This is a genomic window from Pseudoalteromonas sp. SG41-1, assembly GCF_014164575.1.
Lineage (GTDB): Bacteria > Pseudomonadota > Gammaproteobacteria > Enterobacterales > Alteromonadaceae > Pseudoalteromonas > Pseudoalteromonas rhizosphaerae.
Genome location: NZ_JACJFL010000003.1, coordinates 115344 through 173014 on the forward strand (window position 1 = coordinate 115344; position 57671 = coordinate 173014).

Here is a 57671-nt window from a genome sequence, read left to right on the forward strand (position 1 = left end):
TGCCACTAAGTTAATATCTAAACTTGGCCGTTGACTGCTGACAAACTGTTTGAATAAGTCATGGGTTTGCTCTATTTCTTCTTTAAACTTTTCCCTAGCTTTATCTGTATTTTCACCAAATAAAGTTAGGGTACGTTTAAACTCACCCGCAGTGATTTGTTCAAAATCAACATCGTTTTTCTTCAGAATTTTATTAAAATTTGGAATTTGTGCTATCACACCAATAGAGCCAACGATAGCAAACGGTGCGGCAACAATTTCATCAGCGACACAGGCCATCATGTAACCACCACTGGCAGCAACTTTATCAATCGCAACCGTAAGGTGAATACCTCTATTTTTAATGCGTTGTAGCTGGGAAGCAGCAAGTCCATAGCCATGAACTACCCCGCCACCACTTTCTAACCTAACCAACACTTTGTCTTGCTTAGGATCGGCAATTGCAACAATTGCGGTAATTTCTTCACGTAAGCTATCGACTTCATGAGCATCCATACTACCATTAAAATCAAGTACATATAATCGTGGTTTCGACTGTTCATCAGTGCTTTTTTTAGCATCATTTTTTTGGGCTTTATGGTGCGCTTTTAATGCTTTTTTAGATAAGGTGCTTGCAATAAAATCATTTTTCAAATCATCTAACTGCTCAGAAATATCATCAATCTCAATCTCACCTTTTTTACTTTTAGGCTTTATCGCTGCAGCGACACTAATTAATATTACCGCAGCGGCGGCAATCACAAATGTCGCCGTTTTAGCTAGAAACAGCCCGTACTCATATAGAAATTCCAATCGTATTCTCCAAACAAAAATTTGACCTAATTTACCATTCAAACAAAAAAAAGCCACTTTTCAGTGGCTTTTCATTTATTTTAATACTCTAAAAAGTTAATCAGTGACAATCTCGGTATTTTGAATAGATAACGCACGACCTCGAGTTACTAAGTAAGTTGCAATCTGTAATTGCATTTCACTTGTCGCGGCAGCGCTTCCTTCAGCCGTCGCGCCTGCGGCTGCATTCGGTGCAGGTGTAAGTACTGAGCTGTGATGCCCTTTGGTAAATTTAACTAAATAACTCATACCATCGTCAGTAGGCGCTTGCGACTGGGTTACTGTCGTTAAACCCATTAAGTTAGCAAGTGGCAGTGAGCCTGCAATTGGATTGTTTGCAGTCATTGGTGGAATCACTTGGTCTGGTTTATTTCCATTAACTTCTCCATCTCCAACTACCACATTCATATAAACAGGTGTGCCAAGCGCTTTTATAGCAGATGCATAGTTTGTAGGATCCCCGCTATCAAGTGCCGTCTGTGCTGCAAATGAGAACTGACTCATTACACCTTGAATGTTAGCTAGCTTAGTCATTTCACCAGCTGCATTTAACGAAGTGTAATATTCTCCATACCCACATGAAATACTCTCGCTCGTAGAAACTGCTTCACCACAATTTGATACAGCAGAGCTCTCTCTATAAGCTTGGAACTCAGCAGATTCAGATGTCCCAGCTGATAGCAATACTGAGCCTTGAACAAATGGGCCAAAACTCGCCGATTCTAGTAAGAAGCTGGCTATCCCACCACCACCGCTAGCAAGTGCGACGCTATTGACTTTGAACAGACCATCAACTTGGCTATCTAAAGGTGTATTTGCTTGAGTAACAAAAGCGGGAGCAACTACTGAGCCTAATGAATGTCCAATAAACACTACATCAGAAGTGTTAAGTGATGTATCGTTTGTAAAGTTTAGACCAAGACGTAAAGCAAGTAAATCAGCTGCAGACTGTCTTAAATTGTCACGTGCTACTAGTAATGATTGCAAATTCATATACGCCAGGACAGAGCCTGTTGATGCATTAAAATCATCATTACCATCGTCATCCACGTCAATACCACGTTCACCATGCACTGGATGGTCTATTGAGGCCGTTGCAAAGCCTTGAATCGCTAAACTAGCCGTTAATGCCAGCATATCTTCTTTTTTAGAAGTAATACCATGTTGCATTATCACCACCGGCCAACCACCAGCTGGCATTTCAAGTGCCGACATACCAAGACTTTGTGTTCTGATAAAATTTATTACAGGCAAAATAGGTTTTGTTATCTGAACAGTTACTTCTTGCTGGCTTTGCACTTTTGGGATCGGATTGTATTTTGTTAAGTGGCGAGTAATATCAATTTTCGGGTAATCATGTAATCTCCCCTCACTTAAACCTTGGCAAAGCGGCTCATATGGACCAACATCAAACATTGTAGGATCAATTTCATCTTCTTTTCCTGCTTCGCGCAGCGCTTGATCAGCTGCTTGCTGGTTAAGTACGGCAACAGGGCTTGAACACATGCCTTGCCAATATGTGTCAGCCAAATTTGAAATTTCTTTTCCTTCAGGCTGAGATAAATACATAGGTAGTGTCACACTACCTTTTTGATATTGAACACCTGCAAATGCTGGCGAAAGTCCAGTAACACCTTGTGAAGCAAAGACTTGCTCAACCGTTAGCAGTGGTTGCTCTGGGATTTGAACCATTGGTGTTGGCAAGGCTGGGTTTTGCAGGCTTGCTGCTAGTAACTTTTTAATAGTACCAAGTACCGGACCAACAGACTGAATCGTCATCGCCCCACTAAAAATAATATCATCTTTACTAATAGTGCCACCTGACGTGACCACATTTTCATAACTGTTTACCACGCCTTGAAGCGCTAATTGGCTCTCGGTGATCAGTGGGGTCTCTTCACTAACCAAACCATAAGTTGATGAAGGCTCGATGGAACGCCCTAATGAGTCTTTAAGCTCAGTCGTCAGCACATTAATATACGAGCTGCCAGCTTTAAACGGTTTTAATGGAATAATAGCAACCGCATTGCCACTTGCTTTAGTGATGAAATCAACGCCAAAGGTTAATTCACCTAATAGTTTACATCCGGCTCCAGCGGGTACCGCTGCGCAATCTGCATCTGTTAAACTAGCGCCCATAACAACTTCAAAAATACGCACAGATCCCGGCGCACCAGCCGAACTTTCATCAAGGCTAACATTCGCAGGAAAGGTAAGATCTATTTTATAAGGAACTTGGCTAGACCAGCCATCAAGTGCACCTAGTGCCAGGGACGGGTTAGCATAGGCGCTTCTTGGCACTGATACACCATTAGCACTCAACTCACCGGGGATATTAATAGTGCCATCTTTTGTACCACTCATTAATAAATCATTTGGTACTGAAATAACCCCATTTGCGGGATCAAACTTAACTGTAGCTGATGGAATAACTGGTGGTGTATCATTTTTAACATCTTCTAACGTTTCACCGCCGCCACAACCAGCTAGAGCAGCTGTAATTGCAAGTGAGAGTAGCATTTTTTTCATATTGTTTGCTCCGCACGTAATCTTTTTTTTATGTGTGTTGATAAATAAGTGTAGCTAATTTTGTTACTAATTCTTTTAGGTTTTCGCGTAATATTTAGTTAAAATAATGTAATTAGGTTATTAATAAGACATTAGACCAGTTAAAGTTAACGTAAAGTTTCAAATTTCGCCACCTTATTTTGCAATAAATTCGATAACTTGGTGTTTTGCTATGTTAAAATCAATCAAATTGATTTTTTGGACCTTTATTATGCAAACCTATAAAGCGGCTGATAATGCCCTACAAGACAAAGTGATCTTAGTAACTGGTGCAGGTGACGGCATTGGCCGAGTGGCTGCAATAACTTATGCCAAACATGGCGCAACGGTTATATTATTGGGTAAAACCACCAGCAAACTGGAAGCCGTGTACGATGAAATCATTGCCGTTGGCGGGCCAAAGCCTGCGATTGTACCGATGGATTTAAAAGGTGCAAGTAAACAAAACTTTCGTGATTTAGGCGCTACCATTGAACAGCAATTTGGTAAACTAGATGGCTTGCTCAATAATGCAGGAATAATTGGCTCACTGGGTCCACTTGAGCATTTTTGTTCATCAACGTTTGATAACATCATGAAAGTGAATGTTACCGCTCAAGCGATGATTACAAAATATATGTTTCCAGTTTTACGTAAATCTCCAAGTGCTTCAATTATTTTCACCTCTTCTGGGGTTGGTCGCCAAGGTCGTGAGTTTTGGGGCGCGTATGCCATTTCAAAATTTGCAGTTGAAGGAATGATGCAAACATGGGCATGTGAAGTTGGTAAAACGAATATCCGGATAAATTGTATTAATCCCGGCGCCACCCACACAGCTATGCGTGCCAGTGTCTATCCAGGCGAAGATCGCGATAAACTAGCCTGCCCTGAAGACTTAATGCCAACTTATTTATACTTAATGAGTGATGATTCAAAAGACGTCAATGGTCAATCATTAGACGCGCAAACAAAGAAATAATACCAGTCGTGTTAAGTACTGAGCATTTATAGCGACAGATAAATACAGTGATAACAAAGCAGGAATTTTGACATGTAGTTGTTCTACATAAAAAATCCCTAACGCAGTTAGCACTTTATTTAGCCCGCTAGAATGGTTAAATATTTAAGTCGATTGGTATAAACCAAGTACTAAACATAAAAAAGCCGCTAATTAGCGGCTTTTTTAATGCAAGGCAGATATTAACGGCGTTTAGTTTGTTTAACGCGATTATTATGTTTTTTGACTGCTTTACGAATTTGATTAATTTTAGCGCGCTTATCTTTGCGTTTTTCAGGCATAACAGATAATTTTGTTTGCGTTTCACGGCCAAGCTTAACTGTTTTACGTAAGTAATTTACAGTCTCTAAATCTAGCTCAGCCCAACCACCTTGTGGTAGACGTTTATCGAGCTCTAATTTACCATAACGAATACGAATAAGGCGAGAAACCTCAACGTCTTGAGACTGCCATAAACGACGAACTTCACGGTTACGCCCTTCAGTCAGCGTTACATTATACCAGCGGTTAATACCTTCGCCGCCCAGTGGTTTAATAGTAAGAAATTTTGCCATACCATCTTCAAGCTCAACCCCTTTGGTTAAATTTTTGATAGTTTCTGCTGTTACTTCACCAAATACACGTGCTGAATATTCACGCTCTACTTCGTAACTTGGGTGCATTAAACGGTTAGCAAGCTCACCATCATTGGTGAACAACATTAAACCTGCTGTATTTATATCTAAACGACCAACAGCAATCCAACGTTCACCATCAACGCGCGGCAGGCGGTCAAATACCGTTCTACGTCCTTCAGGATCTTTACGTGTACATAACTCACCTTCAGGTTTGTTATACATAACAACGCGACAGATACGTTCAGCTTTTTCTTCAATTTTTACCGTATGGCCATCAACACGGATCTGGTCGGTTTCTTCAACACGATCACCCAGCTTTGCTACTTTACCATTAACACTGACACGATTTGCATCAATGTATTTTTCCATCTCACGTCGCGAACCTACGCCCGCTCTTGCTAAGACTTTTTGTAACTTTTCACCTTGTATACTCATTCGGATAGTTCTCTCACAGAAGGATCACTCAATAACTGGTCAATTTTACTTTGCTGCTGTTTTGGCAGTGGCGGTAAGTTATCTAAACCTGTTAACGAAAAATAATCTAGAAATTGTTTGGTTGTGGCATATAAAGCGGGCCTACCTGGCACCTCTTTATGACCAACAGCATGTATCCACTCACGCTCGAGCAGACTTTTAATAATAGTTGAGCCTACGGTCACTCCACGTACTTGCTCTATCTCGCCCCGAGTTATCGGCTGACGATAAGCAATAAGCGAAAGAGTTTCTAATAGTGCACGGGAATATTTAGGCGCCCGTTCTTGCCAAAGGTTATTTAACCAAGGGGCTAAGCTGGCACACGCCTGAAATCTAAATCCACTACCGACTTCAACTAAGCGAATACCACGGGTTTGATAATGAATTTGGATCTGTTCAATCGCGAGGTTAATACGTGTCATAGACACACTTAACTCAGTTAATACGGTGTCTTTTAAATGCCGTTTACTGACTGGTTTTCCCGCAACAAAAATCGCCGCTTCAATGATCTCAACAAGCTGCTCATCACTGATTCGTTTCGTAGCCATTTTCGTAGCAGATTTTGTCACCATAGGCACCAAGATGTTGCGGTATATTCAGCGCGCTATTATGCCAGATCAATACAAAGGTTGGAAAAGTTATTCTATAAAAATGTAAAATAGCAGCGATTAAAGCGCTGCTATTGTAGATAAACTAGCTAGTGCGTTACATTTTTAATCAAATTGTCGCACCTTGATATCGTTTCACAAACTCAGTAACCACTTCACCATTACAAATCAATGAGTTTAAGTTTGCTATTTTTTCTTTCACTGGAGCCAAACCTTGCTTCAAGGCAGTAATACATAGCTGTGTTTCTGCCTGTGAGTTTTTAGCAAACACTTCAATTACTTTTTCTTGGCGAACTTTATCATCCACTTTTTTTGCAATATCACGAATATCATCACCATTACACAAAATACTTTTTGAATAACGTGATAAATACACCCCGTGCTGGGCTGCAACTTTGCGTGCTGCAGTAAATCCTTCGTTAGCACTGATTGAGCATAATTTAGATTCAATTTTATGATCAGCATTATAATAATGTGCTGCACTGGCAGTCTCAGAGAAAGCAGTCGCTGCGACGAATAATGCTAATAATTGTAGTTTCATGATTTACCTTTAAGTGGAGTTATATTGTGAGCAATTTTTGCGCATTATATAGACCAAAGTTTACAAATCAACCGAATTATCTATTTAATTTTTTATTTAAAAAAGCGTTAACAATGTTTAATCAAAATTCATACTTTGTTCAACAATTGAGCGGCTTATTATTATAAATAAGCGCATGTACCATACGCTAATTGATGGTAGAATTTGCCATAATCTGCAAAAGATAACTCTAATTAAAGGTCAAGCCATGAAAGTAATTTCATTTAACATTAACGGGCTGAGAGCTCGTCTGCACCAATTACAAGCAATCATAGATAAACATCAGCCTGATATACTCGGCTTACAAGAAATAAAAGTACATGATGAAGCTTTCCCACTCGAAGATGTTCAAAATATGGGTTACCACGTTTATTTTCATGGTCAAAAAGCACATTATGGCGTAGCTATGTTATGCAAAACTGAACCTAAGTCTGTGGTTAAAGGATTCGCAACAGATACTGATGAATCACAAAAGCGCATGATCAGCGTCACTGTTAGCCAAGAAAATGGCCGTGATCTAACCGTAATGAATGGCTATTTTCCACAAGGCGATAACATTACTCATGAAACAAAATTTCCGTATAAGCGACAGTTCTACCGTGATCTAATGACTCACTTACAAAGCCACCACAGTAACGACGAGGATGTCATTGTCATGGGCGACATCAATATTTCTCCTACTGATCTTGATATTGGCATTGGTGAGGTTAATCGCAAGCGTTGGTTAAAAACTGGCAAATGTTCATTCCAGCCTGAAGAACGTCAATGGCTTGCAACCTTGCTAGATTGGGGCTTTACAGACACCTTCCGTGAACTTCACCCAGACACAAGCGAACAGTACTCTTGGTTTGATTATCGCTCTCGAGGCTTTGATGATAATCGTGGTCTACGCATTGACGTTATCCTAGCGACTCCAACTTTGGCTACTCGTTGTATTGAAGCGGGAATTGACTATGAATTACGTGGTATTGAAAAGCCATCAGATCATGCGCCAATATGGTCAACCTTTAGTTAACGCTAATGGATAAGCTAACGACAATCCCGATAATAAGCATTGAACTTCAGGCAATTGCTTGGCTTGTTATCGGCTGTATTTTTTGGTCGAGTGTCAATAAGTCACACTACCAACATTTAATAACCACGCCAGCCCGTCAAACAGGCCTATTTGTCTGTGCGTTAGCATTTGCCTTATTGTGGCGAATTAAAGCCGGCATATTACCCGGTCTTGAACTGCATATTTTAGGTGTAACTGCCATAACGCTTATTTTAGGCTGGCGCTTTGCATTATTGAGCGCCACCCTAGCAAGTCTGCTATTAACGGCTTTCAATCAAATAAGCATTGCGCAATTACCTATCCACTTATTGTTAACCGCTTACTTACCCATTTTAGTCAGTTATGGGGTATTTATACTGTGTTATAACCTATTACCACGGCATTTTTTCATTTACATTTTTGTATGTACTTTTATTTGCGCCGCTTTCATCGCCTGCTTTAAGATTATCACCATTAGCTTATTTTATTATTTAACCGGCAATTACAATTGGTTTGAATTAAGTGAAAACTATCTCTATTTATGTGTCATTATTTGCTTTCCTGAAGCGATGTTAAACGGCATGGCCATTACCCTATTGATCACCTATCGCCCACATTGGGTAAAAACATTTTATGATAAGGATTACCTAGACTCATGAGTCTCGATTACCAATGCCCGCTCTGCCAACAATCGCTTGAGTTACATGCCAAAGTGCTAAAATGTATTAACAACCATAGCTTTGATACTGCAAAAGAAGGCTATGTGAATTTATTACCTGTGCAACAAAAGAACTCTAAGCAACCTGGCGATAATCTTGACATGGTACAAGCAAGGCGTGCTTTTTTAACCACTGGGCACTACCAGTTTTTACAACATGCAGTTGCACAGCGAGTTGCTCTGCAAGCACCACAACAGGTAATTGATTTAGGGTGCGGGGAAGGTTTTTATACTCATGCGATTGCCAATGCATGTACTGCACACGTTTATGGCGTCGATATATCAAAATCAGCAGTTAAATATGCTGCAAAGCGATACAGTAATTGTAATTTTAGCGTTGCATCAATCAGCCAAGCTCCATTTAATGATGGCTCAGCAGATGTATTAGTGAGTATTTTTGCCCCATTATTTGATGCTGAATTGGCTCGATTAGCAAAACCAGACGCTACATTGGTAGTTGCAAGCCCTGGCCCTTGGCATTTAAAAGAACTCAAGCACTATATTTACCGAGACGTCAATGCGCATACACCGATTGCTGCGCCTGTAGGGTTTGAGCTTATAGAGCAAACATTATTAGAACAACAGATAAGCTTGCCATTTAAAGATGTGAAGAGCTTGATCACTATGACTCCCTTTGCTTGGAAGTTTCGTCCTGAACATTGGCAACAACTAGAACAACAAGGTGAGCAAGTCGTCACCCTGTCATTTTATGTTAGTCAATTTAAACGTGTTACAGATTCTCTCGGGTAAACGCGCGGTCCATTTTATCAAACATATCATTGAGTAAATGGGCCAACTCTGCATAACGTGGTTTATCTTTAGGGACATGCCCTTGGTAGCCATTGGCTACCATTTTCGTATGAAGCTCTTTATACCAATGCTCCATCGCAGGCTCAAGTACAGTATCTGCACGCTTGCCTAACCACAGCAATCCCTGTAGCGGTAGAGATAAAAAAAACAACGCGATAGCGACTGCTTGAGGTAAAAAACTGCTGCCTAAATAATTAATTTGCATAAATAAAGTGAGCATTGCCAAAATCGGCATTACTGTAATTGCCAGCTCGGTGGCTTTGATCACTCTAAACTCCGTGAACAGAGGCGCTAATTCTTTACGCATAGGCCATTTTTTTGCATATTCACGACCAGTTTGGACTTGTGACATCACACTTTTTTGCATCATGACTCCTAGGTGTCGCTGGAATATTTATTAATGTTACCGCAATGAGTGTATCATATTCACGGTAACATTCCTGTGTAAAATCCCTTCCACCTTTTTCATCCAAAACGTGTTTTTGATCATGGTTTAAACTTACCTTAAAACAATTAATGAGTTAAAATAAGCGCACGTTAAGTCAACTAGACTTTAGTATAGTCATTACAGATATCCATAGCAATTTATCGACCAATGACTCTTTTACTTTAATCACTATGCTCGAGTACTTGGTTATATAACAACTAAGCTTAATGCGCAATTGTCAAAAAATGGGATCCTGTTATGTCTTCGCAATCATCACCTCATCATGTTCTTGTACTGAACTGTGGAAGTTCGAGTTTAAAATTCGCTATTTTAGATGCCACCACATCTGAAGAAATCATTTCAGGTCTTGCTGAACGCCTAGGCTCATCGTCGCCATCTGTGAAATACAAATACCTTGGCAAAAAACAACTGATTGAACTTGCGCCTAATCAAGCTCACAGTGCGGCAATCGATACCTTAGTTAGCCTTATTAACGAACACCATTTAGCTGAAAACCTTATTGCAGTAGGTCATCGCGTGGTTCACGGCGGCGAGCACTTTACTAAATCGGTACTGATTGACGACGATGTAATTAAAGGAATCACTCAAGCCGCTACGCTTGCGCCATTACATGGGCACGCTAATTTATTAGGCATTGCTGCGGCGCAAGCATCATTCAAGGGACTACCGCAAGTAGCAGTGTTTGATACCGCGTTTCATCAAACCATGGGCAATGTTGCCTATTTATATGCCCTCCCTTATAAACTTTATACTGATTATGGTGTTAGACGTTACGGCTTTCATGGTACCAGCCATTATTATGTTGCAGGTCAAACAGCAGTCCTTTTAAACCAGCCTATTGAGCAAAGTAATTTTATCAGCGCTCACTTAGGTAATGGCTGCTCTGTGTGTGCAATTAAAAATGGCAAAAGTGTTGATACCAGCATGGGCTTAACTCCACTAGAAGGCTTAATGATGGGCACCCGCAGCGGAGATATTGATCCGGGTTTATTTAACTTTTTAACCACCCAACTTAACTACGATGCACAACAAATTGATGACTTATTAAACCAACAAAGTGGCTTACTGGGTATCAGTGAACTTTCTAATGACTGTCGTACAATAGAAGAAGCTGCTGTTGCAGGAAATGAAAAAGCCATTTTAGCATTGGAGATGTTTTGTTATCGTTTAGCAAAACAAATAGCCGCATTTATGGTGCCATTGCAACGCCTTGATGCGTTAATTTTTACCGGTGGTATTGGTGAAAACTCCGATATTATTCGTGATAAAGTAATAACACAACTGAGCTATCTTGGCCTTGATTGCGACAGTACAGCCAACCTTGCAGCCCGATTTGGCACACAAGGGGTTATCAGCAGTAATAATGCAAAAACAAAAGCAGTAGTAATGCCAACAAATGAAGAGTGGGTCATTGCTCTTGATGCCGCCTCAATTGCACAGGAGTTATAATTATGGCACGTCGAATTATGCTAGTACCTATCTCTACTGGGGTTGGTTTAACATCGGTCTCAGTCGGGTTAGTGCGTGCGTTAGAACAAAAAGCGGTCAAAGTTAATTTTTTCAAGCCCATAGCCCAGCCTCGCTCAGGTGAAACGGGCCCTGAAAAATCAACACAAATTGTCACCCAAGGCTCACCTATTACACCACCTACTCCTTTTGCGCTTGATTATGCAGAGCAAATGATCGGGGATGGAAAAGGTGATGATTTACTTGAAGAAATTGTTGAGCGCTTTGAAAATGCCATAGGCAACGATGTAGTCGCAATTATCGAAGGTATGGTCCCTACTCGCCGCCAACCTTATGCAGGTAGAGTAAACCGCGAAATAGCACAAACTCTCGGCGCTGACATTGTGTTTGTGCTCACTCCTGGTAATGACAGTAACGATCAAATTGAAGACCGCCTAGAAATTGCAGCCGGGTATTATGGCAGTGTTGACCATGCACGCGTATTAGGCTGTATTTTTAATAAAGTAAATGCACCACTGGATGATGAAGGCAGAGCACGCGCAGATCTCGTGGAAGCACATAAACCCGACGAGCTTGACAATGAGCTCAATCGCTTAGCATCTTTACCTATTTTTAGAAAACATCCGTTTATGTTACTTGGCTCGATCCCATGGGATTTTGAGCTGGTTGCTCCGCGCGTTAAAGATTTATGTGCGTATTTAAAAGCTGACGTGATCAACGAAGGTGATATGGCTCATCGTCGTCTACGCCGCGTAACATTTTGTGCCAGAACAGTGTCAAATATCTTAAATCATTTTACCCCAGGCGCACTGCTGGTGACCCCAGGCGATCGTTCAGATGTGTTAGTTGCGGCCTGTTTATCAGCCATGAATGGCACTAAATTAGGAGCTATCTTATTAACTGGTGGTTTTAAACCTGAGCCACGGATCATGACCTTGTGCGAACAAGCGATGGCCACCGGCCTGCCAATCCTCAGTACAGATGCTGACACCTGGCGTACTTCATTGCTACTGCATAACTTTAATATGGAAGTACCGTGCGATGACGTACAACGAATTGATAAAGTAAAGCATCATAATGCCAGCCATATTGATTCAGACTGGTTAGATACGCTTGCTAAAAGTGTCGGCAAAACTCGTAAAATGTCACCTCCAGCATTTCGTTATTTACTCACGGATAAAGCCCGCCAAGCGGCAAAAACTATAGTGTTACCTGAAGGCAATGAGCCTCGAACAATAAAAGCCGCCGCTATTTGCGGTCAACGTGGTATTGCGAAGACCATTCTATTGGGCGATCGAGAAGAAATTGAACGTATCGCTATACAACAAGGTGTTGAGCTAAACGAAAATGTAACCATTATCGAACCTCATGATGTGATCAACGACTATGTTGCGCCTATGGTTGATATTCGTAGAAACAAAGGCCTGACTGAAGTGGTTGCCCTTGAACAGCTCCAAGACAACGTTGTGCTTGGCACTATGATGTTAGAGCGTGGTCAAGTCGATGGTCTGGTCTCGGGTGCAGTAAATACAACCGCCAACACCATTCGTCCGCCGCTGCAATTAATAAAAACAGCACCAGGGTCATCATTAGTCTCGTCGGTGTTTTTTATGTTGCTACCTGATCAAGTACTGGTATACGGGGATTGTGCCATTAATCCTGATCCAACCGCTGAGCAATTAGCCGATATTGCCATTCAATCTGCAGACTCAGCCGCCGCATTTGGTATTGAGCCACGAGTAGCGATGATAAGCTACAGCACCGGCACGTCAGGCACTGGGGCTGATGTAGAAAAAGTCCGTCTGGCAACAAAGTTAGCGCAACAAAAACGCCCTGATCTGATCATCGATGGTCCTTTACAATATGATGCGGCGATTATGGAAAATGTCGCACTTAAAAAAGCACCAAATAGCCCAGTGGCTGGTAAAGCGACGGTGTTTATATTTCCAGACTTAAATACCGGTAATACCACTTATAAAGCGGTGCAACGAAGTGCTGATTTGATAAGTATCGGCCCAATGTTGCAAGGTATGCGCAAACCCGTCAATGACTTAAGCCGCGGTGCTTTGGTTGATGATATTGTCTATACAATTGCGCTTACTGCTATCCAAGCGGCACAAGCCGAAAATATTTAACACCATGGGTAAAGTGATTGCATGATGATCACTTTACCCTGTGCATTTCTTTAGCTAATAAAAATTATAAATAAAATAAATAGCTTAGCGTTGTTATACCTCCCTATTCCCAACCTTATCCACAGAAATTGTGGACAACATTGCTCTTTTATTTAAGTAAGATAATCTATACTATTGATCAGTATACACAGATGGGAAGTCTCACAATTAAAAAAGGGGTAGCAATGTCTAAGCAAACGTTACAACTGCATAGTACGGCCTTTACCATTCATAGCCTTGATGTTGATAGCGAGATCCCCGCTGCTTTATTCAAACAATCAATGTTTATTATCGCCAAAACCAACGATGAGTTATCTATTGTTTGCCCTAGCCAGTTCGCCATTGAAAGCCTTGATGCTGAGCACGATTGGCGCGCGTTAGAAGTGATCGGTCCACTTGGTTTTTCATTAACCGGAATAATGGCAAATATTTCTGGAGTTTTAGCCACAGCAAATATCTCTATTTTTGCGATTTCAACCTACGACACCGATTACGTTTTAGTAAAACAACAGCGTATTAAAGATGCCATCAGCGCGTTAAAAAAAGATGGCTATCAGTTTCTCAATGAGCCCAAATTAACATAATGAAATACACGGATATTAGTTATTTACCACAACGTCAGTTAGCGGCTAACAGTATTGCAATTTGTAGCCCTTTTAGTGGTAAAGTTGCCCCATTAAGCGAGCACCCAGAACCCTTCTTTAGCTACGGCACACTTGGCCCAGGGATAATGGTTGCCCTGAGCAATCATAAAATATTAGCGCCCTTTGATGGTACATTAATGCAAGTAAAAAATGCCGGTACTGAATTTATTTTACAAGCCAACAATGGCTTAAAAGTGCTTCTAAATTTATATTTAGACCAACAGCAACACATTAAACACACTCATATAGCCCAACTCAACGGCAGTAAAATAACCAAAGGGCAACGGCTCGCTTATTTTGATCTTAGAGATCTCAATAGCCCCTTACTTGCCAGCCTTATTTTACTTAACGGGCATCAACTTAAACCAATACATTATTCTTTATCTCAGGTTACAGCTGGGGTAGATACTCTTTTAACACTAACTAAGAAGTAATTAATATGACGACTCTTTACGGCATTAGTAACTGCGACACTATAAAAAAAGCCAAAAAATATTTAACCGATAACAACATTGACTTTAATTTTCATGATTACCGTAAAGACGGCATAAGCCTTGATATGATCACTGAGTTTGCAACGCACATCGACTGGCAAGATCTGGTCAATAAACGTGGCACAACCTATCGCCAATTATCAGATGAGCAAAAACAGAACCTTGATAAACACACTGCCTTGGCAATTTTGGTAGCACAACCAGCAATGATCAAGCGCCCAGTGCTTATTCGCAACAACAGCTATCATTTAGGTTTTAAACCAGCGCAATATGATGAGATTTTTGCATCATGAATCATCCCGTCATCGAACTTGCACAAGCCTTAATACAGCGTCGCTCAGTCACCCCTGAAGATGCAGATTGCCAAACTATAATGAATGAGCGATTGGCACAGCTTGGTTTTAATATTGAATCACTGTTTTTTACTGACACCCAAAATACATGGGCACGTAAAGGCGACAGCTCACCGCACTTTTGCTTTGCAGGTCACACTGATGTAGTACCAACAGGACCAGAAAAGAACTGGCAGCACCCGCCTTTCTCTGGCTTTCTAGCCGATGGCATGTTGCATGGCCGTGGTGCGGCTGATATGAAAGGCTCTTTAGCTGCCATGGTGGTAGCAACCGAGCGATTTGTAACTAAACACCCCGATCATAAAGGCTCAATTTCTTTTTTAATTACCTCTGATGAAGAAGGCCCTTTTATCAACGGCACCACGCGAGTAATCGATACGCTGGAGGCCCGAGGTGAAAAAATAGATATGTGTTTGGTTGGCGAGCCTTCATCGCGTGATGTACTGGGTGATGTCGTTAAAAATGGCCGCCGAGGCTCACTGACTGGCTTTTTAACTGTTAAAGGCATACAAGGTCATGTGGCTTATCCGCAACTTGCTCTAAACCCTATTCATATTGCAACGCCAATGCTTGCCCAGTTGAGTCAAACGGTATGGGACAACGGCAATGAATTTTTCCCTGCTACTAGTTTTCAGATTTCAAATATTAATGGCGGTACGGGAGCTGGCAATGTGATCCCAGGCGAGCTTGAAGTGCAATTTAATTTTCGCTTTAGTACCGAAGTAACTCATCAGCAACTCCAGCAACGAGTTAACGACATTCTGGCTGAATATGATTTTGCATACGAGCTGAGTTGGATTGTTAACGGTCAGCCATTTATCACCGAAGGCGGCCCGCTTATTGATGCCACGGTTGCAGCCATCAAATCAATAACTGGCTTAAATACCGCACTTGAAACCACTGGCGGTACTTCAGATGGACGTTTTATAGCACAAACCGGCGCAAAGGTTATTGAACTTGGCCCACGTAACGACACCATTCATAAAGTGAATGAGTGCGTTAATTGTGATGATCTCATTTCACTTGCTGATATTTACGAGCAAATTCTAGAGCAACTTTTAACATGATCCCTGCTAAGCTCACATCGCAACAGTTGGCTGAGTGTGCCTGTGGTAAAGACGAGCTACTGCTTGTTGATTATCAAGATCATAAACTGCATAAAGACATTATTGATGACTTTATGCAGTTGCAAAATGCAGCTCGCGTTGCAGGCTTTGCACTGACTATTGCATCAAGCTTTCGTAACTTTGAACGTCAAGCATTGATTTGGAATGCTAAATTTAATGGTCATCGACCTGTGCTCAATAAGCAGCAACAGCCCGTTGATTTAGCCTCCATGACAGACATTGAAAAATGCCATGCCATTATGCTTTATTCAGCCCTACCGGGAAGCAGTCGCCATCACTTTGGTACTGATCTTGATATTTTTGACCAAGCCAGTGTTTCTGATGACTATCAGCTGCAGTTAGAGCCTCACGAATACCAAGACAATGGCCCTTTTGCAGCGCTGACCAAGTGGCTGGATAGTCATTTAGAAAAGTATGGCTTTTATCGCCCTTATCAACATGATTTAGGCGGCGTTGCGCCTGAACCTTGGCATATTAGCCACATAGTGCAATCTGACATTTTACTACAACATCAGAGTTTAACCGTATTAGCTGATACTATAAATAACAGTCAGCTTGCCGGCAAAGCTGCTATTTTGGCGAATTTGCCGCAACTGTATCAGCGTTACGTGCTGAATGTCAGCTCTGCGGTTGTTTAGCCAGTAAAAAAACCAGCACAGCGCCAAGAATAACGGCGCTGGCAATAACAAACTGAATGCTTAGTTCTTCCGCTAAAAATAACATCCCTGCCAGTGCAGCTATCACTGGCACACACAGCTGAACCACTGCGGCTTGACTGCTTTTTAATAAGGGTACGGCAACATACCAAACACTATAGCCAATACCCGACGCAAGAGCACCAGATGCACATGCAAGCGCGATCCCCTGCCAACTGATCCCCGTTAAATAACCAAAACCCACGATCAACAATATCGGTAATGCAAATAAACTACGCACAAAATTAAACGTTGTGGTTTTCAGTGGGGATAGACACACTTTTCCGCGAATACTGTATATCCCCCACGCAATACCGCTAATCGTCATTAATAATGCTGGGCTCATTGACGGCATCGTTGCCGATGGCAGCATTAAATACACAAAACCAATGACAGCGATAATAAATGCACACCACTGTACAGTCGTGAGTCGCTCCTTGTTGAAAATCCCCCAGCCAATCATAGTCAATTGAACAGCAGAAAATAAAATCAACGCGCCAGTTCCAGTGTCCAATTCTACATAGGCAATTGAAAAACATAACGCATAAACCAGTAAGCTAACACTGCTGCGCCAACTACCACGTTCATGCTCTGCATTATTAAGATTGTTATCTTCCCTAGCTACAGACTCTGTTGGTGTTGCTTGTATAAGGAAAATAAATCCTAAACACAATGCGCCACTGAATAGCCGCAAAGCTGTAAAATTCCATGGATCAATGTAATTTTGTGCTAATGCCATACGACATAAAAGAGAATTAGCTGCAAATGCCACTAGGGCGAGTACCGTAAACAGTGTTGCTTTCAAAGTGATCCTTAGTTTTAATCTTGCTAAGCATTAAACCCTATGAGGTGAGTTATTCTATCGTTTAGTAGTCGGCAACCACTCGATCCATTAATTAATCAACATAATAAGAAAATCAGCTACCTGTTTGCCTGAAGTATCTATTTATACAGGATTGCCATAATAGCGCAAAGCTTACCTATTGTTTTGATCATTCGAATGTATCGTGCAACAACTCAGTGACCAATGATCGCGTAACTATTTCTTATAAACACGGTGATTGCTACGCTTTTTTACATTGTTTAACATCTTCTCTGGATTAGATTATGCTAATCTGTATTAACGCTTATAAAAGGAGTGCCATGTGCAACGCAGTGTTATTTTTGGCTTTTGTGTCATGCTAAGTGGATGCAGCACCATTGGGTTTAGTGATCTGTTTTCAGATTACGCTACCCAAATGACGCCTGTACGCCAAGCTATTAAGACCAACAATATCGACCAAGCCCAACAGCTTTTGCCGACTAATGGGCAGTCACATAGTAACTACTTGCTCAATCAATTAGAGCAGGCCCGTTTAAGCAATTTAAATAATCAAAATGAGGCTGCAAGACCACAGTACGAAGCGGTATATCAGCAAATGGAAATAAAACGCCAAGCAGCAAAAATACAAGTAAGCGCAGGGCTTGAACAAAGTAACGCCCTTTTTACCAATGATTCAGTCATTAGCTATACGCCAGCGGCTTATGAAATGAGTATGCTGCACAGTTACCAAGCACTTAATTATATATATCAACATAATATTGAGGGCGCATTAGTCGAAGTTCGCCGTGCAAATAAAGTACAAACAGATGCGTTAACGGCTAATCAAGACGACATAGATGCTAGCGTAAAAGCAGCACAAAAACATTACCCAAGTATGGATGAGGTGATCAAAAACGTAAAAAATGGCTATCAAAATGCGTTTACATTTTATCTGTCAGGTTTGCTCTATCAAAGTAATAAGCAATACGATGATGCCTATATTGATTATAAAAAGGCATTAGAGATCAACCCTGAAAACACCTATTTGCAGCAGGTTGTACTGCAATTAGCAAAACAGCAAGGATTTGATCAAGATTTTGCCGAGTATAAAAAACGCTTAGCTGAATTGCCAAAACAAGTCGCCAACAGCGGTGACGTTGTGGTCTTGATCGAACAAGGTTTAGTGCCAGAAAAAGATGAATTTGTGTTGCGCCTGCCGATTAATACATCCGGTGGTGATGCTCGTTTTTATAGCTTAGCGATGCCCGTTTATAAAGATAGAGCCTATATACCAACGGTTAATGACATTAGTATCGGAACACAGACTTTACCTTTGAGTCCATTGGTAAGAATAGAAGCGTTAGCGGCTAAAACACTTGAAGAACAAACACCGGCAAGAGTATCGAGGCAAATACTAAGGTTAGTCGCTAAAGAAAAAGTACGGGCAGAGCTGGCTAGAAGTGGCGGCGATGTGGGTAATATACTCGCTAATCTATACAACCTAGCCTCTGAGCAAGCAGATACCCGCAGTTGGTTAACTTTACCTAATCAAATAAGTGTTGCGCGCACCCAGTTAACAGCAGGAGACCATGTTTTAAAACTTGCCAATCAGAACGACATAAACTTTACGGTTAGTAAGCAAGGGTTAACCTTGATTTATCTAACCTCTATTAACAACTATTTTAATTCCCATGTAGTGCAACTTTAGGAGCTATCATGAAATATTTAGTGCCATTATTAACGGTCTGTCTACTTGCTGCCTGTACCAGTAGACCGACTACATCAGGTATAAGTGTTGAACAAGCTTCAGCGCAATACCAACAACAGCTAAAAGTCGATAATCCTGCACTAGGTAAAAAGCTGGCCATTAGTGATGTAAAGACTCGCCAAACGAATCAATTAACTGATGTTGTTGTCACACTTTCGAGTCAGTATAAAAAATCACAATATTTACAGTATCAATTTACCTGGTATGACGGCGATGGTTTTGTGATCAAAGGCAATCATTCTCCTTGGCAATCATTGACTTTATTTGGTTTTGCTAACGTGCAACTGCCTGGCCTTGCACCTACATCTGATGCGGTTACATTTTCATTAGCGGTACGCGAAGTATCGACACAAGCACAAGAATTTAAAGATTAAAGGACACCATTATGAATACAGTAAACACAACTAAAAAACCAACGCTTAAAACACTCTCGGGTTTTGCGTTGTTAGGTTTGAGTGCGCTTGCCCTCAGTGGCTGTGCCAATAAAGCCGTAGTCAGCTACGGAGACGCACAAGCTGTAGAAACAACTGATATTAACTTCGGTTCAACTGACTTACAAAAAGTCGCCAGCCAAATGACGGATTCACTGTTGGCATCACCTGTGGTCGGCACATTAACAGCTAATACTCGACCAATCGTATTTGTTGAACGTATAAAAAACAAAACCAGTGAACACATTGATACTGAATCAATTACCGATTCAATTTCAACACAATTATTGCGCAGTGGTAAATTTCGTTTTGTTGATATGGGCCGCGTAGAAGCCGCTCGAGAACAATTGAACTTTCAAAATGATGATGCCCTAGTAGACCCAACTAAAGCGATTGCATTTGGCCAACAAGTTGGCGCGCAGTATATGCTTTATGGCAACCTGTCGAGCATCGTAAAATCGAATGCCGATAAAGCCGACGTATACTATAAATTCACAATGCGCTTAATGGATTTAAAAAGTGGCTTAGTAGAATGGGCGGACGAAACAGAAATTCGTAAAACCCGCGAAAAATCAACCTTTGGCTGGTAATTCAGCTGAGGAGGTAAATGATGAATAAACTCATACTTGGGCTGTGTACAGCCCTGCTCATCAGTAATCCAAGCTTTGCCGCGTACGAACGCAATAAAGCCGTTCCTGTCCAGCAAGTACTATTTGGCAGTGTTCAATCTGTACGTAATATTACCGAGCAAGAACTTGTTCAAGACAAAAATAGTGGCTGGAAAACCTTTGGCGGTGCATTACTTGGTGGCGTTATTGGTAACCAATTTGGCGGCGGCAGTGGTCGCACCGCAGCGACTATTTTAGGCTCGGTCATCGGTGGCAGTGTGGCGAACAACAGGCAACAAAGCAGCCATTATAATCAATACCACTTAGTCGAGTTAATGATCAAAGTTGAAAATGGTGAACAATTTATGGTGGTACAAGACAAAGACAATCAAATGATATTTAGAACTGGCGACAGCGTGCGCTTAGTATATTTATCAGATAATACAGTCCGCGTTGATAAAGCCTATTAAGCTATTACATTAAACTAAAAAGCGAGCAGTATTAATGCTCGCTTTTTAGTATTTATAACTTTATTACTACGTTAGCTTTGTCTGTAATCGCTGAAAAAGCGTTGCATCTTACTCATAGCAGTCGTTAAATCATCTTTGTTAGGTAAAAATACCAATCTGAAATGATCTGGATTTGGCCAGTTAAATGCTCTTCCGTGAACCAGTAAGATCTTTTCTGCTTTGAGTAAATCTAAAATCATTTTTTCATCATTTTTGATATTAAAACGCTCAGTATCTACTTTGGCAAATGCGTACAATGCTCCTTTTGGTTTTGCACACGAAATACCTTCTATCGCATTTAAACCACGCCATGCAATATCACGTTGTTCGTATAAACGCCCACCGGGATTTATTAAATCATCAATCGACTGTACGCCACCTAATGCTTGCTGGATCGCATATTGTGCCGGCACATTGGCACATAAACGCATAGAGGCTAAGATATCTAAACCTTTACGTAAATCATCCATCAATGCAGTACGGCCACTTAATACCATCCACCCCATACGCAAACCCGCTGCGCGATAGGTTTTTGCTAAGCCATTAAAAGTAATGATCGGCACATCATCACACAGTGCACCAATGGAGCTGTGCGTGATCCCATCGTATAAAATCTTCTCGTAGATTTCATCACTCAATAACAGTAATTTATGTTCACGTGCAATATCAATTAACTGCTGTAAAAGTGCGTCGTCGTATACTGCACCCGTCGGATTATTAGGGTTGATCAGCACTAATGCTTTAGTTTTTGACGTGATTTTACTTCGAATATCAGCAATATCAGGGAACCAATCTTGCTCTTCATCACATAGGTAATGGACTGGATTACCACCCGCAAGTTTGACTGAAGCGGTCCACAATGGATAATCAGGTGCTGGGATCAACACCTCATCATCATTATTCAGCAAAGCTTGGGTCGTCATTTGAATTAATTCACTGACCCCATTACCAATATAAATATTATCGACGTCTAGATTATATAAACCACGTTGTTGGTAGTGCTGATAAATAGCCACACGGGCTGAGTAGAGGCCTTTGGAGTCACAGTAGCCTTGGGCTGAATACAAGTTACGAATAATATCGCGGTGCATATCTTCAGGCATATCAAACCCAAATGCCGCAGGATTACCAATATTCAATTTTAAAACTTTTTGGCCTTCATCTTCCATTTTGCGAGCCTGAACTAACACCGGCCCACGAATGTCATAACAAACGCCTTGTAATTTATGACTCTTTTTAATTTCTGACATTTTTACCTCTACTAGTGGAACAGCTAGATTAACCTAGTAAAGGGGCTAAATACCAGTGGATTTAATACTTCAAAACTGAAATAAATTCACGTCTGGGTATAGCTAACTAACGGCTTTGTAACCAATCAGTTAACTTAGCTGCTGAACCGGCAACTTGGTTGTCAAGCTGCTGAGCTGCCGCAAGCGCCTGAGAAACATCATTATTATTTAAGCTTTGTTCAATTTCTCTGGCCACCTGAGATAGACTGCTGGCACCAAACTGCGCAGCATTTGATTTTAAACTATGAGCATGGCGACTTGCGACTTGGATATCACTATGTATTGTAGCCAATACTTCAGAGCCTAATCGTTCAAATTCAGCACAACAAAAAGTCAGCGTATCGCTAAATTGCTCGCCTAATAACGATTCCATACTTTCCAATGCGCTTTCATCAATGACTATTGTATTCATTATTCATCCTTTTGTATTTAGCAACACTAAACCAGTAACTTATATTATTTTTATACTTTATCGTTCTATAGAAAAAAAACCAACTAATTGTCTCATTAAGCGTATAATTAGCGGGTTTTTCAACTTATTGCTATTAAACAAGATTATTTTATGTCCCGTTCATTGTGTGTTAATTGTAAATTTAGTCTACAAACGTGCCTTTGTGAAGATTTGTCGGTACTGGAAAATAAACTCAAAGTTATAATTTTGCAGCATCCTAGCGAAGTAAAAATCACTAAAAACACCGCCCGCTTACTCACACTGTGCCTAACGCAATACGACATCATGGTAGGAGAAACGCAGGCTGATTTTGCACAACTAAGCACACTACCCGTTGCCACAACAGCCTTACTCTACCCTGATGATAATGCCATCCTACTGGATGATGAAAGTACCGCAGCACAACAATTTAAAAGCCGGTTAAGTCATCTAATTGTAATCGATGGCACCTGGAAAAAAGCATTTAAGATCATGCAACTTACCCCAGCCCTTGCGGCTTTTAAAAAGGTCAGCTTTACGACGATCCCACAAAACCGATATCGTATTCGCAAAGCTCCCCGTGCAGATAGCCTCTCCACATTAGAAGCGGTTGCACATAGTTTAGCCTTGATTGAGCATATTAACCCTGAACCTCTGTATCACGCACTGGAAGCACTCAACAGCAAACAAACCCAGTTTATGCCTGAGCATGTTAAAGCGCGTTATCAAGCCAAATGAGTGCCAATAATCGCTTAAAGCGCGGGTTTTTCCGCCAGGGACCGGATTATCGATTTGATGACCAAGTTGACTTTAGTGATATCCGCGATACATTTGGTTTTCGTACTATGGTGGTGGGTAAATGGGTCACCAAAGAAGAACGCTTTATTAGTGCTAATTTAATTTACGACGCACTAGCCGATTTAGCGCAAATACTGCAAGTGCCGCCAAAGACCATTGGTCTGAGGGGGAAACTCAATTTTGCTTTTGGCCATGGCGGTCAACAACACGTCCAAGCATATTATAATAGCCGTACTCGAACTCTTGCGCTGGCAAAAAATGCAGGTGGTGGCGCGCTGGCGCATGAATGGTTTCATGCGTTTGATCATCACATAACTAAGCACATATTTCCCCAGCATTCGCCACAGCATTTTGCCTCTAAACTTTGGCTGGAGCACACGATTGAGCAAAGTCACCCACTAAACTTAGCATTAAATAAGTTTTACCAAGGAGTATTTCTAGAACCAACCGGTCAACACGCTAATCAATATGTTTTAGACTGTATAGAATTTGATAAACAACAGCAGCAGTTTTATATGAGTATGCCTGAAGAGCTAGCTGCGCGTAGTTTTGAAGCATGTATTGCTTGTAATGAGCAGATCGTTAATCACTTTTTAGTCTCCGGGCTCAATAGCTCAGCACTTATTTATCCTAAACACGATAGCTTGAAAATTTGTAATCACGCACTTAATAATTATTTTTCCCAATTAGGTCAACGACTTTTTCAAGATCATTAACAAATACAGTGGTGGTTTCAAGATTTTCTTCAAGCCACTGCATGTAATCGTCAAACGGTAATGGTCGTGAAAAAAAGTATCCCTGACCAACTTCACAGCCATAGCTTTGTAATTTAGCCATACTTTGGCTATCTTCTATCCCTTCGGCCACTACGTATGAACCCAGTGATTTGGCAATATCACAGGTAGCACGACAAATTGTTTGATCATTTTTAGAGTATTCAATATTCATTACAAATTGCTTATCTATTTTTATTTCATCAAAGCCCATTTTGCTCAAATACGCGAGTGACGAATACCCCGTGCCAAAGTCATCAATTGCTATTTTAACGCCAATTAAACGGTAATCATTCAGGGCATTTTTTATATCAACCCCCTCAAAGAGTGTTGCCGATTCCGTTAGTTCTAACATTACATTAGCCGGGTTGAGTTGATGCTCATTCAACAACGTTATAAATAACACTGGTAAATCTTTACGCAGCAAATCTTTAGCCGAAATATTGATAGATACAATATGCTCAGGCAATAATACAATCATTTTCTTTTGATATTGCAGTGCTTGCGTAATAACCCATTCGGTTAAATCTGAAATTATCCCTGATGATTCAGCAATAGGGATAAATAAATCAGGGGGAACATTACCCAATTGTGGATGCTCCCAACGTAATAAAGCTTCCGCGCCGTACACTTTACCGGTGTTTAGATATATCTGTGGTTGAAAAAATAAACTAAGCTGATCGCATTCAATGGCTTCTTTTAGAGCTGATGCAATCGCAATGCGCCGTTGCGATAACGTCACATTCTCTATATTAAACATATGCCAGCGTTCACCATGAAGGGGTTTAACCGCCAGTGCTTGCAGCCCTCTCTGGACTAGTTGTAATGAGGTACTGGCATGTAAGGGATAATTTGCTACACCGATTTCAACTTTATCAATTAAGTGAATGCGTTGATGAGTGAGACCCTCAGCAAAAACGCTATTGATCACACATACAAACTGCTCTACTTGGCTTAATTCTAACTTGCCGACTATTACAACCCCATAGGTGCTGTCATCTAACCTGGCAATACAACGGCTATGCTGATGGTTAGCTTCAACACACAGTACATTCATTGAGGCTAATTGCTGGGCTAATTTGCCCATGGTTAATTTTATCTGCTCATTTACATGTTCATAGCCAAAATTTGCTCGAGCATTAATCAGTACAGCAGGCCTAAATAACAGTAAAGAATGCTCTGTTGATAATTTCACCTGACTATCAAGACGCTCTATTAGTAACTGTTTATTAGGTAGTTTTGTATCATCGTCGTGAGTGAGGCTGTAGCTATATTGCATAACACACTTACGCTCGTGAATGAGTAACAACATCACAAAAGTAATTACATTTAGCACCAGTAACATATCATTAAGTTGCTGTATCTGTGCACCAGCCACCAGCGTTGCTTGCCAACATAAAGTTTGTAAAGCCACTGCAAACCAAACCAGTACAAACTTAAATTGCATCGCTTTTTTGGTATTACTAAGCCAATAAAAAAATAAATAACTCATCACCACCAACATAGAACCCAAACACACGGTCACTACAGCAAACTGCACTGATTGCTTCATAAAACAGCTAAATAGTGCTGCAACACAAAATAAGCTTATATAAACTGTTAACTTATCTTGTCGAGCGTTTAAAAGATTTTGCGACTGTAAATAATGAATAAAGTAAAAGTTGACCACCCCTAAGGCTATAACTTGAAATGAAAACTGTAACTTTGTGTACCATAAAGACGCAAATTCAATATTAAAGTAATTCAACACCCCTTTTGCTATTAAAAACTCACTCAATACACACATTAGGTAAGCAAGTAAATAAAGCGATTTTGCTTGATGAGATAAACCATATACAGTGCCAACAACGGCAAGACACAGCAGTAATAGCCCGGTAATTAAAAAGAAATTTCGCAGTTTCTTGTTTATCAAATTGGCAAACTCATTACCAGTTGCAAGGCCAATGCTCAGCCTGTCATCTTCACTATGGCGAGCGTAAATTACAGCCCAACGAGCCTCATCTTCAGGTAACAGTGCGTGTGGCAGTACCTTATTAACGTAACGGTATGCATCATTATTTACTTCAACTAGCGGGTTGAAATTCTCATCAAGAGTATAAAAATCAAGCTGTGCTAAATGGGAGTTATCTGCATAAATTACCTCAATCTTTGATTGCGACTGTTTATCCAAATCAATAATAAACCAATAGCCTTGCTCTGCCTTGATACGAACATGTGATAAATCTGTTTTTGAGTCTGTAGCGACAACTTGTTCTAGTAGAGGTTTGGTAGTTTGAAAAGGCGTATTTGCTGGCACTATCCAGCCACTGGAAATCACTTCATCAGCCAGCAAAGGCGTTGTAGCAGTGATGCTAAACAATATTAACAAAATCTTTATACAATATGTTCGCGCTAATATGCTTGCCTGATCCACTGTCACTCCATGTGCATTATATAAACAGTACATTATAAAACTATAATTAAAGTATGGAGGTATTAAGTGAAATTGCCAGTAAATAACCTAAACTTGGGAATAATATGTCAGTAAAATGCTTAAGTAGAGTGTATGGTAATTAAATCGAGTGATTATATTTTTAAGTAATAAAAGGCCTATCAAATGATAAGCCTTTATTTTAAAGCTATATTTTAATTAGTTACTATCATCACTAATACGACTTGCAACTGCGCTGGTTTGATCTTTATATTTAGCATCTTTACGCGTGTTGTACGGATTTTCAGCAGGGCCTGACATGGTCTCAAAGCTCATAGCGCCGATTTTCATCATTGGTCGTAATGCCAACGGCAATTTACCGGAGTTATAAAACTCTAACACGATATTACCAGACCAACCGGGATCAATCCGATGGGCCGTTACATGCACCATTAAACCTAGACGTGCCAAAGATGAACGGCCGTCAAGCCAGCCAACGATATCTGCCGGCAACGTGACTTTTTCATAGGTCATCGCAAGGGCTAATTCACCTGGGTGTAAAAAGAATGCATCGCCCTCTTTTAACACGATTTCATCGCTCATTATTGATTCCATTGCTTTATTAAGCTGATCTTTTGGACCACTTAAATCAACATAAGCTGCTGTATGATCTTGAAATACACGAAACTTATTACCTAAACGTAAATCTGCCGTTACCCCAGAAATCATTTCGTCGGTCGGACTTGGCTCAATAATAATACGCTGTTGGGCAATATATTCTTTAATATGGGTATCTGATAATCTCATTAATTAATCATCCGTAATCACAATTTCGACTGAATTATGATGGGGTTGTTGATAGTAAAGCATACTGGCAATCAGCCGCGCAGCATCAGCATATGTTTCACTCACCGCAGCCTGGTTATCCATCGCAATTAATTTGCCTTGCTCTGAGTATTCGCGAATATCAATCGCCAAAGGAATTTGCGACAACACAGGCACACCATGACGCTGAGCTAATTTTATTGCGCCATCCTTGCCAAACACATGATTTGGTTTGCCGCAATGTGAGCACAAAAAATGACTCATATTTTCAATCAAGCCCAATACTGGCACATTCACTTTATTAAACATGGCAATGCCTTTTTGCGCATCAGCAAGTGCTAAATCTTGCGGAGTCGTCACAATCACCGTGCCACTGGCAGGTACTTTCTGACTCATAGTAAGTTGAATATCCCCAGTTCCTGGTGGCATATCTACAATCAGGTAATCAAGTTCACCCCATGCAGTTTCATTTAACAGTTGCGTTAATGCGCCCGACGCCATCGGTCCACGCCAAACTGTGGCATCATCACTAGGCACTAAAAAGCCAATTGATTGTGCTTTGATGCCATTAGCGTCAAATGGTAGCAATTGCTTGTCATTTTTAGCCGTGGGTGTTGCTCCTTCAAGGCCTAGCAACATTGGAATAGACGGGCCATAAATATCCGCATCTAAAACTCCCACTTTTGCGCCTTCAGCTTTGAGTGCACCCGCTAAATTTACCGCGGTGGTTGATTTACCTACACCACCTTTACCTGATGCAATCAACACAATATGTTTTATCGCTTTGAACTTAGATGCTTCAGTCAGCTCAATGCTTGCGTTAATTGTCACTGCTTGATTAAGTTGTTGGCTTACAAACGCTGCTACCTTTGGCATTTCAGATAACGCAGCAAATGGCAGCGTTAAATGAAGCAATATTGATTTATCATTTTTTGATTCAATGCTTTTAATGAATTTTTCATCAATGCCGACAGCAAAAGCGGCACTGCGATACCCTGCTAAGGCAGTAAGAATCGGTTGTTTTTGCACCGATTTAGAGGAGAATAGTTTCGACAATCCAAACATAACAATAAAATAGTGTTTCTTTGATGAAAATTGCCTCGGAATTATGTAACATTCAGGGCATTAACACCAGTCAATTAATGAAAATCGGCCAACCACGAAGGTGTTTCCTTTAGGTTTGCTGATAATATTATGATTTTCATCCGTTCCTTAACAGGAACCGTCAATTCGGAATGATTATGGCACAGCGAAAGATCCTCATTACCAGTGCATTACCTTATGCCAACGGCCCAACACATTTAGGCCATTTATTGGAATATATTCAGACTGATATCTGGTCACGTTTTCAAAAACTACAAGGCCACGAAGCTTATTATGTTTGCGCCGACGATGCCCATGGCACGCCAATTATGCTCAATGCACAAAAGCAAGGGATCACGCCGGAAGAAATGGTAAAAAATGTCAGCATTGAACGTCAACGTGACTTTGCAGACTTCAATATTAAATTTGATAACTACCACAGCACCCACAGCCAAGAAAACAAAGAATTCAGCGAGCTTATTTATAATCGCTTAAACGATGCCGGTCATATCAAAAAGCATACTATTTCACAGTTATTTGACCCTGAAAAAGGCATTTTCTTACCCGATCGCTTTGTAACTGGTACGTGCCCAACTTGTAAGTCTGAAGACCAAAATGGCGACAGCTGTGACGCATGTGGCGCAACATATAGCCCAACAGAGCTTATCAACCCGCGCTCTGTGATGTCAGGTGCTGAGCCAGTACTTAAAGACTCTGAGCATTACTTTTTTGACCTGCCAGCATTTGAAGGCATGTTAAAAGAGTGGCTTCACTCCGGCACTATTCAGCAAGAAATGGCCAACAAACTAGACGAATGGTTTGCCGATGGCCTGCAACAATGGGATATCAGCCGCGATGCGCCCTACTTTGGCTTTGAAATCCCTGGTGCGCCTGGTAAATATTTTTATGTCTGGCTTGATGCGCCAATTGGTTACATGGCCAGCTTTAAAAACTTATGCGACAAACAAGGCATCGACTTTGATGCATTTTGGCAAGAAGGTTCTGACGCTGAGCTTTACCACTTTATCGGTAAAGATATTATCTACTTCCACAGCTTATTTTGGCCAGCAATGCTTGAAGGCGCAAAATTCAGAAAGCCAACCAATGTATTCGCGCATGGTTTTGTAACGGTTAATGGCGCTAAAATGTCTAAATCGAAAGGCACGTTTATTAAAGCGCGTACATATTTAGAAAACCTCGACCCTGAGTTTTTACGTTATTACTACGCTGCTAAACTTAACAGCGGCATCACCGATCTGGACTTAAACTTAGAGGACTTTGCACTACGTGTAAATTCAGACTTAGTTGGTAAAGTGGTTAACATTGCCAGCCGTTGCGCCGGTTTTATTACTAAAAAGTTTGACGGTAAATTAAGTGACACTGTCATGGAGCCGCAATTATTAGCTGAATTCCAAGCAGCTACCGATACCGTTGCACAGCACTATGAAAACCGTGATTATAGCCGTGCTATTCGTGAAATAATGGCGCTTGCTGATAAAGCAAACCAATTTATTGATACCGCAGCACCATGGGTATTGATCAAAGACGAGACGAAACAAGAACAAGCTCACCAAGTGTGTTCGCTTGGGCTTAACTTATTCCGCGTGTTAATGACTTACTTAAAACCGGTATTACCGGGTATGGCGGCAAACGTAGAAGACTTCTTAAATGATGATCTATCTTGGCAAGGCGCGCAAACTGCGCTTGTTAGCCACCCTATCAATAAATTTAAACCGTTAATGCAACGTGTAGAAATGGATAAAGTAAATAAAATGGTCGAAGAATCAAAAGAAAGCTTACTCGCTGCAAAAGACAAAATCGATCCAAACAGCCCTTTGGCAAAAGAGCCTATTGCAGCTGAAATCGAATTTGACGATTTTGCCAAAGTAGATTTACGTGTAGCGAAAATAGCCAAAGCAGAGCACGTTGAAGGCGCTGATAAACTACTTAAACTAACGCTCGACTTAGGCGGCGAAACACGCCAAGTATTTGCAGGTATTAAATCAGCCTACGCCCCTGAAGACATTGAAGGCAAACTTACGGTTATGGTTGCCAACCTGAAGCCACGCAAGATGCGCTTTGGCATGTCAGAAGGCATGGTACTGGCAGCAGGCCCTGGTGGAAAAGAAATCTATATTTTGAACCCAGACGACGGCTCAGAGCCAGGTATGCGTGTAATGTAATTCGACTTTAACTAGTTAACACTAAAAAGCCGTTGTTTTAAACAACGGCTTTTTTAATTGCCAGAACAAATTGTTTTTTCAGCCAATTTTGCAACACATTCAGCGTCAGAAAAAACGAAAGGACGCAATAACAATCTATTTGGTTCTATTTCCTGCTGCATACTTTACCTAATTGTAGTGCTTAAGCTAGACATTACAAAATTTAGCATGAGTGCCTATGTAATTAAAATTACTTGCCTTTTCTTATTTTAAAAATAAGCTGACCTCCAAGCCTGCGCTCAAAACATAAATGAGTTTATTATTTGCGGGTAACCATTTCCATGGCTATTATCAAATAATGCAGCATAAGGATAATTAAATTTAGGAGTGCATGTGAAAATATTGTCCATCGACGATAACCCTCAAAATAGAAATATCATGGAAATGGTGCTATCTAAGCAATATGACATTACTTCATCTGATGGGAGTGAACCTATCTTAGCTTTGATGGAAGAGCATCAGCCATAGGTAGTACTGATGGATATCTTACTTAGTAATGACTTCACGGGTTACGATTTAGTTAAAGAGATAAAGGAATGCGGTGCGTACGACGAGTGTGAAATTATATTTATCTCAGCCTTAACATCGAGTGAAGACAAACTCGCCGCTTATGGATATGGAGGCGATGACTATATTGCTAAGCCAGTCGATTTCAAAGAACTTTGTGAAAAATTAAAACGTGTTGAGCTGCGTATTACAGAGCGTAACAACTTAAAAGAAATGTTCGAAGTAGCTTCATCTACCGCTTTCACATCGATGCAACAGGCAAGTGAACTTGGAGATTTAGTAAAATTTTTTACCGACAATCTTAAAGTAGCGGATCTGAACACCTTACTTTAGCAATATCCAACACTATTTTACCAATTTAGGCGCGAGCTGTTGTGTCGAGTTTAGAGTAGCAAAGCAATATCACCAATTTCCACAACACACTATTACTGACTTAGAAAAAGAAATTCTTGAATTAGGCCGAGGAGCTAAGCGAATAGTGCCATTTAGTTCCAATTTATTATTTAATTCGCCTACTTGCACAATGATAGTAAAAGGGATCAATGCAAGAGATGAAGACTTACTTGGCCGCCTTCGCGATAACTTTGCTATCCTATTGACCATTATAGAAAGTCGAATAGACTTTATTGAAGTACAATTAGAAGAAAACAATAACATACGTAAAATTGCATTAAATAATCTTAAAAGCCAACTTATTGAAGATTTTGTTACAATAAAAAGGTTATGTTTAGAGCAAGATACAAAAGTAAAAATGCTCGTTAATGATTTATCTCAAATGGTGCAATCAAAAATGATTACCTTAGGGTTGGATGAAGCACAAGAATCAGAGCTGATGGGGTTAATCGATGAAACTAAAGACGTTGTTGAAGAAACATTGGTACTATCTTTCACTCTAGAAGATAAACTTCAAGCTATGACAAAACGCCTTAAAGCTGTTGAATAAGTGAAAAATTAGCACATAACATCTCTACAGGTTGCATCATTACCTTAACAGATTTGTTAGCTCAATTTTTGTAAATGGTCGTTGAAGCGCATTACATCTGCCATTTCATATTGTAGGGGAATGTTCAATTGATATTTGAGGTGAATTCATAGCTCATTATGCAACTTAACGCATTGCTAATTGGCTGCCGCAGTGCAGTGGAAGCCATTTTAGTTTGTGGCCGGAACGAAATTAAGCAATTTTTTATACGTTTTTGCATTTACTTTTTTCATGGCTGCCACTTGCTTTTAGGTGAAGGTTTTTAACCGAGGAGTTAGCATTTGCGAGTGCGACATAAACCTCAGCAACCATAACTGGGCCCGCACAATAGTCAACGACTAATGTTACCAGTGAAAACTTTAGTTGTTTCAGCTTGCTTTCTAATTTTGCTGAGTTAAGTTCTTCATCCATGCTGTTTATTGAATAGCTAGTTTCCTTTACAAAAATTGTGACTGACTCATCGGCAAGAACTTTGTCACTTATTGCCAAAAGAAACGCAAAAACCAGAATGTAATGCATAAATCCTCCAAAACATATAACAATTCTGTCTGCGATATTTATCTTTTTATAAATGCAGCAATATACAAAAATGCTAGAGATCAGTAATATCTGACAAAATCATAAACACTATTTTTATATACAGTTTATTGTTAGGTGAGAGTCAACAACGCTAAATTTAATCGCTAAGCTATTTTAAGTTTTAGCGCTGTTATTTTTTGCACTACTATTCTTTATCAGTGCTATCCTTTACCAGACTATAACAGCGCTTACTATTACTGTAATTCTTTTAGAAGCCTGTTTTTACGTGGTAAATAATAGTCATCGTAATCCAGTGAAACTATCACCCGCTTTGCCCTTCCGAGCAATTCAGCTCTTGGTACTAAGCCTATTACTCGTGAATCAGCACTGTTATCACGGTTATCCCCCATTGCTAAATACATATCTGTAGGGATGATAAGTGGATCAAAATTTTGCATATAAGAGCGCTGCTTAGCGAGTTTTACGGTATGTTTTATGCCATGCAAATTCTCTATTTCCACTCGGTTTATGGCGGTTTCAGCTACAGTTTCGTAATCAAGCTTTTCACCGTTAATAACAAGTTGATTATTAACTAAAGCAACAGTGTCGCCCGGTACACCTATTACTCTTTTTATTAGGCGATTTTGTGCCGCAACAGAATCAAATACAATAATATCGCCGGCCTCTGGCTCGGCTAGTTTAACCAGCGAAATTTTAGTAAAAGGCACTCGTAGGTCATACGCCATTTTATCTGTCAATATACGGTCGCCCTCAACAATGGTTGGCTGCATTGAACCTGTGGGTACTTCGTACCAGTCAGCCACTGCACTTCTAAAAACACACATCAGCGAGATAAATACGATTAACGAGCGATTATTTTTCCATATTTTATAAAGGTATTTCACAGTTTTGTTCCATAAGTTAGTATGTTATTTAATAGACAAAGCAGATATTTATCAGTTCAATCAACTTTGTAACAAGGCGTGTATTACTTCTATTAATTAAGGCTAATAAACTAATACCAGTCGTTTTTCGTAGTGATTTTTTAGTTCTTTTGATGGATACTATTTGGAAACAAATAATAATAACTACGTATATATGGAAATTACACAAGACAGACCAGCGCAAGCTAGCAAAGCTAAGTTTTGCTTAGACTTACTGCCTGGTAAATTAATCGACATTCAGTTCACCAACCCATTAAGTGTCAGATTTAAACTCTCTTTAGTTGGCTATGAAGCTGGTAAGTATTTAATTTTAAAGTACCCTGTCCAAGCAAAAAAAAGCCAATATGCTGATGTGTTAAAAGAAGGCAATGGCGCAATTGTACGCTATATAGTCGAAGGTGAACGTGGGGAGTGCGTCGCTTTTTCGACCACTATATTAGCTATTTCTTTTCGACCAGAAAAGTTACTTTACCTTGCTTACCCTAAGAATATTGAGAGTCGGCAACTGCGTGAAGTCAGCCGTTTACAAACCCATATACCAGCAAAGATTAGCATTAATAAATCGCATAGTTATGGCAGTGAAAATCTATTGCAAGGTTTGATCATCGATATTTCACCGACTGGTTGTCGCTTTACTGTGCATGTTAATTCAGGGTTTTTAGCGCTTAAGAAACGCCCCGTGTTTGTGCATGTTCTATCGCCTATCGACAACAGTGCCGTGGTGATCAGTGCGCATGTGCGCAACAATCAAATGCAGGGAGATCGTTTAAGTGTGGGCATCGAGTTTGCCGCACATGAACAACAAAAAATGCAAAACTTATTGGCCGCTTACACGATAGACATTGCTTAATAATTGCATGTTTAACAAATGAGAGTAACTAAATGTACTCTCATTGATAACTCGTTATTGGTTTTTAAACTGCTGCTTAGCTTTTTCAAGCTCACCTTCACCAATACCAAGTGAATCAGCGGCTTCTTTGATTAAATGAGGCTGGGTCATTACCAAACCCATTAGTGCTTGTAACTTCTCTGGTGGAATACCGAGTTGCTGCACAAGTGCCATTGCCATCATTGGGTTTTGAGTAAATGCTTGAAAAAGTTCGTGTACTTTTTCATCGCTAACATTGTGCTCTTTTAATGTTGCTATAATTGGGTTCATGTTTTTGCCTTAAATCGCTTTATAGTTGCCCATAGTTATATGGGCAAATATTGGTTTTTAAACTACTGAACTAATAATACAACTTTTCCGGCATTTTCGTTTCGTTCAAGAATGGCGTGTGCCTCACCAGCGTCTTGCCAAGGCAACGTTTTATAAATATTAAAATCAAACTGTTGATTTGCTATATCGTCATAAAATTTTGCTACAAACTCATCGCGTAGTTGGCGTTTAAACGCTTGACTGCGATTGCGCAGTGTTGAGCCATGAAACGAAATACGCTTTTGTAACAAGAGTGCAAAATCTACTTCTGCGAAGCGACCATCTAAAAATGCCAGCATAATTATTTGGCAATCCATGGCGGCGATTGCTGCATTTTTACTTAAATAGCGCCCAGATACCGGATCAACAATCACGTTCGCCGTTAAACCATGGTTTTGCATGTAAGCAACAAAATCGTCGGTTTTGTAGTTGATTACATGATCAGCACCAAGTGCTTTGGCGTGTTCGCACTTTTCATCGCTACCTGCGGTAATAACAACCGTTACCCCAATACGTTTAGCCATTTGAATAGCAGCCCCACCTACGCCACTTGCGCCAGCATGGATCAGTGCTGTTTGGCCTGCTTGTAACTTACCAAGTTGAAATAACGCACCAAACGCGGTTAAATATACTTCGCTGATCGCTGCACCTTGCGCCATAGTTAAATCACTTGGTAAAGCCATTAATTGTGCTGCATCGACCGCCACATATTCGCTATATGCACCGCCTGCACACAAAGTAAATACCGCTTTATTAAGCCAACTTTGATCAACCTCGGTGCCAAGCTCAATCACTGTGCCTGCGCATTCAAGCCCTAAAATGGGGCTGTCGCCCTGTGGCGCTGGATACTTACCTTGACGTTGCATACAATCAGCGCGGTTCACGCCGATAGCAGCAACTTTAATTAACACTTCATTAGTTTTTAATTGCGGTTTAGCGGTGTCGCTTAATGTTAAATGCTGATCTTGATAAGAAATAAATTGCATTGCAGCTCCTGAATTGATGAGTTAATCGATTTTGCGCCACACTTCGGCCTCGACTAACTTACCATTTTCTGTCAAAGAATGATGCCACAAATCTCCTTCAATTTTGTAATCAAAAGCCATGGTTTTGCCAAGCAACGATTCAATATTACCGTAAGCAAAAGTCTCTACAAATTGTTGGTTTTTTAAGGTGTACTGCCCGCCACCTGCATAATGAAACTGGCCATTTTTTTGGGTGATGTAATTAAAATGAGTGGCGGTTATTAGTTTAACTGAGGTCAGCTCTGGTGCTTTGGCAGTCACATAACCTTGTTCAACTGCATATTTCCCTTCCACAAACTCCCAACTGCCTAATAGCGGGTTAGCTATAACCAGCGGTGAGGTGATAAATAAACTTGCTAATAATAAAGATTTCATGGTTTTCCTTGGTTTTTATTTTATGTAAGCTTACCTTTTTACACACCCAAAATTAATCAGACTTATGGGTAATAACCCCCGGCTGAAATCGCCAACTTTGTTTGTATGGATACACATCAGCCAATTGCCCAGCATTGATATCAGCTTGGCACTGCAGCCAAAAATCAGGACTAAATAAGTCTTGATGTTGCTGGCAAAAATGACTAAATGCTTGCTGATCAGCACTAAAAAACACTTTAAACTGACTCGGGAATACATCATTTTCGGCAACATCAAAATAGCTTTCGCTGCTTAGTTCATCAAAACTATTTTCACTGCTCGGTAAGTCTCTAAAGTTACAATCAGTTAATGGGCAAATTTCATCATAATCATAAAATACCACGCGCCCCCAACGGGTCACACCAAAGTTTTTCATCAACATATCACCGGGGAAAATATTAGCCCCGGCTAACTCTTTAATCGCCTTGCCGTAATCAAGCATTACATTATTCAGTTGTTTATCGTCACATTGATTGATGTATAAATTAAGTGGTGTCATTTTGCGCTCAACGTATACATGCTTAAGCACTAAGGCTTTATTTGCAATAGCCATGCTTGAGCCGATACTCGCTCGCATATGGGTAAGCAATTCATCGCTAAAACGATTTAAATCAAATGCTAAATAACGAAATTCATGGGTGTCGACTAAACGGCCGACTCTATCCGCTTGTTTTACAAAGTCGTATTTTGCCATCACCTGTGCTTTGGTTGATGTTTTAGGCGCGCTAAATTTATCTTTTATTACCTTATAAACATAATCTGAGCCAGCAGTGGTAAATACTAGCATTACCATGCCTGGCGTGCCGGGGGCAATAATGTACTTATCATCTATGGGACTATTGTTGGTGGTGTCGACCTTATAGCGATAAAACTCTGTTTTGGCATGTTTAATAAAGCCAATGGCATTGAATAATTCAAATCGTTGCTTATGTGGCATTAGCACTGATAAGTAATCTACATAGCGCGCGGGTTGGTCGGTATCAACCATAAAGTAGGTGCGAGCAAAGCCGAATAATAAACTCAGTTGATCTGCGCCCATCATCACCGCATCAAGCTTTAAACCGCTTTGGGTATGTAAAATAGCGACAGCAAAGGGCATGTTATCGCCATTTTTAGCAATACAACGACCTATTAAGTAGCAGGCTTTATTTCTAAAAAACAGTGAATTAGCGTATTCAATATAGCCATCGTTTAAATTCATCAGCTCATACACTTGACGACATTGCTGCTGCGCACCTAACGCCAAAGTACGCTGCAAAATATCAACATCATGAGCTAAATCTGTAAATCCAACCCGAAAAGATTGTCGATAAATAAGTTGCTCCACCGCCTGGCTAAAGCCATTTTGCAATGAAATACGACTTACTAAATTATCAAATGGCCGAGATTTAGCGCGGTATTTGGCTTTTAAAACAAATAAATGCACGGTGCGAATTTTTTTATCATCCCAAATCGAGCCAAAAGTTGAATTAAAAAATGTATGCGCAATCGGTTGGTTTTCATGATCTTGCACCATTTGGCCATAAATATGCTTTGCCTGCTGCCACAGTCGCGGATCGTTGAGCTCTTTAAATGCAATGACTCGCACCGCTTCACTAACATTTTTAACTTGCCTTTCATATACTTGTAAACGCTCACGCATTGCCGATTGTACACTTTGCCATTGCCGTTGCTCAAAACGACTTTGTGCACCTAAGGTAATATTTAAAAACTCAGCAAACATCGCTTCAAAGCCTGCGAATACGGCACGCGCTAATTTGGTCGCAATGACTTGCTCAATTGCGTTGTTAGTTTGAGTCGATAACGTATTTGCTGTTTTTAGCTCTAGCATATTTCTATCACTTATGATGACTATGTCTATTTAGTGGTTTACACACCTTAGCAAGCACGCTTTAATTTAGATAATTAATACAGCGAATGAATAAGATTGATCAAATGAATATAAGAAATGTCGATCTCAACTTGCTTGTGTACTTAAATGTACTGATAGATGAGCGAAATGTCTCGAAAGCGGCAAATAAATTAGCATTAACCCAACCAGCAATGAGTAATGCACTAAAACGTTTACGTGATTTATTTGACGATCCGCTCCTAGTTCGTGCCGCAGGCTCTATGACTCCTACTGCAAAAGCGCTGAGTTTAAAACCTGAAATAGAAGCGCTGTTAAAAATGGCTGAGGCAATAACTCAACCCAGTGATATGTTTGATCCAACCACTGGCGAACTCACCTTTAGAATTATGGCGAATGATTATTTAGAATCAACGCTAGTCGCCCCTTTTATTACCCAGCAACTCAATAAACATCCAGGACTTAATTTTGATGTGCTTAGCCCCAGCGATGTTAGCCTGCAAGATATGGAAAAGGGCAGCATTGACTTAGCCATCAATCGCTTCAACGGCCTACCACGGTCTTTTCATCAGGCCAGTGTCTGGCGCGATAACTATTGCTGTTTAATGCATCCAGCTAACCCATACTTAAAACAGCCTGATCTAGAGCAATACTTAGCGTCAGAGCATATTTGGGTAAATCGTGCAGGCTGGGGGGCTGAAGCTGCCGTCACGAATAAATCAGGTAGCCAAAAGCTGGGATGGGTAGACGAAGCTCTTTGGCAGCTTGAACAAACCCGTCATATTCGGGTGTTTACTCGTCATTACATGGTGGCAAGTTTGCTATGCCAATCGCCACAACTGATCGCCACACTACCAAGACGACAAGCAATGCTGCTAACTAAACATACCGAGTTAGTGATTAGTCCTGTGCCGTTTCAAATTGTCCCAATCGAAGTAAAAATGCTTTGGAGCCCATTACTGCATCATGCCAGCCCACACCAATGGTTACGCCGCGAGCTGCAAGCGTTCGCTAATACGATTGCTGATCGCTAGAAAGCTCTAATTAAAATGGAGATATCTTGTTATTATTGATTAAATCAATATCAGTTATTGAAAACAACAATTTCATAAATAGTGTGCTTAGGGCTACAGTGAAGTCATACCAAATGAGTTAACCACTAACACTGAGAGACAACATTATGATGCAAACTACAGCAAGCTTCACCCAACAAGACGGATTATTTATCGACGGCCATTTACATGCGTTCATCGAACAACAACTTTGTAAGCAAACCACCCTTGAGTGTAATGATGTTTACCAAGCATTGGCGACTCTGGTTGATGAATTTGGCTGTCAATGTCGTAAAAACAAACATTTTGACAATGACAGTTTAGATGTACAAACGTTATTGCATGCGTATCAAGTTGAGCATAATCACCCGCATTGTCATGTTGATGCACAAACAACAACTGCGGTATTAGATGAATATTGCTGTCAGGTGCCAGCTATTATTGTTGTTGCTTTAATGGATACATTAAGCGGTACACCAAGCGATGAACACAATGCAAAAGCAATTTATCAACGTGCTGCAACACTGACTAATCGCCCTTGCATGTATCGTGCAAAGCTCTACAACGCCAATGCAGCGTAGTTCATGAAACTTTTAAACGCTCGATTATCCTTTGTGTAAAATCACTGCAACTGAGGATGGTCGAGTTTTGCTGCTCTGCCTGTAAATCAAAGGTCACTTCACCGGCTATAAATGTCTGTTGCAAAGCCAGCTCTATACTGTTGGCCGCTTCGTGCCAATTCATAAACCGTAGCATCATCACCGCACTTAAAATACTACTGGTAGGATTTGCACTATTTTGTCCAGCAATACGCTCAAACGTACCATGAGTTGGTTCAAAAAAAGCCACTTCATTATTTAAATTTGCTGCGGGCATAATACCAATACCACCCACTTGTGCAGTCAACATATCTGCTAGATAATCGCCATTTTGGTTGGTTGTTACCACTACATCAAATTGCTCAGGATTCATTAACGCTTGCTGGAGCATGTTATCTGCAATCACTTCTTTAATAACTAACGGTGCCAAGCCCTCACGCGGTATTTCTAGCCAACGGCCATTACTGTGTGGTATTGCTGAGAACTCAGTTTGCGCCACGGCAAACCCCCAACGCTTAAACGCACCATCAGTAAATTTAAGTACATTGCCTTTATGCACTACCGTTACCGAGTCACTATTTTGTTCAAGCGCATACGCTATTGCATAGCGCACTAGCCGCTCTGACCCTTCTTTAGAAATATTTTTAATGCCAATACCACATTGTTGATCAAAGCGCAGACGGGTTACGCCCATTTCTTGGCATAAAAAATCCAGCATTTTTTCGGCTTCGACACTGCCAGCTTGCCATTCAATTCCAGAGTACACATCTTCAGAGCTATCGCGGATCACAACAATATTGGTATTTTCAGGCTTTTTTAACGGTGACGGTAATGCGCAATAGCCTTTAATCGGCCGCATATTTACAAACAAATCCATTTCATGACGAAGAGCAACATTGAGTGAACGAAAACCTCCGCCAATCGGCGTGGTTAAAGGCCCTTTAATCGCTATTTTAAATTGCCGAACCGCATGAATCGTCTCTTGCGGAAACCAATCCCCATCATATAGCTGCGCAGCTTTTTCACCGTTAAAGACTTCCATCCAGTGAATTTTTCGCACTCCTTGATAACATAACTGCACAGCATGGTTCACAATGTCACGCATACAAGGGGAGATATCCTGCCCTACTCCATCACCATCAATGTAAGCAATGATCGGCTGCGCCGGAATATGCCACACGCCTTTATTATCAATGCTAATTTGTTCACCCTGAGGTGGGATTTCAATGTGTTGATAACCCATAACCTGCCATATTTTTATTATAAAATATCATATAAACATTAAACCATGGTTGGCAGTGAGTGTCGTGGTTTTAGCATCTATACTTATCATTCAACAATAAAATAGTGAACGGATTTTATGCTTTACTCGGTCTTCTGTGAGCAATTAAAAACCATTAAGTACCAGATATGAAACTGTTTAATCGAATTTTATTCGTTACTTGTTTAGCGAGTACATCTGTTTTCGCAGCCCAGCTTGATCCTCAAGGATTAACCGAGCTGTCAAAAAGCAAGCAGCAGATAATACTGCAATGGCTGAATTTTAGTCTTGAGCAAACTCAGGCAACTTTAGGCCCACTGCCATACTCTAATTTACCCATTTATTTACACCCTCGGTATATTGCATTTGAACCCGTGCCTTGGGGAAGTGTGCGCCGTGGTGATCCAGATGGCATAGAGTTACATTTTGATCGCTTTGCCAGTTTTACACAATTACGTGATGACTGGACCCTCTACCATGAAATGGCACACCTTTACTTACCGTTACTACCCTATTCGGGCTTCTGGTTAAGTGAAGGATTTGCAACCTATATGCAAAATATAATAATGCGTGATAGTAAAGTGATCACTAGGAAGCAATTTATACATCGACTATCTGCAGGGCTTGAACGCGGACGTCAGCAAACGCGAACAAAGCAACAGCCATTAAGTGAACTTGCCGACGATATGTGGCAACAAGGTGCACAACAAAGAGTTTATTGGAGTGGTAGCGCATTTTTTATTGAAGCAGAGCTGGCTTTACAGCAACAAGGACAAAGCTTGACACAATTAATAAAACGCTATAACGAGTGTTGTTATAGCTCAAAAACAACAGCAAAAAAACTGATCACAACATTTGATCAGCTTTCACGCAGCGCCATTTTTTCAACCTTATATGCCCGTTATACACAGCGTACTGATTTTCCGGACATTACCCGTGAGCAGCTTATTTTACTGAGGTGAGTGACATAAAATATCATCAATTTCATCAAACACTTGATAAACTAAATGGCTATCTAACATCACGCTATCGGCTTTAAGGGCTTTGTCTAACTTGATTGCATGTTGGTACAATGTTTCGCACTCAAACATTCCAGCAGTTCCTTTTAGCATATGAACACTTTGTGCAAACCCTGTCATATCGCCATCTGTATATTGCTTGGTTATTGTTTCTCGCTGCTTTTTAAGCCCTTTTATGTACACCTGTTTAAGCACCTCAAATTCATGCTCTGGCAATTTTACATCTTCAAGCATTTCGATATCTAAATAACTAGCAATTTTATGACTAAATTCACTGCGGTCAATTGGTTTGCCTATATGATCAATAAACCCTTGTTTTAGATAGCGATCAACTTCATGCTTCATAGTATTTGCTGTAAGGGCAACAATGGGGGTCGTTAATCCTGTTGCCTGCATAATATGAATCGCTTGTTCGCCATCCATTACTGGCATTTGAATATCTAATAAAATCAAATCAAATTGATGATCTAGGGTCGCTTGCACTGCATCTTTGCCATTTTCTACCGCAGTAACCGTTAACCCCATTCGCTCTAAAATACGTTTGATCAATTCACGGTTTTCAGGATGATCTTCCGCTACCAGCACTTCACCCACGAGATTTCGCTGATCTTGACTTGGCAGCTCTTTTTCTTTGCTTATAGAGATCTCATCAAAACTATTGATCCAACGTACTCGTTCAGGCATATATAGCGCGATATTGAGGCTAAACTCACTGCCACTGCCAACATGGGAATGAACGGTGATATTACCATCTAACTTTTCGGCTAAACTTTTTGAAATATTTAAACCGAGTCCTGTACCGCCATATTTACGTGAGATCGATGAGTCAGCCTGATAAAACGGCGTGAACAAGTCTTGTTGCTCAGCCTCTGTCATCCCGATGCCGGTGTCTTTAACTTTAATGACAAGCTGCTCTTTAGTGCAACTCACCACTAATTGAATATGCCCTACCGTGGTAAATTTTAATGCATTAGCTGTTAAGTTTAACAATATTTGTCGTAATCGGGTTGGATCAGAAATAATCCAATCAGGCAGTGGGAATTGGTAATCAACTTTAAATTTAAGACCTTTATCACGAATTTGTTTGCCTAATAGCGATTCTATATGCGCAATGGTTGCAAATAAGTCAGTCTCGACTAAATCAATTTCAAGGCGATTGGCCTCTATTTTTGACATATCAAGTATGTCGTTTATGAGTCCTAAAACATGGCGGCTGTTTTGTAAAATAACCCGAATACCATGATTTCGTTCGTGAGGCTTAATATCGCCTAAAATAATACCATCTGCGTAGCCTATAATAGAGGTCATTGGCGTACGTATTTCATGACTCATATTTGCTAAAAAACGGCTCTTAGCTTCACTGGCATCAGTGAGTTCTGACGCCAATTGTTGTAACTCCTGCGTACGCAATTGCACTTTTTGCTCGAGGTTTTTAGTAAGCTCAACATTCTCATCATGTAAGATACTAAATTTATTTGCCACTGCAAACGCGAGTAACATCGCATCTAAGGCGGTGCCAATCAAACCTAATAAGTACAGATCGATTGCAATCGGCGTCAGTACACCTAAATTAGTTAAATTTCCCACCATATTAGGAATTGCCATCGCTAGGTAAGCAAAGACAAAGTATCGCGCGGGTTTAAAACCACTCATCCAACTGCGAACCCCTATGTACATGCCTAAGCATAAGGTGCACCCCGTTACTATGGTTGCCCAAATAAACCCAAAACCTGGCCACATAGCAGCGAAAGGCAAACCTGCGGTTGCCACCACAGCTAATATAATTGATGCTTTGGCTAATTGTGGAAAACTGTCTTTTAGCTTAAGCAAATTATTGAAAAATAAAATGTTAGTTAATGGTATTAAAACAAACCCTAGCCAATGAAAATGGGCATTATAAAAACCAAATAGTTGATCTGGAATATGGAAAAACTGGCTCCAGGCAAATACCCAGCATGCTGTAAATAAGGCGTAATAAAGGTGAGTTACATCCCGTGCGCCAAAATATATTAATAAGTTATACAAACCCAGCGCAATGCCTACCCCAAAGCACAACATCATCACCATATTTTCGATGGTGATCTGGGTAAAGAAGTCTGCATAGGGTTTTAATACCAGTTTAGGAGGAGTGTAAAAGTAGTCACTTTCATACTTGGTGATCAAAAAGTAACGCTTGCCTGGTGTAAGTGCTATTTTATTGCCGTAATGAAAAGCAAATTCGTTTTTTTCAATCCCCCCTGTTATGTAACGCGCGGCCTCAGATGTGGGATCGGCCATATCATATACACGTGTTTCAATACGCGATACTAAGGTGTTGTAAGGGAACAACACTAATTCAGCTAGCTGAGTCTGATTTTCAAGTTCGACAACTAACCAATAACTTCCGCCATAATATGTGGTACTTGTTTGTGGTTTTTTATTGTCAAGCCACGTCGCAATCTGAGTGCTGTTATCAGGAAACCCTTCATAACTTGCCGCTAATAAGGTACCAACTTGAAACAAATTTATATCTTGTTGTTGCTCTGTATAAACAAACACACCCGCTGACTGTGTTGCTCGCACTTCGCAGACATATATTGTTAGCAAGCCTAAAAAGACTACATAGCAAAAACCTTGTATTGCTTTTAACAGCATACAATACGCCTCAGTTTAATGACAAAAAGATTAGAACTGATAACTGATATCCAAACCATAGCGGCGACCTTCCCCTTTAAAATCTTCCAACATGCCAAGGAAAGAGCTCAAATCAAACTTCAAATTACTGTACTCACTGGCAAATAAATTTTTCCCCCACAGTACAAAACCTAGGTTATCTAATTGATAACGAATATTACCATTGACTAAACTGTAACCATCTTGCATAGCATACGGATTTTGGTTTTGATCAAAATAATAGTCTGATTGATAATCCACTAGTAATTGTGTTGTTAAGGGATTACCAGCAAGCTCTAAACGATATTCTACGCCTGCACTAACATTCCACTTTGATGTAAATGGCAGCCGATTATGAGTCAAACTGTTACCCAAAGGATCAACAAATTCTTCAAATTCCGCATGGGGAATGTAACCCATCGCAAAACGCATTGAAAGTGCTTTAGTCGCTTGATAATCGAGTTCAGCTTCAAGGCCATAGATCACTGAATCACCAACGTTCTCTAATAATTGCACGGGTGGCTTTTGTGGTGAGTCTGATGGTTGGTTCATAAACACTTGCTGATCATTATAATCATAATAAAAAGCAGCCCAATTAAACCGCACACCTTGCTCAGGCCACCATGATTTAGTACCAATTTCATGCGCATTGAGACGCTCTTTGCCATAGTCAGCTAATTCGGCTTGCTCTGGGGAAGATAAAAACCCGCCATTATAACCACCACTTTTAATCCCATTTGCAAAACGGTAATAGCCATGGGTTGTATCGTTAATAAGGTAGTTCACAGCAAACTGGCCAGAAAAACCATTATCAGATTGCTCGCCTTGCACATGATAAAATGGCACTAAAACCCCTGCTAAATCACTCGGATCAACTACCATATTTAATTGTGCCACTGAGTCATAATCAAGTGACTCATAGGAATAACGTAGTCCAACACTTAGCAACCAATCTGAATTAAGTTGATAGTCTAACTGGCTGAAAGCGGCAATATTTTGCGTGTCAATTTGGTTATCATAGAAGAAGGTTGCGGTTAAGTCGGTGGCTAATATACCGCGATAATCTCTTAAAATATCGTTAATATTATCTTGTTTGATTGATTCATCTGCGTAATATAAACCACTGGTTAAAGTATGTTTGTTCCATTGCGTTTGCAAGCGTAACTCTTGGCTAAATAAGTGAGTATCTAAACCTAGATTTCCTTCGCATAATCGCGCTGGTGAGCCATCACAATTAAATGCATGATCGCGCTCTAATTGGTTATAACTACTAATCGAAATAATTTCGTTAAACTCATTTAATTGCCAATTAATATGTGCACTAAACCCTTTACCATCCGTTTTATGCGGAGAATCGTTATTAACTTTAACCGTGTAAAAGTCATCACTGGCATCATTGAAGCCAAAGTTATCATAGCAATTTGTCGAACCAGCTTCGCTAGGACTACATAACTGACCTGTTAATGGATCCGCCACTACACCGATATTACCGACAGGCTGCACAATACCCTGCCAATCTTCGAGGTGCGCTTGTAACAATACCTGTACAGTATCAAACTCACTTAATAGTGATAGCCGTGCATTGGTTTGTTGCATTCCAGCGGTAGGTGATTGTGCAAAAGTATTGGTGGTTGAATAGTCATAGTCTTGATGATTTAAAGCGACACGAAACGCGCTGTTATCACTTAATTGATTGTTATACATAGCATCAATACTAAACGCGTTATTATTTGCTATACCCGCTGTTAAATACCCCGACTCGTTAAATTCAGGGCGTTTAGTGCGAATTAAAATTGCTCCGCCAGTTGAATTGCGGCCAAATAAAGTCCCCTGCGGACCACGCAAAATATCCACTTGCTCAATATCAAAGAAGTTAACGATCTGATTACTTGCAGATCCTACGGCAATGTCGTCTACATAAATAGCCACAGGCGAGGTGTTCGCCGTATTGTAGTCAACTAAACCAACCCCCCGGATATTTACCGCCGGTGGCGTACCTTCAGCCGCATTTTGGCTGATTTTTAAATTAGGCGCGAATACCGATAACTCTGTTGAATCTTTATAATGTTGATTTTTAAGGCTATCACCTTTGACCTGACTAATGGCAATACTAACATCTTCAATTGCCTGCGCGCGTTTTTGGGCGAACACCTCAATGACTTCGAGGCTTTGGCTAGAGCCACTCGAATCGTCATTTTTTGCCTGTGCAGCCACAGCAAAAACGAGGCTCGACGAGCACAGCAGCAATATATGATTTGAAAAAGGATAACGTTGGCTTTTCATTAGATGGTGAACCTTAATACCGACAATGTAAAGATATTGTAATTATTTACGATTATAGACTAATTTATTGATTAAAGTCGCCAAGTTATCCATTAATTAGCTAGTTTTACTGCGCTTCAAAGGCATTTTCACCACTGATCTGCTGCGGATACCCACACAGTGCTCGTGCTGTTTGCATTCCAGCCATAACCGCAGCTTCAACACAACCTGCATTAACACCTGTTTTGATCCAATCGCCGGTAATAAATAAATTACTAAATTGCGTGCCATCAGTTGCTAAACGATATTGACTGGAACCTGAAACCGACAGCACATAACGCTCACTTGGATCAACATTCACTCGCCAGTACTGTTGATCTAAGCGCGCTGATTCTGGCACGTCATGCTGTGTATATAAAATGGACCAATCAAAGTCATTATCGTTATAAGCTAACGGCCATAATGGCTGCATATTAGTTGTTAATAGTTGTGTTAAGTTAGTTTTTACTTGTGCTTTTGCCCGTGCAGGGAAACCATGATCACTCTGTGGTGGATACTCTTGACAAGGAAATGCACTACAAAAATAGGCAATATTCTGCGGACTATTGCTTGCAGGCCACTGCTCTTTATCAATTAAGTTTTGCATTGCAGCCCAAGTATCAAACGGTTCGCTAAAACCACTCAAAATAGGCCCTTCTTCACTTGGCGGCATATACTGCCAACCTAACTGTTGATCTGTTTTATTTAACCAAATCTGACTGGCTTGTGTAGCTACCGAAAGAACATTTTTAGCCTGAGCAGCAAAGTTGTCGTCTATTGCTAATAATTGTGGGCAAACATGCTCTAATGAAGCAACTGAGACCCCAAGGATCAGCCGGTCAAAATCATCTTTAAACTGCAGTGTTTTAGTTGGTAGTTGTGCGCCAAAATGTGCTTGGTAACAGCTGGGCCAATCACTCCAAAATGATTCTAAATTAATATTATTCTGCTTTAGTAACAGGGCCTGCTCGTGGTTTATCTGCTGATAAAGAGGCTCACTTGGCCAGCAAGCTAAGTTTTTCACATCAATTAATGGCTGATACTCTGATGAGTTATTTAAACTCACTTGCTGTTGTAATAACACAGAAGCAACACAGTTTTGGCCACTTTCATCAATCCCAGGTGTAAGTTGCTGTAGTTGATGGAAGAATTCAAAGTTAACGCCTCTTTGTTTTAATAGTTCATACAATGGCGCAAAAATAACATCGCCCATTCCCGCCTGCATTTTCCACATTACCCCACCGCGATAACACAATGCGATTCTAAGCATGGCAAGTGCAGCAACTCCAGCTTCTACATTTGGTTTTTTAAAATCACCTTGTGGGTAGGCAAACACTAAATCATAAAAACCACGCACGGGCGCAGAATCGACACTGTATTGTTTATTCGCACCATTTTTTAATAACCATTGACGAAAATCATACTTGTTAATGACCCCAAAACCATCGCGATAAACTTTATCTTTAATCAATCCAACCAGCATCGCTATCGCTAAATCGGCACAAATATAAATACGCCTCAACTCTGCATTGTCATCCAGTAACTCGGTTAACTCTTGGTTAATCCAGCGTTTTAGTTTTCTGACAATATACCAAATCACTAAACTATCTTTCTTCTCAGAAATTTGTGGCTGCAGTGTGTTGTTACTTTGCACAAAGCTATTTAATTTATCGACAAGTAAGCTAGGTGTTGAAGTGATTTCTTGATTGAGATTTTGTATATCGTTGGTAAAGGTTTGCCATGCATCACTGCCATCAGAAACCAAGGTCTGAATTTGTTGATGAAAATGGCGTAGTAGGTATCTATCTCGTGGTTTTTTTGTCGTTAATTGTGTGCTCTTAGCTTGGACTCTGGCGGCCAGTTCAAATTGTGGTATCCATTTTTTTAGCCATGCAAGGGTCATTTTTACAAAGTCCCACACGGTAATATCTAAACTCCCATTCGCAGGATTGCCAGGTAAAACAGGAAAGTCTATAGGCCACGTTTGCCACTGTTCATCAATGTGCTCCTCAAGGGCAATAAAACTATGCGGTTTAAGTGCTTGTTGCCAGGTACTCAGTGCACTCGTTGGCGGACGCTGTAGCTTGTCGTATACAGTTTCAATGGTTTTAAAACTATTAACATAGGCACCAAACCAGACATGTAAACCATGCTCTTCTATGCGCTGCCCCATAACAGCATTACGGCCACTGGCTCCTTTTCCTCCTAAACGCCAACCTTGTTGGTACACTGTAATATGTCTTTTTTGCTGCCAATTAGGTTGTTCAGTCAGGTATAAAGCAGCCGTCATTGCGGCAACACCACCGCCTATAATAACTATTTTTTCTTGCTCCATAATGGATCCTTACTTAGGGAGTATTTGTGTAGCTTGAAGTTGGTCAAAATCCATCTTGATATAAAACGGCAAATACACAGCTTGCGCTCCTAGCTGTAAACCAAACATTTGCGCTAAAGGAAAACTATCTAGTTGCTGTAAATGTAGCTGATAAGCACCACTGAGTAGCTTAAATTGATGGATTTTCTTTATTTCTGAAGGAGAGTGCATAACTGCTTGAAAAACAGCCTTATCGCCTTGCCCGTCAGGAAATTGCTTAAATAGTATTTGATCCATCTGTGGATTCACAAAACCCTGTAACAGCTGCTTTAATAGCGAAAAATCAATACCAAGATGATCCCCATCAAACAAATTGGCGACATGCTCGCCAAAGTCCTCTAATACAGATAATAAGCCATCGCTTTGCGTCTTGACGTTTTTGGTGACTGAAAATAAATGCTGTGATTGTAATTTTGACGTTGGCGAAAAATGCTTAAAACAATCCAGTGAAACTGAAAAGTCGGTTATATCACTTACCGAACTGGGCATCTGGTAATCACATAAATATTTATTGTAACCCCATGTTTCTCTGCCGTTTATTAATGCATAAACATTATTTACGCAAATAAACGCCGGATACCAATAAAGATGAGTAATATCTTCATCATTGCCTTGCTTTTCAACCTTTGCAACTGGTAACCAAATAATAATATCAGTCTCTTGCATCCAACCGTGCTCACTAAAAGGCGGCGTTAATGAGGCAATTTTTTCTATGTCGGTAAAGGTTAATAATGCATATTCGCCTATGCCTTTAAAATATAACTCATCCGTTGCAACAATATTAAGCGTTGTATCGATATACTGTTGAACTTTATCCTGATCTATTTTTGCAAAAAAACCATACATATTTGCATTAGTCATTCGACATGGTGGCTTTGCAACAGGGTTTGATAAAAAGTGACTATAAGGAGGTAGTTGTACGGTCATGATTTATAATTATTTTATTGGATAAAAAAATAAGTATAGCCAAGATTTTTTACAAGGTAGTAATTTCAGTTAATTATTTTCAGTGAGCAAGTACTGGCTATATTGTTGATAACCAAAGCTATCGAAGCCTTTTGACAAGGGATTCATAAACCCATGACCGTAGTCTGCACGCTGGCATTGCACTTTGATTTGCTGCTCTAAACAAGCGAGCACAGGAAGAATATCAAAGTGCACTTCTTGCTTCGCAAAAATAAACTCGCAGGCCACGCTGGCAGACAAATCTAAATAATGACGAACTTGATTTGGATAAAATGCCACTAATCTTTTTATCTGTGAATTTTTCACAGTTGCTTGGCTTCGCCACGCAGCGGCTCCACCAGCACTAAAACCGATTACCGTAGTTGGTTTAGTTACTCTACTAAGAATGGTATTAAGCTTGTTGAAATAGTTATCGTGACCACACTCAGTGATAAATAAATCATACTGTAATTGCTCATCAATCACTGGCTGCAATTGCCCATCGTACGGATCGACAATTATGCTTTTAGCGTTAAATTGCCGTGCAAAGTGACTCAAATGAGCGGTTTTACCAAAAATATCACTAACGATAATGTATTCCATAGCCAAATCTTATTATTTACAGTTAAATTACCGCACAACAGTTAAAATACCGCTAAACGTCTTTTTCAGATTAGCTAATTAAAATACAGCAGTTAAAATACAATGGCTAGAATAAAGTTAAAATAATGCTTGCGTAAATAAAATTACTGGGGTAAATTGTCCTCTTGGTCCTAAAAAAGCCTCGCGGTTAACCTCTTTACCCTGATCCAGTAATCCCCGCAAAACGTATATTATAGAGCTAAGTTATTGTACGGCGAGAACCCCAATTCAGACTACGGCATATTTTTAAATAGTCGCATAAATGTCATAAAGATCGTCAACACTGTAATGAAGCTAAACACAACACGGTCTATCTAATTGTGCTTTGAAAGCTAATAAAGAAATTAGCGCACATTAAAGATAACAAGAAAAAAGTGAGTTTTATTATGTCTTATAGTTACAACGGATCTATGATCCAAATCGCACATCCAGTGCAATCAATTTCAGTAAATAAACAACGTGTTATTTTTTCTGATACACAAGGTTTAAAAAATACCTTATTTACAAAAGCAAGTGACGCACGTCAATTTGTTAAATGGTTAAAAGCCAATTAATCGATAATGATTTGCTTCCTCGCAATTTAAATGACGCCAGCTAATGCTGGCGTTTTGCTTTTTTTAAGCTAACTATTCAACAGCTGCTACACTTAGTATATTAATAATTTATCTGTGGTTGAATTAATGCATTATGCCTTTCGTTATGCTTTTTTATCATTGTTAATTAGCACTCCTTTGCATGCTAAAACAATTGATTGGATAGTCACTGACTTTGCCCCTTATTATATTTTTAACGATCAATACGCAGGAACAGGCCGCGATGAAGGTGTTATCGCCTTATTAGAACAACAGCTTCCTAGCTATACATTCAACCGTACTATTTTTCCATCAAGTCGCACAATACAGGAGCTGTCTAACCCAAATCATACTTACTGCATGCTCTCGCTATACCAAAGCCCGCACCGCAAACAACACATCAGCTTTAGTGAACAGACTTCGACGGTTGGCTTATCGCCTTCTATTGCTATTCACCAAGAGCTTGTGCAACATCTCAAGCTTGAAACAAGTACACCTGTATCATTGAAAACCCTACTCAATCAATACCAACTTGCACTGGGGATTTCTATGAGCCGATCATACGGTAATGCTATTGATGCAGTAATTAATAATAGTGCCGACGCATCCATAATTATTCGACCTGGTCGCGATACCCTTGCCAGTTTGACTTACATGTTAAAGAAAAAGCGCATTGATATTTTATTGGGCTACCCAAGCGAGCATTACTATTTAGCAAAATCGATGGGGTTTGAAGATCAGTTAATGCAATTGCCTCTGACTGAAGCTCCCGATCTGAGTTATGGCTATATTGGCTGTACTAATACCGAGCAAGGTATCGCACAAGTTGAAGTGCTTAATGCAGCACTGAAAGAAATAAAACAACAACCAGCCTACCATGAAGTGTTATTACGTTGGTTACCAGATAATTTAAAACCGTTACTAGAGCAACGTTTACAAGCAAACAAAAACGCCCCAACTGAGTGAGGCGTTTATCAATATTAGCATATTTATTTAACCTGAATTCAGGTTAGGTTTTACTTACGCACACCTTCAATATATAAACCAATATCAACATGTGTAGATGCAGGACCTAGGTTGTAATCAATACCAAAATCAGCAAGCTTTAAACTGGTTTCACCTTCAAAGCCAACTCGGTAACCACCCCATGGATCTTTACCTTCACCAATTTTATCGATTTCAAAGGTAATCGTTTTTGTTACACCATGAAGGGTAAACTCACCTGTTACATCAGCTTCATCACCCTCTTCATCAAACTTAATTGACGTACTTTTGAAGGTCGCTGTTGGAAACTTATCAACATTTAAAAACTCTTTACCACGTAAATGCTTATCACGTTCAGCATGGTTCGAATCGATACTTTTAGTATCAATATTAACCATGATCTGTGATGCATCTGGGTTAGCTGCATCGTAGCTAAAGCCGCCGTCAAAAGTATTAAAACGACCGTGTAACCAGCTATAACCTAGATGCTTAATTTTAAAATTTACAAATGCATGGGCACCTTGAGTGTCAATAACATAATCTGCAGCGTGTGCAGTATTAGCACCAAACAATGTTGCTGCTACTGCAGCTGAAAGTAATATTTTTTTCATTTATTAATCATCCTTTTGTGGTTTTATCATTCTAACTAAGGTTTTATCTTTATCGATAAAGTGATGTTTTAACGCCCCGAGAGCATGTAAAACCACTAATCCTATGAGGCTACATGCCACATAGTAGTGAACTTTACCTGCAATATCTGCTTGATTAGCTACTGAAAAATCAATTGCGGGAATACTAAATAAGGTAAACACCTCAATTGCACGACCATCCGCAGTAGAAATCAAATAGCCTGAAATCACAATGACGCTAAGCAGTAGATATAAAAATATATGTACTGTATGCGCTACATTATTTAACGCTTTACTGCTGCCCGCTACTGGCTCAGGCTGCGTGCCCAATGCACGCCAAGCAAATCTAAAAATTAATAAAGCAACTAAGGTGATCCCTACGCTTTTATGTAAATCCAAAGAACCTTTATACCAACTATCGTAATAAGTAAGTTCAACCATGTACAAGCCAAGGCCAAATAAGCCAATCACCATTACCGCCATTAACCAATGTAATAAAATGGCAACCACACCGTACGAAGATTTTGTATTTTTAAGCATGTGTTATTAATTCCATTATCGAATGACATCAGAATAGCGCGTACCTAGATAGAAGAAAATAGCTAATAACAAACAAGTTATGTGCGTATATGCACAATTAAGATTAAAGTTAGCAAGTTAGCAAGTTAATCAATGATAAACATCATCACCCTAATAATTGTTTAATTATTTTCAATCAAACCGATATAAATTTGTGTTGTAGGATCGACTTGCAAGCAAGTGATAAGGTTTTCTTTGATGAGCTCTAGCATAGCAATAAAGCTAACCACTACACCACTTCGGCCTTCGTCAAAAGTGAATAAGTCAGTGAAAGGAAGTTGCGTGCCGGCTGTCGATAACTTTTGCAAAATTAAACTCATTCTTTCGCGAGTTGATAAAGCTTCTGCGGTTATTTGATGATGCTCAAAAGTTTTAGCTCGCGCCATCACATCACTGAGCGCAAATAGTAAATCTTTTAAATCAACATCCGGTAACAATTGAGCATGCTCGCTCTGCTCAGGCACTAATGCGTGGGCAATAAAAATATCACGGCCAACACGTGGAATATCATCAAGGTTCTGCGCAGCTAGCTTAAATTGTTCATACTCTTGTAAACGACGAATTAATTCAGCCCGTGGATCTTCTTCTTCCTCAAGCTCTTCATGTTTTGGCAGTAATAGTCGTGATTTTATTTGTGCAAGTAATGCCGCCATCACCAAATATTCACCAGCAAGCTCCAATTGGAACTCGGTCATCATTTCAACATAACGGACATATTGTTCAGTAATGCTAAAAATCGACAATTCCAGAATATCTAACTTATGTTTTTTTATTAAATATAGTAATAAATCAAGTGGCCCTTCAAAGGTTTCTAAAATTACTTCTAGAGCGTCTGGCGGAATATACAAATCTTCCGGGGTATTCATTACTTCTTTGCCATGCAAAAAAGCCAGCGGCAACTTTTGTTGCGCCGGCTCTCGTATTTGAGCTACATCATCAGTATGTAGTTCGTTCATGGTTTATCGGCGTAGTTATTCAAATGGAGCTGTATCGCCACAGCCTACACGCAGCACCTCAACTGTATCTTCTGACAGGTCGATTACTGTGGTTGCTTGCTCAGCTAAATAGCCGCCATGAATAATTAAATCAACTTGATTACCTATGCGATCACGTATCTCGTCCGGATCAGACTCAGTAAACTGCTCACCGGGTAAAATTAATGAACACGACATCAATGGCTCACCTAACTCTGCTAGCAATGCGCAGGTAATTGGATGTTCTATTACACGAATACCAATGGTTTTTTTCTTGTCGTTTAACAAACGTTTTGGTACTTCTTTAGTGCCTTTAAAGATAAACGTATAAGGCCCGGGTGTATTGTTTTTAATTAATCTAAATAGTTGGTTATCTACTCGTGCATAAGTAGAAAGCTCAGATAGATCACGACATACTAAGGTAAAGTTATGGTGTTTTTCAATACCACGGATGCGCTCAATACGCTCTTTTGCTTGTTTGTTACCTAAATTACAGCCTATTGCATAGCCTGAATCGGTTGGATATACCACCACACCACCTTGTTTGATAATGTCGACCGCTTGATTAATTAAGCGTGGTTGTGGATTATCCGGATGAATATGAAAAAAATCACTCATTTAGTTCTCCTGTTTGCCCTTCCCAAGTTTGCCAAACGCCTTGGCAATCTTTTGGCAAATATAAGTTTTTTCCTAATTCTAGCCAACTAGTAGGAAAATGAAAATCAGATCCTTGCGAACACAGTAAATCGTATTCACGGCTCAATTCGCCTAAAAACTGTCGCTCAGTCGGTGCTTGTTGTGGTTGTGCAACTTCCATTGCATCGCCACCGGCATCTTTAAACTGACTCAATAATTTGCGCAGCCATTTATTTGACATTTGATAACGCCCAGGGTGGGCAATCACAGCAACGCCACCTGCGGCATGAATGGCGGCAATGGCGGTTTGCATATCACACCAATCGCTTGGTACATAACCCGTTTTAGCGCGGCCAAGGTATTTTTTAAACACCCCAGGAATTGTGGTTGCAACGCCACGAGCAATAAGTGCTCTTGCATAATGTGCACGGGTAATTTGTGCATCTGCGGCAAGCTCTTGCGCTTGTTGATAAATGCCATCAAAGCCATTTTTCTCTAAACGACGACCGATCTCGACAGCTCTATCAGCACGTTTTTGCTGTTGGATAGTCAATAAGCTGGTCAATGTTGACTCGCCAATATCTACGTTTAATGCCACGATGTGGATCTCAAAACTTTCCCACTTAGTGGAAATTTCAACCCCTGATATCAAGGTTAATGGTAGAGATTCGCTTTCTATATATGCTTGTGCAGGTTTAACCGCAGCAGTGGTGTCGTGATCAGTGATCGCAAACACATCTATATTTTTTTCAACTGCACGCAATAATAATTGCTCAACAGTTAATTGCCCGTCAGAATGTGTGGTATGACTGTGTAAATCGTATTTTATCAAAACAGAAGACTGCTCATATTAAATGTGCGAAAGTTGTTATTAAGTATAACAAAATTTTTTAATAAATTGTTTTAAATAAATACTTGACACTAACGCAGTTGATACGGTTTACTGTAGTCACTTGAGACACAAATAGAATTACAACAATGATAAATTCAATCCAAAACACTATCTGGTGGTGGCACTCGTAAATTATCGGGTGACGAATTGTCGTGTCTAACACATTCTAAACCCGCTTATTGCGGGTTTTTTTATATTTAAATTTTAGGGTAACAAACATGAATAACGTAGCAACTTTTACACATCATTGGTGGTGGCGCCTGGTATAGCGGGACGGTAATGGTCTATCTGAAACATAGGTATCGTTATTCAAACCCCGCATAGCTTAGCTTGCGGGGTTTTATTTTTTTGAGGGAATGAGGTTTGATTTTTAGTCATATAACAACAACGCCAGGTGAAGTTACTAGCATCACCGAAGTGCGAGAATATATACATAGCCCATTGGCACTATATGGATTGCTTGATAAAGATAATTCATTACTCTTAGAGTCAGCAGAAATTGATTCTAAAGACAGTGTCAAAAGTTTAATTTTGGTAGATTGTGCACTAAAAATAATCTGCACAGGTAAAACAGTCACAGTAACGGCGCAATCTAATAATGGTCAGCAATTACTGCCTTATTTACAAACTAAATTAGAAAACTGCCATACTCAATTAAACAAGCAAACTCTCAGCATCGAATATCAAGGTATCGATCATAATATTGATGAAGCCTCAAAGCTGATTGCCGATAATGCTTTTAGTGCCTTGCGCTGTTGTATAAATAGTATCAGCAGCACCACAAACAATCCATTTTCGTTATTTTTAGGCGGTGTGTTTGCTTACGACATGGTAGCCAACTTTGAACAACTGAGTGATGTACCAGATGGAGAAAATAGCTGTCCTGATTACGTATTTTATTTAGCTGAAACCTTAGTGGTAATTGATCACCAAGCTAAAACCACTGAGCTGATTGGTAACGTTTTTAATGGCCCTGATGTGCATGCAAACTGTTTTGAAGTGGGTAAAAAGCTCGAACGTTTAAATACCTTATGCGACCAAGCCGATAGCTATAGTGCGCAGCAAAGTGCTGGCAGCAGTGACGTCAGTGTTGATATTAGTGACGAGCTCTATTGCCAACAGGTCAATAGTTTGAAAAAACACATTGTCGATGGCGATATTTTTCAAGTTGTGCCATCGCGTACCTTCTCGTTAGCTTGCGCCAACCCACTACATGCCTACAGCCAACTAAAAAAACAAAATCCAAGCCCGTACATGTTTTATATGCGCGACAGTGAATTTGCGTTATTTGGTGCCTCTCCTGAGTCAGCTTTAAAGTTTTGTGCTACATCACAACAAGTTGAAGTATATCCAATTGCAGGAACTCGCCCACGAGGAAAGTTTGCTAATGGCCAAATTAATCCAGATTTAGACAGTCGTATTGAACTGGAACTGCGCAACGACCAAAAAGAGCGTGCTGAGCATTTAATGTTGGTTGATTTAGCACGAAATGACGTAGCTCGTATCAGTGTCCCGGGAACTCGCCACGCAAAAGAG

At 40.2% G+C, this 57671-nt stretch carries 56 protein-coding genes (2 of these 56 cut by a window edge); 27 read left to right on the forward strand and 29 right to left on the reverse strand.

Features of this window, described 5'->3' with window-relative positions; all coding sequences use genetic code 11:
• Both sohB and H5203_RS03630 read right to left on the reverse strand, forming a co-directional pair.
• A protein-coding gene (sohB, locus tag H5203_RS03625) for a protease SohB (RefSeq protein WP_182819390.1) crosses the window boundary here: on the reverse strand, window positions 1-792 show its 5' portion. 225 nt of this gene lie to the left of the window's left edge; the window shows 792 of its 1017 coding nt (coding positions 1-792); its start codon is at window positions 790-792; its stop codon lies off the left edge, out of view.
• A gap of 96 nt (window positions 793-888) precedes the next feature.
• Entirely contained in the window at window positions 889-3360 is a 2472-nt protein-coding gene (locus tag H5203_RS03630) for a VolA/Pla-1 family phospholipase (protein WP_182819391.1), read from the reverse strand.
• A 250-nt stretch (window positions 3361-3610) separates the two neighbouring features.
• Between H5203_RS03630 and H5203_RS03635 the strand changes: the two genes are divergently transcribed.
• Window positions 3611-4357 (forward strand): YciK family oxidoreductase, encoded by a 747-nt coding sequence (locus tag H5203_RS03635; protein WP_182734863.1) that lies wholly within the window; start codon window positions 3611-3613, stop codon window positions 4355-4357.
• A gap of 221 nt (window positions 4358-4578) precedes the next feature.
• Here H5203_RS03635 and rluB read toward each other — a convergent pair whose 3' ends face one another.
• The 3 genes from rluB to H5203_RS03650 form a co-directional block, all read right to left on the reverse strand.
• A complete protein-coding gene (gene rluB / locus H5203_RS03640; RefSeq protein ID WP_145233749.1) occupies window positions 4579-5448 on the reverse strand; it encodes a 23S rRNA pseudouridine(2605) synthase RluB in 870 nt (289 codons plus the stop codon).
• Window positions 5445-6035 carry an SMC-Scp complex subunit ScpB gene (gene scpB / locus H5203_RS03645; RefSeq protein WP_182819392.1) on the reverse strand — a complete coding sequence of 197 codons (591 nt, stop codon included), beginning with the start codon at window positions 6033-6035 and terminating at the stop codon, window positions 5445-5447. The genes rluB and scpB overlap by 4 nt, the downstream gene beginning before the upstream one ends.
• Window positions 6036-6204: 169 nt before the next feature.
• Window positions 6205-6636 carry an exonuclease III gene (locus tag H5203_RS03650; RefSeq protein WP_145233745.1) on the reverse strand — a complete coding sequence of 144 codons (432 nt, stop codon included), beginning with the start codon at window positions 6634-6636 and terminating at the stop codon, window positions 6205-6207.
• Window positions 6637-6883: 247 nt separating this feature from the next.
• Here H5203_RS03650 and xthA point away from each other — a divergent pair, with 247 nt between their 5' ends.
• From xthA to rlmA, 3 genes are read left to right on the forward strand one after another with little or no spacing between them, the layout of a single operon-like run.
• Entirely contained in the window at window positions 6884-7690 is an 807-nt protein-coding gene (gene xthA, locus H5203_RS03655) for an exodeoxyribonuclease III (RefSeq protein ID WP_182819393.1), read from the forward strand.
• 29 nt (window positions 7691-7719) lie between these two features.
• Window positions 7720-8367, forward strand: a complete 648-nt coding sequence (locus H5203_RS03660; protein WP_182757730.1) for an energy-coupling factor ABC transporter permease — start codon at window positions 7720-7722, stop codon at window positions 8365-8367.
• Window positions 8364-9176, forward strand: a complete 813-nt coding sequence (gene rlmA, locus H5203_RS03665) for a 23S rRNA (guanine(745)-N(1))-methyltransferase (RefSeq protein ID WP_182819394.1) — start codon at window positions 8364-8366, stop codon at window positions 9174-9176. The genes H5203_RS03660 and rlmA overlap by 4 nt, the downstream gene beginning before the upstream one ends.
• On the opposite strand, the gene yfbV is transcribed toward rlmA, so the two are convergent.
• Window positions 9157-9603, reverse strand: coding sequence for a terminus macrodomain insulation protein YfbV (gene yfbV, locus H5203_RS03670; protein ID WP_145234096.1), 447 nt, complete (start codon window positions 9601-9603; stop codon window positions 9157-9159). The genes rlmA and yfbV overlap by 20 nt on opposite strands.
• 318 nt (window positions 9604-9921) lie before the next feature.
• Here yfbV and H5203_RS03675 point away from each other — a divergent pair, with 318 nt between their 5' ends.
• The 7 genes from H5203_RS03675 to H5203_RS03705 all read left to right on the forward strand — a co-directional run bounded on the left by H5203_RS03675 (window position 9922) and on the right by H5203_RS03705 (window position 16581).
• On the forward strand, window positions 9922-11133 hold the full coding sequence (locus tag H5203_RS03675; protein WP_145233739.1) for an acetate kinase: 1212 nt from the start codon (window positions 9922-9924) through the stop codon (window positions 11131-11133).
• Window positions 11134-11135: 2 nt separating this feature from the next.
• Window positions 11136-13286: a phosphate acetyltransferase gene (gene pta, locus H5203_RS03680; protein WP_182730969.1), complete on the forward strand. Its 2151-nt coding sequence runs from the start codon at window positions 11136-11138 to the stop codon at window positions 13284-13286.
• Window positions 13287-13510: 224 nt separating this feature from the next.
• Window positions 13511-13909, forward strand: coding sequence for an ACT domain-containing protein (locus H5203_RS03685; protein ID WP_182730970.1), 399 nt, complete (start codon window positions 13511-13513; stop codon window positions 13907-13909).
• Entirely contained in the window at window positions 13909-14403 is a 495-nt protein-coding gene (locus H5203_RS03690; protein ID WP_145233732.1) for a PTS glucose transporter subunit IIA, read from the forward strand. The genes H5203_RS03685 and H5203_RS03690 overlap by 1 nt, the downstream gene beginning before the upstream one ends.
• A gap of 5 nt (window positions 14404-14408) precedes the next feature.
• Complete coding sequence (locus tag H5203_RS03695) at window positions 14409-14756, forward strand: ArsC family reductase (RefSeq protein WP_182757706.1); 348 nt, start codon at window positions 14409-14411, stop codon at window positions 14754-14756.
• Window positions 14753-15883, forward strand: coding sequence for a succinyl-diaminopimelate desuccinylase (gene dapE, locus H5203_RS03700; protein ID WP_182819395.1), 1131 nt, complete (start codon window positions 14753-14755; stop codon window positions 15881-15883). The genes H5203_RS03695 and dapE overlap by 4 nt, the downstream gene beginning before the upstream one ends.
• A complete protein-coding gene (locus tag H5203_RS03705; protein WP_182819396.1) occupies window positions 15880-16581 on the forward strand; it encodes a M15 family metallopeptidase in 702 nt (233 codons plus the stop codon). The genes dapE and H5203_RS03705 overlap by 4 nt, the downstream gene beginning before the upstream one ends.
• Here H5203_RS03705 and H5203_RS03710 read toward each other — a convergent pair.
• On the reverse strand, window positions 16562-17443 hold the full coding sequence (locus H5203_RS03710; protein WP_182757703.1) for a DMT family transporter: 882 nt from the start codon (window positions 17441-17443) through the stop codon (window positions 16562-16564). The genes H5203_RS03705 and H5203_RS03710 overlap by 20 nt on opposite strands.
• Window positions 17444-17783: 340 nt before the next feature.
• Here H5203_RS03710 and H5203_RS03715 point away from each other — a divergent pair, with 340 nt between their 5' ends.
• Genes H5203_RS03715 through H5203_RS03730 form a run of 4 tightly spaced genes read left to right on the forward strand, consistent with a single transcriptional unit; the run spans window position 17784 to window position 20717 of the window.
• Entirely contained in the window at window positions 17784-19148 is a 1365-nt protein-coding gene (locus tag H5203_RS03715) for a tetratricopeptide repeat protein (protein WP_182757702.1), read from the forward strand.
• 8 nt (window positions 19149-19156) lie between these two features.
• On the forward strand, window positions 19157-19582 hold the full coding sequence (locus tag H5203_RS03720) for a YcfL family protein (protein WP_145233718.1): 426 nt from the start codon (window positions 19157-19159) through the stop codon (window positions 19580-19582).
• A gap of 11 nt (window positions 19583-19593) precedes the next feature.
• A complete protein-coding gene (lpoB, locus tag H5203_RS03725) occupies window positions 19594-20229 on the forward strand; it encodes a penicillin-binding protein activator LpoB (RefSeq protein ID WP_145233716.1) in 636 nt (211 codons plus the stop codon).
• A 20-nt stretch (window positions 20230-20249) separates the two neighbouring features.
• Window positions 20250-20717: a glycine zipper 2TM domain-containing protein gene (locus H5203_RS03730; RefSeq protein WP_149981188.1), complete on the forward strand. Its 468-nt coding sequence runs from the start codon at window positions 20250-20252 to the stop codon at window positions 20715-20717.
• A gap of 71 nt (window positions 20718-20788) precedes the next feature.
• Here H5203_RS03730 and H5203_RS03735 read toward each other — a convergent pair whose 3' ends face one another.
• Both H5203_RS03735 and H5203_RS03740 read right to left on the reverse strand, forming a co-directional pair.
• Window positions 20789-22006, reverse strand: a complete 1218-nt coding sequence (locus tag H5203_RS03735; protein ID WP_145233714.1) for a pyridoxal phosphate-dependent aminotransferase — start codon at window positions 22004-22006, stop codon at window positions 20789-20791.
• A gap of 106 nt (window positions 22007-22112) precedes the next feature.
• Complete coding sequence (locus H5203_RS03740; RefSeq protein WP_145233710.1) at window positions 22113-22457, reverse strand: Hpt domain-containing protein; 345 nt, start codon at window positions 22455-22457, stop codon at window positions 22113-22115.
• A gap of 150 nt (window positions 22458-22607) precedes the next feature.
• On the opposite strand from H5203_RS03740, the gene H5203_RS03745 reads away from it, so the two are divergent.
• Together H5203_RS03745 and H5203_RS03750 are read left to right on the forward strand one after the other, a co-directional pair.
• The gene (locus tag H5203_RS03745; RefSeq protein ID WP_145233708.1) at window positions 22608-23213 is read left to right on the forward strand and encodes a tRNA-uridine aminocarboxypropyltransferase; all 606 of its coding nucleotides are present in this window, start codon (window positions 22608-22610) and stop codon (window positions 23211-23213) included.
• On the forward strand, window positions 23210-23989 hold the full coding sequence (locus H5203_RS03750) for a CLCA_X family protein (protein WP_182819397.1): 780 nt from the start codon (window positions 23210-23212) through the stop codon (window positions 23987-23989). Before H5203_RS03745 ends, H5203_RS03750 begins: the two co-directional genes overlap by 4 nt.
• On the opposite strand, the gene H5203_RS23115 is transcribed toward H5203_RS03750, so the two are convergent.
• From H5203_RS23115 to apbC, 3 genes are all read right to left on the reverse strand, one after another.
• Complete coding sequence (locus H5203_RS23115; protein WP_220495279.1) at window positions 23940-26459, reverse strand: bifunctional diguanylate cyclase/phosphodiesterase; 2520 nt, start codon at window positions 26457-26459, stop codon at window positions 23940-23942. The genes H5203_RS03750 and H5203_RS23115 overlap by 50 nt on opposite strands.
• Window positions 26460-26675: 216 nt before the next feature.
• A complete protein-coding gene (gene dcd / locus H5203_RS03760) occupies window positions 26676-27263 on the reverse strand; it encodes a dCTP deaminase (protein ID WP_145233702.1) in 588 nt (195 codons plus the stop codon).
• Window positions 27264-27266: 3 nt separating this feature from the next.
• Complete coding sequence (apbC, locus tag H5203_RS03765; RefSeq protein ID WP_182819399.1) at window positions 27267-28346, reverse strand: iron-sulfur cluster carrier protein ApbC; 1080 nt, start codon at window positions 28344-28346, stop codon at window positions 27267-27269.
• A gap of 176 nt (window positions 28347-28522) precedes the next feature.
• Here apbC and metG point away from each other — a divergent pair, with 176 nt between their 5' ends.
• From metG to H5203_RS22790, 3 genes are all read left to right on the forward strand, one after another.
• On the forward strand, window positions 28523-30547 hold the full coding sequence (metG, locus tag H5203_RS03770; protein ID WP_182759796.1) for a methionine--tRNA ligase: 2025 nt from the start codon (window positions 28523-28525) through the stop codon (window positions 30545-30547).
• 516 nt (window positions 30548-31063) lie between these two features.
• Window positions 31064-31426 (forward strand): response regulator transcription factor, encoded by a 363-nt coding sequence (locus H5203_RS22785; protein ID WP_259401901.1) that lies wholly within the window; start codon window positions 31064-31066, stop codon window positions 31424-31426.
• A 145-nt stretch (window positions 31427-31571) separates the two neighbouring features.
• Window positions 31572-32036 (forward strand): hypothetical protein, encoded by a 465-nt coding sequence (locus H5203_RS22790; RefSeq protein ID WP_259401902.1) that lies wholly within the window; start codon window positions 31572-31574, stop codon window positions 32034-32036.
• Between the two features lie 243 nt (window positions 32037-32279).
• Here the strand turns inward: H5203_RS22790 and H5203_RS03780 are convergent, their stop codons facing one another.
• Together H5203_RS03780 and lepB are read right to left on the reverse strand one after the other, a co-directional pair.
• Window positions 32280-32594 carry a hypothetical protein gene (locus H5203_RS03780; protein WP_182730980.1) on the reverse strand — a complete coding sequence of 105 codons (315 nt, stop codon included), beginning with the start codon at window positions 32592-32594 and terminating at the stop codon, window positions 32280-32282.
• Between the two features lie 254 nt (window positions 32595-32848).
• Window positions 32849-33499, reverse strand: a complete 651-nt coding sequence (gene lepB / locus H5203_RS03785) for a signal peptidase I (protein ID WP_145233690.1) — start codon at window positions 33497-33499, stop codon at window positions 32849-32851.
• Window positions 33500-33662: 163 nt separating this feature from the next.
• On the opposite strand from lepB, the gene H5203_RS03790 reads away from it, so the two are divergent.
• Window positions 33663-34388, forward strand: a complete 726-nt coding sequence (locus H5203_RS03790; RefSeq protein WP_259397101.1) for a flagellar brake protein — start codon at window positions 33663-33665, stop codon at window positions 34386-34388.
• Window positions 34389-34442: 54 nt separating this feature from the next.
• On the opposite strand, the gene H5203_RS03795 is transcribed toward H5203_RS03790, so the two are convergent.
• The 4 genes from H5203_RS03795 to aceK all read right to left on the reverse strand — a co-directional run bounded on the left by H5203_RS03795 (window position 34443) and on the right by aceK (window position 38006).
• Window positions 34443-34697, reverse strand: coding sequence for a DUF2999 family protein (locus H5203_RS03795; protein ID WP_145233688.1), 255 nt, complete (start codon window positions 34695-34697; stop codon window positions 34443-34445).
• Between the two features lie 62 nt (window positions 34698-34759).
• The gene (locus tag H5203_RS03800; RefSeq protein ID WP_145233684.1) at window positions 34760-35722 is read right to left on the reverse strand and encodes a zinc-binding dehydrogenase; all 963 of its coding nucleotides are present in this window, start codon (window positions 35720-35722) and stop codon (window positions 34760-34762) included.
• Between the two features lie 21 nt (window positions 35723-35743).
• On the reverse strand, window positions 35744-36136 hold the full coding sequence (locus tag H5203_RS03805) for a hypothetical protein (RefSeq protein ID WP_182734820.1): 393 nt from the start codon (window positions 36134-36136) through the stop codon (window positions 35744-35746).
• A gap of 52 nt (window positions 36137-36188) precedes the next feature.
• A complete protein-coding gene (gene aceK / locus H5203_RS03810; protein ID WP_182819400.1) occupies window positions 36189-38006 on the reverse strand; it encodes a bifunctional isocitrate dehydrogenase kinase/phosphatase in 1818 nt (605 codons plus the stop codon).
• A 104-nt stretch (window positions 38007-38110) separates the two neighbouring features.
• Here aceK and H5203_RS03815 point away from each other — a divergent pair, with 104 nt between their 5' ends.
• Window positions 38111-39058, forward strand: coding sequence for a LysR family transcriptional regulator (locus H5203_RS03815; protein WP_145233680.1), 948 nt, complete (start codon window positions 38111-38113; stop codon window positions 39056-39058).
• A 149-nt stretch (window positions 39059-39207) separates the two neighbouring features.
• Window positions 39208-39657, forward strand: coding sequence for a hypothetical protein (locus tag H5203_RS03820; protein ID WP_149981184.1), 450 nt, complete (start codon window positions 39208-39210; stop codon window positions 39655-39657).
• Between the two features lies 1 nt (window position 39658).
• Here H5203_RS03820 and icd read toward each other — a convergent pair whose 3' ends face one another.
• Window positions 39659-40918: an NADP-dependent isocitrate dehydrogenase gene (gene icd / locus H5203_RS03825; RefSeq protein ID WP_182734824.1), complete on the reverse strand. Its 1260-nt coding sequence runs from the start codon at window positions 40916-40918 to the stop codon at window positions 39659-39661.
• 167 nt (window positions 40919-41085) lie between these two features.
• Here icd and H5203_RS03830 point away from each other — a divergent pair, with 167 nt between their 5' ends.
• Complete coding sequence (locus H5203_RS03830) at window positions 41086-41898, forward strand: hypothetical protein (protein WP_182734826.1); 813 nt, start codon at window positions 41086-41088, stop codon at window positions 41896-41898.
• Here the strand turns inward: H5203_RS03830 and H5203_RS03835 are convergent.
• From H5203_RS03835 to H5203_RS03855, 5 genes are all read right to left on the reverse strand, one after another.
• Window positions 41887-44589: a 7TM diverse intracellular signaling domain-containing protein gene (locus H5203_RS03835; RefSeq protein WP_182734828.1), complete on the reverse strand. Its 2703-nt coding sequence runs from the start codon at window positions 44587-44589 to the stop codon at window positions 41887-41889. The two genes, H5203_RS03830 and H5203_RS03835, sit on opposite strands and share 12 nt — an antisense overlap.
• Before the next feature lie 30 nt (window positions 44590-44619).
• Window positions 44620-46890 carry a TonB-dependent receptor gene (locus H5203_RS03840; RefSeq protein WP_145233672.1) on the reverse strand — a complete coding sequence of 757 codons (2271 nt, stop codon included), beginning with the start codon at window positions 46888-46890 and terminating at the stop codon, window positions 44620-44622.
• 106 nt (window positions 46891-46996) lie between these two features.
• Window positions 46997-49243, reverse strand: a complete 2247-nt coding sequence (locus H5203_RS03845; RefSeq protein WP_182734830.1) for an NAD(P)-binding protein — start codon at window positions 49241-49243, stop codon at window positions 46997-46999.
• Window positions 49244-49252: 9 nt separating this feature from the next.
• Complete coding sequence (locus tag H5203_RS03850) at window positions 49253-50209, reverse strand: acetoacetate decarboxylase family protein (protein ID WP_182757687.1); 957 nt, start codon at window positions 50207-50209, stop codon at window positions 49253-49255.
• 69 nt (window positions 50210-50278) lie between these two features.
• Complete coding sequence (locus H5203_RS03855; RefSeq protein WP_182734834.1) at window positions 50279-50830, reverse strand: dienelactone hydrolase family protein; 552 nt, start codon at window positions 50828-50830, stop codon at window positions 50279-50281.
• 449 nt (window positions 50831-51279) lie between these two features.
• On the opposite strand from H5203_RS03855, the gene H5203_RS03860 reads away from it, so the two are divergent.
• Both H5203_RS03860 and H5203_RS03865 read left to right on the forward strand, forming a co-directional pair.
• Window positions 51280-51423, forward strand: a complete 144-nt coding sequence (locus tag H5203_RS03860; RefSeq protein WP_182717921.1) for a hypothetical protein — start codon at window positions 51280-51282, stop codon at window positions 51421-51423.
• Window positions 51424-51549: 126 nt separating this feature from the next.
• Complete coding sequence (locus H5203_RS03865; protein WP_145233663.1) at window positions 51550-52407, forward strand: TIGR02285 family protein; 858 nt, start codon at window positions 51550-51552, stop codon at window positions 52405-52407.
• Window positions 52408-52457: 50 nt separating this feature from the next.
• Here H5203_RS03865 and H5203_RS03870 read toward each other — a convergent pair whose 3' ends face one another.
• From H5203_RS03870 to H5203_RS03890, 5 genes are all read right to left on the reverse strand, one after another.
• The gene (locus H5203_RS03870) at window positions 52458-53036 is read right to left on the reverse strand and encodes a YceI family protein (protein ID WP_145233661.1); all 579 of its coding nucleotides are present in this window, start codon (window positions 53034-53036) and stop codon (window positions 52458-52460) included.
• 3 nt (window positions 53037-53039) lie between these two features.
• Window positions 53040-53594: a cytochrome b gene (locus H5203_RS03875; protein ID WP_149981004.1), complete on the reverse strand. Its 555-nt coding sequence runs from the start codon at window positions 53592-53594 to the stop codon at window positions 53040-53042.
• Between the two features lie 161 nt (window positions 53595-53755).
• Entirely contained in the window at window positions 53756-54589 is an 834-nt protein-coding gene (locus tag H5203_RS03880; RefSeq protein ID WP_182731448.1) for a ScpA family protein, read from the reverse strand.
• A gap of 15 nt (window positions 54590-54604) precedes the next feature.
• Window positions 54605-55225, reverse strand: coding sequence for an L-threonylcarbamoyladenylate synthase (locus H5203_RS03885; RefSeq protein ID WP_145233655.1), 621 nt, complete (start codon window positions 55223-55225; stop codon window positions 54605-54607).
• Complete coding sequence (locus H5203_RS03890) at window positions 55218-56075, reverse strand: RNase RNM (protein WP_182819401.1); 858 nt, start codon at window positions 56073-56075, stop codon at window positions 55218-55220. Before H5203_RS03890 ends, H5203_RS03885 begins: the two co-directional genes overlap by 8 nt.
• Window positions 56076-56498: 423 nt before the next feature.
• On the opposite strand from H5203_RS03890, the gene H5203_RS03895 reads away from it, so the two are divergent.
• On the forward strand, window positions 56499-57671 hold the 5' portion of the coding sequence (locus H5203_RS03895) for an anthranilate synthase component 1 (RefSeq protein ID WP_182734838.1). It continues 396 nt past the right edge of the window; only the first 1173 of its 1569 coding nucleotides appear in the window; it begins with the start codon at window positions 56499-56501; its stop codon lies beyond the right edge, outside the window.

Coding starts and splice junctions, on each gene's coding strand:
- H5203_RS03630 (WP_182819391.1), bottom strand. CDS start 3,360: ATGAAAAAAATGCTACTCTCACTTGCAATTACAGCTGCTCTAGCTGGT.
- H5203_RS03635 (WP_182734863.1), top strand. CDS start 3,611: ATGCAAACCTATAAAGCGGCTGATAATGCCCTACAAGACAAAGTGATC.
- rluB (WP_145233749.1), bottom strand. CDS start 5,448: ATGAGTATACAAGGTGAAAAGTTACAAAAAGTCTTAGCAAGAGCGGGC.
- scpB (WP_182819392.1), bottom strand. CDS start 6,035: ATGGCTACGAAACGAATCAGTGATGAGCAGCTTGTTGAGATCATTGAA.
- H5203_RS03650 (WP_145233745.1), bottom strand. CDS start 6,636: ATGAAACTACAATTATTAGCATTATTCGTCGCAGCGACTGCTTTCTCT.
- xthA (WP_182819393.1), top strand. CDS start 6,884: ATGAAAGTAATTTCATTTAACATTAACGGGCTGAGAGCTCGTCTGCAC.
- rlmA (WP_182819394.1), top strand. CDS start 8,364: ATGAGTCTCGATTACCAATGCCCGCTCTGCCAACAATCGCTTGAGTTA.
- yfbV (WP_145234096.1), bottom strand. CDS start 9,603: ATGCAAAAAAGTGTGATGTCACAAGTCCAAACTGGTCGTGAATATGCA.
- H5203_RS03675 (WP_145233739.1), top strand. CDS start 9,922: ATGTCTTCGCAATCATCACCTCATCATGTTCTTGTACTGAACTGTGGA.
- pta (WP_182730969.1), top strand. CDS start 11,136: ATGGCACGTCGAATTATGCTAGTACCTATCTCTACTGGGGTTGGTTTA.
- H5203_RS03685 (WP_182730970.1), top strand. CDS start 13,511: ATGTCTAAGCAAACGTTACAACTGCATAGTACGGCCTTTACCATTCAT.
- H5203_RS03690 (WP_145233732.1), top strand. CDS start 13,909: ATGAAATACACGGATATTAGTTATTTACCACAACGTCAGTTAGCGGCT.
- H5203_RS03695 (WP_182757706.1), top strand. CDS start 14,409: ATGACGACTCTTTACGGCATTAGTAACTGCGACACTATAAAAAAAGCC.
- dapE (WP_182819395.1), top strand. CDS start 14,753: ATGAATCATCCCGTCATCGAACTTGCACAAGCCTTAATACAGCGTCGC.
- H5203_RS03705 (WP_182819396.1), top strand. CDS start 15,880: ATGATCCCTGCTAAGCTCACATCGCAACAGTTGGCTGAGTGTGCCTGT.
- H5203_RS03720 (WP_145233718.1), top strand. CDS start 19,157: ATGAAATATTTAGTGCCATTATTAACGGTCTGTCTACTTGCTGCCTGT.
- lpoB (WP_145233716.1), top strand. CDS start 19,594: ATGAATACAGTAAACACAACTAAAAAACCAACGCTTAAAACACTCTCG.
- H5203_RS03730 (WP_149981188.1), top strand. CDS start 20,250: ATGAATAAACTCATACTTGGGCTGTGTACAGCCCTGCTCATCAGTAAT.
- H5203_RS03735 (WP_145233714.1), bottom strand. CDS start 22,006: ATGTCAGAAATTAAAAAGAGTCATAAATTACAAGGCGTTTGTTATGAC.
- H5203_RS03740 (WP_145233710.1), bottom strand. CDS start 22,457: ATGAATACAATAGTCATTGATGAAAGCGCATTGGAAAGTATGGAATCG.
- H5203_RS03745 (WP_145233708.1), top strand. CDS start 22,608: ATGTCCCGTTCATTGTGTGTTAATTGTAAATTTAGTCTACAAACGTGC.
- H5203_RS03750 (WP_182819397.1), top strand. CDS start 23,210: ATGAGTGCCAATAATCGCTTAAAGCGCGGGTTTTTCCGCCAGGGACCG.
- dcd (WP_145233702.1), bottom strand. CDS start 27,263: ATGAGATTATCAGATACCCATATTAAAGAATATATTGCCCAACAGCGT.
- apbC (WP_182819399.1), bottom strand. CDS start 28,346: ATGTTTGGATTGTCGAAACTATTCTCCTCTAAATCGGTGCAAAAACAA.
- metG (WP_182759796.1), top strand. CDS start 28,523: ATGGCACAGCGAAAGATCCTCATTACCAGTGCATTACCTTATGCCAAC.
- H5203_RS22785 (WP_259401901.1), top strand. CDS start 31,064: ATGGATATCTTACTTAGTAATGACTTCACGGGTTACGATTTAGTTAAA.
- H5203_RS03780 (WP_182730980.1), bottom strand. CDS start 32,594: ATGCATTACATTCTGGTTTTTGCGTTTCTTTTGGCAATAAGTGACAAA.
- H5203_RS03795 (WP_145233688.1), bottom strand. CDS start 34,697: ATGAACCCAATTATAGCAACATTAAAAGAGCACAATGTTAGCGATGAA.
- H5203_RS03800 (WP_145233684.1), bottom strand. CDS start 35,722: ATGCAATTTATTTCTTATCAAGATCAGCATTTAACATTAAGCGACACC.
- H5203_RS03805 (WP_182734820.1), bottom strand. CDS start 36,136: ATGAAATCTTTATTATTAGCAAGTTTATTTATCACCTCACCGCTGGTT.
- aceK (WP_182819400.1), bottom strand. CDS start 38,006: ATGCTAGAGCTAAAAACAGCAAATACGTTATCGACTCAAACTAACAAC.
- H5203_RS03815 (WP_145233680.1), top strand. CDS start 38,111: ATGAATATAAGAAATGTCGATCTCAACTTGCTTGTGTACTTAAATGTA.
- H5203_RS03820 (WP_149981184.1), top strand. CDS start 39,208: ATGCAAACTACAGCAAGCTTCACCCAACAAGACGGATTATTTATCGAC.
- icd (WP_182734824.1), bottom strand. CDS start 40,918: ATGGGTTATCAACACATTGAAATCCCACCTCAGGGTGAACAAATTAGC.
- H5203_RS03830 (WP_182734826.1), top strand. CDS start 41,086: ATGAAACTGTTTAATCGAATTTTATTCGTTACTTGTTTAGCGAGTACA.
- H5203_RS03835 (WP_182734828.1), bottom strand. CDS start 44,589: ATGCTGTTAAAAGCAATACAAGGTTTTTGCTATGTAGTCTTTTTAGGC.
- H5203_RS03840 (WP_145233672.1), bottom strand. CDS start 46,890: ATGAAAAGCCAACGTTATCCTTTTTCAAATCATATATTGCTGCTGTGC.
- H5203_RS03845 (WP_182734830.1), bottom strand. CDS start 49,243: ATGGAGCAAGAAAAAATAGTTATTATAGGCGGTGGTGTTGCCGCAATG.
- H5203_RS03850 (WP_182757687.1), bottom strand. CDS start 50,209: ATGACCGTACAACTACCTCCTTATAGTCACTTTTTATCAAACCCTGTT.
- H5203_RS03855 (WP_182734834.1), bottom strand. CDS start 50,830: ATGGAATACATTATCGTTAGTGATATTTTTGGTAAAACCGCTCATTTG.
- H5203_RS03860 (WP_182717921.1), top strand. CDS start 51,280: ATGATCCAAATCGCACATCCAGTGCAATCAATTTCAGTAAATAAACAA.
- H5203_RS03865 (WP_145233663.1), top strand. CDS start 51,550: ATGCATTATGCCTTTCGTTATGCTTTTTTATCATTGTTAATTAGCACT.
- H5203_RS03870 (WP_145233661.1), bottom strand. CDS start 53,036: ATGAAAAAAATATTACTTTCAGCTGCAGTAGCAGCAACATTGTTTGGT.
- H5203_RS03875 (WP_149981004.1), bottom strand. CDS start 53,594: ATGCTTAAAAATACAAAATCTTCGTACGGTGTGGTTGCCATTTTATTA.
- H5203_RS03880 (WP_182731448.1), bottom strand. CDS start 54,589: ATGAACGAACTACATACTGATGATGTAGCTCAAATACGAGAGCCGGCG.
- H5203_RS03885 (WP_145233655.1), bottom strand. CDS start 55,225: ATGAGTGATTTTTTTCATATTCATCCGGATAATCCACAACCACGCTTA.